The sequence below is a fragment of the Streptomyces sp. TSRI0107 genome (assembly GCF_001905845.1).
Classification (GTDB): domain Bacteria; phylum Actinomycetota; class Actinomycetes; order Streptomycetales; family Streptomycetaceae; genus Streptomyces.
The window spans coordinates 1-57,153 of the sequence record NZ_LIVZ01000010.1 but is presented as its reverse complement, the minus strand read 5'-3'; the positions used below and the strand labels follow the sequence as shown (position 1 = coordinate 57,153).

Here is a 57,153-nt window from a genome sequence, read left to right as displayed (position 1 = left end):
TCGTCCTCGTCGCCGCGGGCGGTGAGCATGATGACCGGGACCGGCCCGTGCCCCCGTATCCGGCGGCACACCTCCAGGCCGTCCATGCCGGGCAGCATCAGGTCCAGGACGACCAGGTCGGGCCGGTGGGCGGCGGCACGGGCGAGGGCCGTCGGGCCGTCGTCGGCGCGGTCGACCACGTACCCGGCGCGGTCCAGGTACCCGGTGACGACCTCGGCGACGGTCGGGTCGTCGTCGACGACCAGGATCCGGGAGGTCCGGGAGGTTCGGGAGATCCGGGAGGGTCCGCCTGCGGTCTCCTCGTGCTGATACGGCTGCTGCATGCCTCCCAGCCTGGCACCGGGCGTCCGCCTGCGCCGGGCCCGAGCGTCGCCGGCGCCTCGACGTCCGCGTTTCGTAAGGAGCGGACGTCCGTTATGCCCTGTTCGCGTTCGTAGGGTGAGACCGTGACGACGACACCTTCAGACGTCGACGTGGTGCTGCCCTGCCTGAACGAGGCCGAGGCCCTGCCCTGGGTGCTCCGGCGGATCCCGCCGGGCTGGCGCGCCCTCGTCGTCGACAACGGTTCCACCGACGGCTCCGACCGGGTCGCCCGCTCGCTCGGCGCGTCCGTCGTGCACGAGCCGCGCCGGGGCTTCGGCGCCGCCTGCCACGCCGGGCTGACCGCCGCCACCTCCGACGTGGTGTGCTTCTGCGACTGCGACGCCTCCCTCGACCCGTCGCTCCTCGTCCCCTTCGTCCGCGAAGTGCGGGACGGCGAGGCCGATCTGGTGCTCGGGCGGCGGCGTCCGCAGGGCCGGGGCGCGTGGCCCGCGCACGCCCGCGCCGGAAACCTCGCGCTCACGCGGATGCTGCGCCGCCGTACCGGGCTGCGGCTGCACGACCTCGGACCCCTGCGCGCCGCCCGCCGCGAGCCGCTGCTCGCCCTCGGCCTCACCGACCGGCGCAGCGGCTACCCGCTGCAGATGGTCGTCCGCGCGGCCGACGCCGGCTGGCGGATCGCCGAGCACGACGTGCCTTATCTGCCGCGTACCGGGGCCTCGAAGGTGACCGGTACGTGGCGGGGGACGTGGCAGGCCGTGCGGGACATGAGCCGTGTGCTGAGTGAGGCTCCGGCGCACGGAGGAGGAAGCGCCCGTTGAGTCCGTCGAACCCGTCGAGTCCGTCGAACCCGTTGCGTCCGCCGAACCCGTTGCGTCCGTTGCCTCCGTCGAGTGCGTCGAGCCCGTTGCGTCCGTTGCCTCCGTCGAGCCCGTCGCGTCCGTCGCGTCCGTCGCGTCGGCTGCCCACGCTCCTGGTCATCGCCAAGGAGCCTCGGCCCGGCCGGGTCAAGACCCGGCTCACGCCGCCGTTCACGCCGAAGGAGGCGGCCTCGCTGGCCGAGGCGGCCCTCGCGGACACCCTGCACGCCGTGGCGGCCACGCCCGCCTCCCGGCGAGTCCTCTGCCTCGACGGCACGCCCGGCCCCTGGCTGCCGCCCGGCTTCGACGTCGTACCGCAGTGCGCCGGCGGGCTGGACGTGCGGCTGGCGGACGCGTTCGCGCACTGCGACGGCCCGGCGCTGCTCATCGGGATGGACACGCCGCAGGTGACACCGGAACTGCTCACCGTGGACTTCGCCGACTGCGACGCGTGTTTCGGCCCCGCAGAGGACGGCGGCTTCTGGGCCCTCGGCCTGGCGGACCCCGACCCCGCGCTGCTGCGGGGTGTCCCCATGTCCACGCCCTCGACGGGTGCGGTCCAACGGGGCCGGCTCGTCGCCGCCGGCCTGCGGGTGCGCGACCTGCCGCGCCTGCGCGACGTCGACACCGCCGCCGACGCCCACGCGGTCGCCGCCCTGGCTCCGGAGGGGCGCTTCGCGGCACGGCTGGCCCGGTGTCCGACGGTCACGCCGCCCCACCCACCAGACCCCCGCCCGCACTCCCAACCCCCCACCCAGCCCAATCCCCGCCCGGGCCCGCCCCGATGAGCACCCCGTCCGCCACCACCCTCGCCTGGGCGGCCGCCGGCCCGTACGCCGCGGCCCTGCGCGCCGGTCGCGGGCCGCTGTTTCTGCGGCGGGACGACGGGTGGCTGCTGCCGTTGGAGGTGGAGCGCTGGTGTGCCCGGGCCGACGTGGTCGACCGGGAGGTGCTGGACCGGTGTGAGGGGGCCGTGCTGGACGTGGGGTGCGGGCCCGGGCGGCTGGTGGCGGAGCTCGCCGTCCGGGGACGGGCCGTCCTCGGCGTCGACGTCAGTCAGGCCGCCGTCGACCAGACGGTGCGGCGCGGGGGTCAGGCGCTGCGGCGCTCGGTCTTCGAGCCGCTGCCCGGCGAGCGCCGCTGGGGCACCGTCCTGCTCATGGACGGCAACGTCGGCATAGGCGGCGACCCGCGTGCCCTGCTGGACCGGGTCGCGGAGGTCCTGCGTCCCGGCGGCCTGCTGATCGCCGAGACCGCTCCGGTGGACGTCGACGAACGCGCCCGGGTCCAGGTCGTCGACCTCAGCGGTGCCGACGGAGCCGACGCCCCGTTCCCCTGGGCGCGGCTCGGCACGCGGGCGCTGCTGCGGTACGCGCGGGGCTGGGACCTGGCCGGTCAGTGGACGGCCGGCGGCCGGTGCTTCGCCGCTCTGCGCACGCGCAGCGCCAGCAGCAGTGCCGAGCCGCCGAAGAGGGCCGCGGTGATCAGCAGCCAGCGGGCGAGGAACACGTCCGCCGGCAGTGCGGTGCCGAGCCGGTAACGCCGCTCCACCGTGCCGCTGATCAGCGGGAACCACACGAGGAGGAGCAACCCGGACAGGGCCGCCGGCACGCGCACGTACGGCACCCACTCGCGGCGCCGGGCCGCGCCGAGCCCTCGTACGACCGCCTGGTCCAGGGCCGCGTACAAGGGCAGCACCACCAAGTCGTGCAGCAGCGCCGCGCCGACGAACCACAGCGCCACGCCGAACCAGTCGTCCGCGAGCAGCCGCACGCCCGCGTAGCCGGCCAGCGCGAAGGAGCAGCCGAGCAGCAGGAGCTGGAAGGGGCTTCCGACAGGGATGCGCAGCCGGCTCGTCGGCATCACAGGTCTCCGAACGTCAGGCGGGCCACCCACTTGGTGTTGAGCACACCGGGCGCGGCGGGCACGATGATCCGCGCCGGGTAGCCGTGGTCGGGGGACAGCGGCTCGCCGTTGACGTGGAGCGCGAGCAGGGAGCGCGGGTCGGCGACCTGGTTGGCGCGCAGGGCGGCTTGCCGGAAGGCACCGCGCTGCTGGAGGGACTCGACGAACACGTCCGGCGGGTCGTCCCCGTAGCCGACGAGCGCCGCCAGGTCGCGCAGCCGTACCCCGCGCCACCACTGGTCCGACGTCGACCAGCCCTCCACGCAGGCGATGGGCAACGCCGCGCTGTGCAGGGGGAGTTCGGCGAGCCGGGCTCGGCTCAGGCGGACGGTGCCCGTGCGTCCCGTCACGACGAGCCGCCATGTGTCCTCGACCGTCCGAGCCGCGTCGATCCCGGCGTACGCGGCGGTCTTGTTGATCTGGAACCCGTTCGGGCCGCTGCCGGGGTCGCCCCCGCCGTGCGGTGCGAGGAGGGCGGTGCGCCGCAGCGGGCCGTCGAAGTTCTGCCCCGCCGTCGTCGCGAACAGCAGCAGCGAGCCGCCCCCGACGAACCACAGGGCACCCCGGCGGGAGACGGTCGGTTCGGCGGGGCGCGGGGACACCAGGTCGCTCTTCTCCTCCACCGGTTCCCGCAGGTGCCGCAGGTTGCGCAGTGCCGTGGGCAGCTTCAGCAGCGCGTGGGCGACGAACGCGGCGAAGAACACCCACGCTCCGTAGAAGTGCAGCGCGTAGAAGGAGCCGGGGAAGACGTAGTCGAGCTGGATGTTGAGCACACCGGTGACGAACTCGAACAGCGCGCCGCCCACCAGAAGCAGCAGCGAGATCCGCTCCAGGGCGTGCGCGAGCGAGCGGGCCGGCGGCAGCGCGAACAGTCTCGGCACCACGGACCACAGCTTGGCGAGCAGGACGGGGATCAGGGTGATGCCGAGGGTGACGTGGACGCCCTGGTTGAGCCGGTACAGCCAGTGCGGATCGGTCGGCCAGGCGAAGAGGTAGAAGCCGAGGATCCCCTTGTCCGGTGTCTTGTCGTTGACCGGTGCCAGGTCCGGGTTGTAGGCGGCGTACGAGACGAGGCCCGTCACGAACAGCACGGTGATGCCGGCCAGCAGGACGATGCCCAGCACCGAGGTGAACCAGGGGCCGCGCAGCGGGCTGCGCCAGAAGCCGGGCGAGGAGGGGAGCCGTGGGGCGTCGGGGGCGTCGCGCATGTCCTGACGGTAGGCCGGAAGCACCCCGCGAAAGGGTGCTCGACCCATGACGAAACGCTGACGTCGGGCCCGGACGGCGGTCCGGGACCGGCCGCGCGGCCTAGCGTTCCGGTGTGATCCGCACCCTGCCCTCCGCCGAGCCCGATGCCGCTCGCTCCGGCGTGCCCCGCGGCCCGCGCCGCGACCTGTACGCCGCCGGGGCCGCCGTGCTGCTCGTGGCGGCGGCCGTGCTGACGGGCCGCCACATCCAGGGGACCAGCCACACCCTCTTCGTCGACTGGGCCCCGCTGCTGGCGTCCTGGGGGCCTCATCTGGGCCCCGGCACTCCGGCGGCCGTCCTGCTGGCCGTCGCCGTGGTGGCGTACGGGCCCGGTCTCGCGGCCCGTCTCCCCTGGCGGGCCCTGCTGCCGGTGGCCTGGAGCACGGCCACGGCGTGGATCTGCTCCCTCGCCCTGGTCGACGGCTGGCACCGGGGCATCGCCGCCCGGCTCACCACCCCGCACGAATACCTCCAGGTCATCGACCGCTTCCACGACATTCCCGCCGCCCTGCGGGACTTCACCCGGCACATCCTGGTGGGGTCCCCCGACAACTGGCCCGCCCACATCGCCGGCCACCCGCCCGGGGCCACCCTCACCTTCGTCCTGCTCGACCGGATCGGGCTGCGGGGCGGGGGCTGGGCCGGGGTGTGGTGCATCACCGTGGGGGCGACGGCCTGCGTGGCCGTGCTGGTCACGATCCGTGCCCTGGCCGGTGAGGCACTCGCGCGCAGGGCGGCGCCCTTCCTGGTCCTGGCCCCGGCCGCCGTGTGGATGGGCACCTCGGCCGACGCGTACTTCACGGCGGTGGCGGCCTGGTCGGTGGCGCTGCTGGCGCTGGCGGTCACCGGACGGGCCCTGTGGTGGGCGGCGGCGTCGGGGGTGCTGTTCGGCCTGACCTGCTATCTGTCGTACGGCCTCACGCTCGTCGCCCTGATCGCGGCGGCGGTCCTGGTGCTCGGCCGGGACGGCGTCCGGGAGCGGCCCGTCCTGCTGGTGCCGCTGCTCGCCGGACTCGCCGTGGTCCCCACGGCGTTCACGCTCGCCGGGTTCGACTGGTGGGAGGCGTACCGCCTGCTGGTCACCCGCTACCACCAGGGCGTGGGCGGCATCCGCCCCTACGGCTACTGGGTGTGGGCCAACCTGGCCTGCACGGTGCTGATCACGGGCCTGGCGACGGCGGCGGGCCTGCGGCGCACCGGCGCGGCGCTCCTGAGGCACCGGGGCGGCGCCGCCTCCCGGCGGGCCGCCGATGCCCGCCTCGCGCTCCTCGTGTCCGCCGCCCTGCTCGCCCTGCTGGCCGCCGACCTGTCCGGCATGAGCAAGGCGGAGACGGAACGCATCTGGCTCCCGTTCGCGCTGTGGCTGCTCCCGGCCTGCGCGTTTCTCACCGGCCCCCGCGCCTGGCTCGCCGGCCAGGCGGTACTCGCGCTGCTCCTGAACCATCTGCTGCGCACCGGGTGGTGACCGCTCGCGGGGCGCGCGGGTCGCTGTTAGGCCGAATGGCCGGAGCGGGGCGTGCCCGCGCGGGTGGTCGGGCACGCATGTTCCGTCCCGGAGTCCCGGACACCTCGGACCGCCTATCAGAGCCCATCGGGAGCCACGCGTGGAACCAGCCGCCACCCCGCGAATCTGTCCGTTCGACTATGCCGAGGCCCTCGAGTTCGACCCCGTGCTCCGGCAACTGATGACCGAGGAGCCCGTCTCCCGCATCCGGCTGCCCCACGGCGAGGGGGAGGCATGGCTGGTCACCGGTTACGACGACGTGCGCACGGTGACCACGGACCGGCGTTTCAGCCGCCGCGCCGTCATCGGCCGGAACTTCCCGCGCATGACCCCTGAACCCATCGTTCAGGACGAGGCGATCAATGTGATGGACCCGCCGGCCAGCAGCCGTCTGCGCAGCCTGATCTCCAAGGGATTCGCGCCCCGTCACATGGAACGCATGCGGGCCCGCACCCAGCATGTCGTGGACGAACTGCTCGACCGGATGGCGGAGCACGGCTCTCCCGCGGACCTCACCGAGCACCTCGCCGACCCGCTGCCCCTCGCCACCATCTGCGAGGTCCTCGACATCCCCGAGGCCGACCGGGCCCGACTGCGCGCCCACGCGCGGACCATGATGGACACCGGCATCGACAACCGGGACGACGCCGTACGGGCCAAGGCGGATCTGCGCGCCTACTTCCAGACGCTGACCAGGGACCGGCGCGAGAACCCGGGCGACGACCTGATCAGCGCGCTGGCCACGGCTCGCGACGGAGACGAGATCCTCAACGACCAGGAACTCACCGTCATGGCGATGGTCCTGCTCATCACCGGGCAGGACACCACCACCTACCAGATCGGGAACATCTCCTATCTCCTGCTCACCCGCCCCGAAGAGCTCGCCATGCTGCGCGCCGATCCTTCGATGCTCCCGCAGGCCATCGAGGAGATGCTGCGCTTCATCCCCTTCCGCAAGGGCGTCGGCATTCCCCGCGTCGCCCTGGAGGACGTGGAGCTGAGCGGGGTGAAGATCAAGGCAGGGGACATCGTGCACGTCTCCTATCTGACGGCCAACCGTGACGGACGGAAGTTCGACCGGCCCGACGAGCTGGATCTGCGTCGCTCCGGTCCGTCCCACATGACCTTCGGCTGGGGCGGACATCACTGTCTCGGTGCTCCGCTCGCCACCACGGAGCTTCAGGTCGCTCTCGGGACCCTCCTGGAGCGGTTCCCCGATCTCAGACTGGCAAAGCCGGCCGAGGAAATCCGCTGGAACAAGACGTCGATCTGGCGTTATCCGCTCGCCCTGCCCGTCACCTGGTGACCGCGGCGCCCCCGGATGCGCATGGAGTCCGTGCGCGTCCGGGGGCCACTCGTTTCCGGGGGTCCGCGCCGCGCGCACTCGACGTGCGGCCGTCACCCTCCCGTCGTAGCGTGGGTCAGACGGCTGACCAAGCCGTGGCGGATCACATCCGTCCGAACGGGGAGAACTCAGTCTTCGACGGTCCGTACCGACCGCGCCCGTGCCAGGGACATCGAAACCGGCGCCGGGGCCCACCGACGATCCGTTCCGCACCGTTTCCGCGCGGACGAATCCGGGTGGCTACCGCCGGAGGGTGAAATGCCCGACCTGGTCACGGTCTGGCCGTGCGGACCACGTGCGCTGGGAGGCAATCCATGGCGGTTCTCTGCAAGCCGGCGATCGAAGTGCCCGAGTACGTCATCACCAACGAGGAAACACTCGAGCTGGCGCGCCGGCTGCACGGCGACCACCCACAGCTCGGACTGGCGCTCAGGCTCATCGAGAACACCGGGGTGCGGAAGCGGCATCTGATCCAGCCCATCGAGAAGGTGCTGCAGCACCCGGGCGTGGACGCCCGCAGCGCCACCTACGAGGAGCACACCAAGGCCCGCGTGCCGGCCGTGGTGCGCCGCGCTCTCGAGCAGGCGGGACTGGAGCCGCAGCAGATCGACGTGATCATCTACGTGTCCTGCACCGGCTTCATGATGCCCCCGCCGACCGCATGGCTCATCGACACGATGGGCTTCCGTCCGGAGACCCGGCAGGTGCCCATCGCGCAACTCGGCTGCGCGGCGGGCGGTGCCGCCATCAACCGGGCACACGACTTCTGCACGGCGTACCCGGACGGCAACGCGCTCATCATCGCCTGCGAGTTCTGCTCGCTGTGCTATCAGCCCACCGATCTGGGCGTGGGGTCCCTGCTGTCCAACGGCCTGTTCGGCGACGGGATCGCCGCGGCCGTGGTCCGGGGCGACGACTGCGCCACCGGGGTCCGGCTGGAGCGCAACGGCTCGTACATCATCCCGGGCACCGAGGAGTGGATCTCCTACGCGGTCCGCTCCACGGGCTTCCACTTCCAGCTCGACAAGCGCGTGCCCGGAACCATGGAGCCGCTCGCCCCGGCCCTGCAGGCCCTCGCGGAGCAGCACCAGTGGAACGCCGGCAAGATGGACTTCTACATCATCCACGCGGGCGGTCCACGCATCCTGGACGACCTGAGCCGTTTCCTCGACGTGCCGCACGAGGCGTTCCGCTTCAGCCGCGCCACGCTCACCGAGTACGGCAACATAGCCAGCGCGGTGGTACTGGACGCCCTGGCGCGCATGTTCGACGAGGGATCGGCCCTGGAGGGCCACCGCGGCCTGATGGCCGGCTTCGGACCCGGCATCACCGCCGAGATGTCCCTGGGCACTTGGACCTCGGAGTCCGAATCCGAGTCGTGACGCCCTGAGCGCGGGCGGGAAGGCGGGCGGCGGTCTGGACCGCGTGGTCGAGGCCGTCGCCTGCTTCGGGGGTTGCCGGCTTCGGGGGTCGCCGGCGTCGGGGGGAGAGAACGCAGAACGGACAAGCGACAGGCGGGAAGTATCGCCATGCCGAAGTTCCTCATCCAGGCCTCCTACACGGCCGAGGGCACCAAGGGGCTGCTCGAGGAGGGCGCCGGCGGGCGCCGTGCCGCCGTCGAGCAGGTCGTCACCGGCCTCGGCGGGCAGGTCGAGGCCATGTACTTCGCCTTCGGGCAGGACGACGTCGTCCTCATCGTCGACTTCCCCGACCCGGTCTCCATGGCCGCCGTCAGCCTCACCGTCAAGGCCAGCGGCGCCCTGCACACGCGGGCCACCCCACTGCTCACCGTCGACGAGATCGACGAGGCCACCCGCCGGCAGGTCGGCTTCCGCGCCCCCGGCGGCCCTCAGGTCGAGTAGCCGGGGCCGTACCGCACCGCCAGCAGGGCCACGTCGTCGTCGTTGTCGGGCGGGCGGGCCCGGGCCAGCAGCTCGTCGGTGAAGGACTCCAGAGGGCGGCGGGCCAGGGCCCCGGCGTGGCGGCGCAGGCGTTCCAGGCCCTCGTCCAGGCTGTGGCCCGGGGACTCGATCAGGCCGTCGGTGTAGAGGAGCAGGGTCGCCCCGGGCGGCAGTTCCGCCGTCGCGTCGGGTCGGACCTGCTCGGGCGCGACGCCCAGGAGCATCCCGTGGCCGTCGGTCAGATAGCGGGCCACGCCCTCGCGGGTGACCAGCAGCGGAGGCGGATGGCCCGCGTTGGTCCAGGACAGCTCGCACTGGCCGGCGGCGTTCTCGCTCATACGGGCGAAGACCAGCGTCGCCATGGAGACCTCGGTGATGTCCAGGGTCGCCTGGTCGAGCCATTCCACGATCTTGCTCGGCGGCTTCTGCTGGGACACGGCGTAGGCGCGGAGCATGTTGCGCAACTGGGCCATGCCGGCGGCGGCCTCCAGGTCGTGGCCGACGACGTCCCCCACGGCGAGGGCGGTGGCGCCGTCCGCGAGGTCGAACGCGTCGTACCAGTCGCCGCCGACGTGGGAGGCGTCCGGCGCGGGCAGGTAGCGGACGGCCATGGCGCGGCCGGGCGAACGCGGGAGCTTCGGCAGCAGATGGCGCTGCATGGTCTCGGCGACCTGGCGCTGGCGCTGGTAGAGGCGGGCGTTCTCCAGGGCGAGGCTGGCGCGCCGGGCGATGTCCTCCAGCAGGGCGGTGTCGGCCGTGGTGAACCGGTCGGGCTGGTCGGCGCGCCCCAGGGTGAGGGCGCCCATCACGTCGTGCAGGCTGCGCAGGGGCACCAGGATGGCCGAGTGCATGCCGGTCGCCTCGAACAGGCGGCGCTGCTCCACCGCGATCCCGGAGTCGGGCGGGCCCTGGTACGTCTCGGGGCCGGCGAAGGAGGACGCGACGCCGCGCAGGGCGCGGGACAAGGGCATCGAGGACTCCTGCGGCACCGGCGGCATGGGCCCCTGGAGATCGTCCCGGAAGCGCACGGTGCCGCCCTCGGCATGGGCGACGGCGAAGCGCGAGACCTCGTCCCGGTCGCCGATCAGGTCGATGACGGCCCAGTCGGCTATGCGCGGCACGACGAGGCTGATCAGGCGGCGCAGCGCCTCGTCGATGTCCAGGGTGGAGGTGAGCAGGGTGGTCGTCTCGGCGAGCAGGGCGAGCCGTTCCATCTCGGAGAGCCGTCCGCCGGCCGGTGGCTGCCGGCCGGTGTGCCGGGGGTCCCCCGAGGAGTGGAAGAGGACGAGCGTGGCCGTCGTGCGGATGCCGATGTCGCAGGGGGTGGCCAGCCATGCCACCGGCAGCAGCGAGCCGTCTCCGCGTTCGAACCACTCGTCCTCACCCTGCCGCGTGCTCCCGCCGAGGAGGCTCTCCCGCATCCGGCACTGCGCCCTCGGCACGGGTTCGCCGTAGCTGGTGCGGTGCAGCAGGTCGTGGGCGTCCCGGCCGACCAGATCGGCGGCGGTGCGTACCAGGGACTGTTCGGCGCGCGTGTTGACGGCGACGATCAGACCCTGCTCGTCGGCCAGATAGGCGCCCGTGCCGAGGGCGTCGAGAGCCCTGGCCATCACGTGCCGCGAACCATCCGGGCCCATCATCGCCAGCCTTCCCGTCGCCGACAGACATGCCTCGCCCCGCCCCTGTGGTCCGGGTTCCCCGTGGGAGAGGAGTGACCCTCGCGGCAGGCCCGGCGGGAACCACGGTGAGAGCGAGTCATTCGACCGTCTCGACGGCGATCATCTCCGTGGGGATGACCTGCTCCGTCCAGATGGTCTTGCCGGTCGTCGTGTAGCGGGTGCCCCAGCGCTGGGCGAGCTGGGCCACGATCAGCAGGCCGCGGCCGCCTTCGTCGGTGGTGCGGGCGTGGCGCAGGCGCGGGGACGTGTTGCTGGCGTCGGAGACCTCGCAGATCAGGCCGCGGTCCCGGATCAGGCGGAGCGCGACCGGGCCGGCGCCGTGGCGGATGGCGTTGGTCACCAGTTCGCTGACGATGAGCTCCGTGGTGAACGTCAGCTCGTCCATGCCCCAGTCGGCCAGTTGCCGGCTCGCCAGGCCGCGGGCCTCCGCCACGGCGGTCGGGACGCTCGGCAGGTCCCAGCAGACGACCCGGTCCTGGGCCAGGACCCGGGTCCGGGCGAGGAGCAGGGCGGCGTCGTCGGACGGGGGGCCGGTCAGCAGGGCGTCGACCGCCTTGCGGCCGATCTCCTCCAGCGTCGTCGGTCCGGGCGCCGCGAGGGTGTCGCCGAGGCGGGAGAGCCCGACGTCGATGTCCCGGTGGAAGCTTTCGATGAGGCCGTCGGTGTAGAGGGCGATGAGGCTGCCCTCGGTCAGCTCCCGTTCGACGGACTCGAAGGGGAGGTAGCCGAGCCCGAGGGGCGGTCCGGCGGGCAGGTCCAGGAGGTCGGCACGGCCGTCCGGGTTGACGATCACGGGCGGGAGGTGTCCGGCCCGGGCCAGCGTGCACCGGCTGCTGACCGGGTCGTACACGGCGTACAGGCAGGTGGCGCCCAGGAAGGCGGCGCCCAGGGTCTCGTCCCCGTCCCCCGTCGGCTCGTTGCCGTCGTCCGCCCCGATGACGCCGATGACCAGGTCGTCCAGGTGGGCCAGCAGTTCGTCCGGCGGGAGGTCCAGGTTAGCGAGCGTGCGGACGGCGGTGCGCAGGCGCCCCATGGTGGTGGCCGCGTTCATGCCGTGGCCGACGACGTCCCCGACGACCAGGGCGACGCGGGCCCCGGAGAGCGGGATCACGTCGAACCAGTCGCCGCCGACACCGCTGGGGGCGTCGGCCGGGAGGTACCAGGACGCCACCTCGACCGCGGAGCCGCCCGTCAGCTTCTGCGGGAGCAGCGAACGCTGCATCGAACGGGCCGCGGTGCGCTCGCGGGTGAACCGGCGCGCGTTGTCGACGCTCACCGCCGCGCGGGAGACGATCTCCTCGGCGAGGCGTACGTCGTCGTCCTCGAAGGGCCCGGCGCGCCGGGACCGGGCGAACGTGGCCACGCCCAGGGTGACGCCGCGTGCCCGGACCGGGACCACCATCAGCGAGCGGAAGCCGAACTCGCGGATGGAGGCGCCCAGGGCCTCGTCCTCGGTCAGCCAGGGGCTGGCGGGATCCAGGGTCCGTTCGACCAGGGTCGTGCTCTCCAGCAGGCAGCGGGTCACGGGCGACGACGGAGCACGCCGTACCGTCTCTCCCACGGCCAGGCTCGCCTCCGGGCAGCCCTCGCGCACCGACTGCTGCCCCGCGCGGCGGATGACGGGCATCATGCCGACCGGTCCCGGCGCCGGTTCCTCTCCCCTCATGACCGTGTCCAGCAGGTCGACGGCGACGAAGTCGGCGAGGGACGGCACGGCCTCGTCGGCCAGTTCCTGCGCGGTCCGCGTCACGTCCAGCGTGCTGCCGATCCGGGCACCGGCGTCGTTCAGCAGGGCCAGGCGTTCCTGGGCCTCCCAGCGTTCGGTGACGTCGATGATCATGTACCAGACGCCCACCTGCCGGCCGTGGCGGTCCTTCATGGGGAAGAACGACGCGGAGTACGCCCGCTCCCGGTCCGGGTCGAGATGGCTGACGCCGCGGAACTCGTGGTCCATCACCGGGCGCCCGGTACTGAGCACCGTCCGCATGTGCTCCTCGAACGCCGCCGCGTCCGAGCTGGGCAGCACCTCGCTCGCCTCCCGGCCCAGCCGCCGCGCGAGCGGCACCATGCGGTCCAGCGGCTCGTTCACCCAGACGTAGCGCAGGTCCGCGTCCAGGACGGCGATGCCGACCGGTGCGTGGGTGAGGAACGGCGCCAGCACCAGCTGGTTCATCCCGCCGCCCGGCATCCGCCAGAAGGCCTGCTTCGGCGGGTGGCCGACGAATCTGCCGAAGACCAGCGCGGCGACCGTGGCGACCAGCACGCCCGGGACCATCTCGTAGATGCCCGACTCGAACCGCCCGAGCCGTGGGTTGATCTCGTCCCAGAGCAGTACCGTGGCCGCCCCGGAGACGATCCCGGCCATGGCCCCCGCCCAGGTCATGCGCGGCCAGTACAGCGACAGCAGGACGACCGGCCCGAAGGCCGCCCCGAAGCCCGCCCACGCGTAGGCGACGATGCTCAGCAGGCCGTCGGCTCTGAGCGCGATCCCGAAGGCCACCAGGATCACCACGACGACGGCGCCGCGCCCCACCCACACCAGCGCCTTGTCCGAGGCACGCCGGTTGAGGAACGCGTGGTAGAAGTCCTCCGTGAGAGCGACGGACGACACCAGCAGCTGACTGTCCGCGGTCGACATGATCGCGGCCAGTACGGCGATCAGCATCACCCCGGCGATCCAGGGGTTGAGCAGGGTCCGGCTCAGGACGATGTACACCGTGTCCGGTTCGGGGAGCGGCGAGCCGAGCCGTCCGATGCCGACGAGGCCGACGAGCGTGGCGCCGCCGAGCACGACGATGGCCCAGCCCGTCCCGATACGGCGGGCCGCGGGGATGGCGCGGATGCTGCGGATGCCCATGAAGCGGGCCAGGATGTGCGGCTGGCCGAAGTAGCCCAGGCCCCAGGCGAGCAGCGAGGCGATCGCGACGGCGCCGAGCGGCCCGTCCGCGAACCACTGGCCGTCCTCGTAGTGGACCTCGGCGCTCATCTCCAGCAGCGCCGGTGCCTTGGCGTCGAGGGCGTCGCCCAGCGCCCCGAAGCCGCCGAGCGCGACGATGCCGGTCAGCGGGAGCACGATCAGGGCCAGGAACATCAGGGTGCCCTGCATGACGTGCGTCAGGCTCACGGCGAGGAAGCCGCCCAGGCACGAGTAGATGACGATCACCAGGGCGGTCAGGGTCACGCCGAGCCCGAAGCGCAGGTCGAAGACGCTCTCGAACAGCAGCCCGCCGGCCACCAGCCCGCTGGCGACGTAGACGGTGAAGAACACCAGGGTGACCGCGGCCGAGGCCATCCGGAGCACCCGGGTGCGGTCCTCGAACCGCTCCTCCAGGTACGCCGACAGGCTCACGGCGTTCCCGGCCCGCTCGGTGTAGGTGCGCAGTCTCGGCGCGACGAACAGCCAGTTGAGGTAGGTGCCGACGACCAGTCCGACGGCGATCCAGCTGGCGCCGAGCCCGGCCGCGTACACCGCTCCGGGCAGCGCGACGAACAGCCAGCCGGACATGTCGCTGGCTCCCGCGGACAGCGCGGCGACGGGCGCGCTGAGCCTGCGGCCCCCCAGGGCGAAGTCGGCGAACGTGTGGGTGCGGGCGTACGCCCAGACACCCGTTCCGATCATGGCGGCCACGTACACCAGGAACGTGGCCACGATCGGCGCGCTCAAGTCGAACATCGGCCCTCGCCTGCGAGGCTCATGCGCGTCGGCGCGACCGTCGGCGCGCCTGGCAGCTGTGTACCCGGTCGTACAAATCTACACATTCGGGATATCGGAGGGCGACTTGGCGGATGGCGCGGCCCTGTCCCGACGTAAAGCCTCAGCGAGCGGCGGCATCGGTGGGCGAGCCGGCCGGCGGTGGGGGACCGGGCGGTGCCGCGGAACCGGCCGGCGGTGGGGAGGGGTCGTCCAGGAACTCGCGGATCGCGAGGGCCACCAGCGTGATCACCGCGGTCCACACCACGACCGCCGTGGTCGGGTAGTGCCAGGTGAACAGGACGACCGCCGCGACCACCAGGATGACGACGCCGATCCAGCGCTTGTGGCGATGGACGAACCGGCCGACCGGCCCCGTACGGAACCCGGCGGACGCCGCCACGTCGCGCAGGCTGCCGATGCTCCTGCGGCAGCCCGTGCGGGTGAGCACGGCGATCCGGGACGGGCCGGCGAGGAAGGCGCCGGCGGCGGTGAACAGGGCGGCGGCACCGAGCGCCCGCACACCGGCCCGCAGGAACTTGATCAGCGCGTCGTACACCGTTCCCGCGGCCGCCTGGGACGTGCCCGGCGGCAGGTGGTCGAGGTAGACGTCGCGGGCGACGGTGAGGGCGATGCCGAGGATCACCATGGCGGCGAAGACCGCGAGGGCCGCCCCGATCAGCGCGTGCCGGCGGTTGAACGCCACGTACACACCGGCGGCCGCCACCAGCAACGCGATCAGGGGCAGCCATCCGCCCAGGATCTCCAGCACCCTCACATACGTCTTGACCTCGCCGATCTCCTTCGACGCGAACACCACGAAGTCGGTGTGGACCTCCGGGATCTTCGCGGCGGGCGAGAAGCCCGCGTCGACCAGCCGGGTCTTGACCTGCTCGACGATCGGGCCGATGTCGATGACGACCTGGTTGTCCTTCAGCTGGACGGCGGCGTCGGACTGGCCCGTCAGCGCCTCGTCCAGCGCCGAGTGCGCCCTGCGGTTGGCCTCCACCCACACCTTCTCGAAGGCGCTGCTGGTGACGACCCGCTCCACCGCACCGCTGACCAGCTGCTTGAGCCCGCTCTCGATCGGGCCGTCCAGGTTCTTCAGCAGCTCGGCCGCCCTCGGCGGCACCCCCTGCTCCGACGCCGCGTCCGTGAGCTGGCCGACCAGCGCTTTCACGTCGACGTGCGACAGCACGGCGTCGGTGACCCGGTTGGTGACCGCCTGCTGTACGTCGGGGTCGCTCGCCAGCGGCCCGACGGTGGCGACGTAGCGGTCCGTGTCCTGCACGATGCTGTTCGCCCACACCGCGACGACGGACAGCAGCGACAGCAGCGCCGCGAGGAGGATCAGCAGCACCGAGCCGATCGAGCGGAACGGGTGATGCCGCCGCGGCGGCGTGGCGGCGCCCTCCAGGGCGGTCACCCGGCTCCGCAGTTCGTCCAGCTCGTCGCGCTCCCGGGCCGAGAGCTCTTCGTCACCGGTATCACTCATGGCCACCAGCAGATTGGCGCGGCAGGAAGTGCGCGACCCGGGCGTATCAAGCGGGTGAACGGCGCACCGGCGTGCGGACGCCGCGGGCCGGTGCTGCAATTGAGGCGAGGGGGGACGTCACTGGCGGCAGCCCAGGCGCACCAGAGGTGGCACCGTGACCGACGAAACAGCAGAAGTGGGCCCGATCGACTACCTCGTCGTCGAGTTTCCCGGCAACCGGATGACAGGCGAGGGCTTCCCCATCCTGGTGGACCTGGTCGACCGCGGCCTCATCCGCATCCTCGACCTGATGTTCGTCAGGAAGGACGAGGACGGAACCGTCACCGGCATGGAGATCGCCGACCTCACCGGTGACGGCGCACTCGACCTGGCCGTCTTCGAGGGCGCGTCGTCCGGGCTGCTGGGCCAGGACGACCTCGAGGAGGCGGCCTCCGTGCTGGAACCCGGCAGCTCCGCCGGCGTCCTGATCTACGAGAACGTCTGGGCCGCGCCCTTCGCCGCCGCCCTTCGCCGGGGCGGTGCCCGGCTGGTCGCCTCCGGGCGGATCCCGGTGCCCGACCTCCTCGCCGCCCTCGAGGCGACCGAGGCCGCGCAGTGAGCGCGGCCACCGATCACGGCTGACGGACGAGAGGGAAACTGCCATGCCAGGTCTTCTCCGCGGAGTGGCGCGCACCGCCGTCGTCGCCGGGACGGCGACCGCCGTGTCGAACCGTGTCTCCCGCAGACAGCAGGGCCGGTGGGCCGCACAGCAGTCCTACGCGTACGAGGCGCCCGCGCCTCAACCGGCGTCCTACGCCGAGCCGGCCGCTGCCCCGGCTGCCGCCCCGCCGGTCCCCGACATGACCGACAAGATCGACCAGCTGAAGCAGCTCGGCGATCTCAAGGCCCAAGGGGTGCTCACCGAGGCGGAGTTCGAGGAACAGAAGCGACGGGTCCTGGAAGCCTGACCTGGCCCGACCTCGGCCGGTCGGTCGTCAACGCCCGGCGTCGACGACGCCGGGCGCCGAGGCCGAGGGCGGCGTCTCCCCGGGAGTCCCCCCGGGAGTCCCCCCGGCGGCCGGTTCGACCGGCTCGGGCTCGGGGGCGCGCGCCGCGGGTATCACGGGAGGCGTGGGCAGGACTTCCACTTCGGGTACCGCATCGGGTACCGCTTCGGCTTCGGCTTCGGCTGCCCATCGTGCGGTGGTCCGGACGTAGCCGTAGATCATCGAGGCCATCGCCAGGACGAGGAGCGGTCCGAACAGCCACGGGAGCCTGGCCATCGCCGTCGGCAGGTAGCGGTACGACACCAGGAGCACCGCGAAGACCGTCGCGCCGTAAGCGACCAGCCGGGTTCCCGAGCGGTCCCAGCCGTGGTCGAGCGCGCGCAGGGCCGCCTCGATGGTGAGGACGAACACCACGCCGGCGACGAGGTCCACGCCGTAGTGGTAGCCGAAGCCGAGCGTCGCGCAGAGGGTGGCGACCAGCCAGAACGTTCCCGCGTGGCGCAGAACGCGTGAGCCCTTGCGGGTGTGGATGAAGATCGCGGCGGCCCACGCCGTGTGCAGGCTGGGCATGCAGTTGCGCGGGGTGGCCTCGTCGAACGGTATGGGGTGCGGGGTGCCGATCGGCGGCGGCGTCGTCGGCCAGATCTCGGCCACCGCCCACTGCCGGGTGGGCCAGGTGTCCGCCCACAGGCTGACCGACGCCCAGTGCTCGGTGCCGGTGCCGAAGGCGAAGATCGGTCCGACCACCGGGTAGATCATGTAGACGGCCGGTCCGAGGAGCCCGATCATCAGGAAGCTGCGGACCAGGTGGTGGCGGGGGAAGCGGCGCTCGATCGCCACGTGGCGCAGCTGGTAGAGGGCGACGATGACGGCGGCCACCGGGAGCTGGCCGTAGACGAAGTCGAGGGTGTTGAAGCCGATCGGGCCGGTGGCCTCGACGATCCGGCCCACCAGCCAGGACGGGTTGCCCAGTGCCTGGTCGGCGGTCGCCACGTACTCGTCGAGCACGGTCGGGCGGGTCTTCGCGGTGATGAGCAGCCAGGTGTCGCCGGTCTTGCGGCCGGTCATCAGCAGCAGGCCCAGCCCGACGCCCTTCAGCAGCAGCGCGCGTTCCCGGCCGGTGCGGCGGGTGACGGCGAGGACCGCGCAGCCCAGCATCACCAGCAACGCGCCGTTCCCGAAGGGATGACCCTCGGTGATCTTGGTGTCGGTCGCCCACCGGACGAGGAGGAAGGCGAGGTCGATGCCGATCGCGGCGGCGAGCGCGACGAGCCGCTGCCGCCAGGTGAGCACCACCATCATCAGCGCCATGCTGGCGTACAGCAGACCACCCGACTTGGGCGGGAAGATCACTTCTCGCGTCTGGTTGGTGATCGGCCCCGGCACGCCGTAATGCCGCGCGGCGACCTCCAGCGCGACGAGGAATCCGAGGGTCACCACACCCGCGGCGGCCCACAGGATCGTCCGGGGCCGACGCCACATGGAGGGCGCGCTTTCGCCGTCTGTTCGCGAAGACACCCGCGATGCTCTAGGTATCAATTGTTCGACCAATTTTCCGGTGAGCGACGGGCGATAACGGTGTTCGTCGCGAGTTCGAACATGCTAGCGGAGCGTGGTCGGCGTGGTGCGGGCCGACGGCTGAACACCCTGCCACGCCCGGCACGTCCCCGATGGCCGCGTCCCGGTGGAGGACCTAGCGTCGGACCATGCACCCGCCCCGCGGCGAGCCGGCCGGAGAAACGGTGCCCGGCCTGGGCGCCGGGCCGGTGGTGCTGGCCTGGCTGACACAGTTCCTGGTGGGGACCGACCTGTTCGTGGTGGCGCCGCTGCTCCCCCACATCGCCGCGTCCTTCGACGTCTCCACGGCCGGCTCCGGTCTGCTGGTCACGGCCTTCTCCGTCGCGTACGTGGTGGCTTCGCCGTTCGCCGGTTGGCTCTCCGACCGACGGGACCGCGCCACGGTCCTGGTGGTGGCCCTGGTGCTGTTCTCCGCGGCCAACGTCGGTACCGCGCTGGCGCCGGGCTTCGGCGCGCTGCTGGCGGCTCGCGTGGTGGCGGGCGTCGCGGCCGCGGCGACCGGGCCCACCGTGTACGCCCTGGTCAGCACCCGTGCGCGGCCGCGGGCCCGGGCGCAGGTGCTGGCCGTGGTGGGGTCGGGGCTGCTGACCGCCCTGTGGGTGGGCGCGCCGGCCGGGTCGCTGCTGGGGCGGTACGTGGGCTGGCAGGCCGCCTTCGTCATCCTCGCCGCCGGCACATTCGTACTGGCGTTCCCTCACGCGTTCGTCTGGCGGGCCCGCCCCGTCCCGGCGGACGCCGGCCCGCCGGGAGTGCCGCGGCGGGCCGGGCGTCCCGGGACGGGCGTCGCCGTGTCCGCCGTCGCGGTGACGGCTCTGTGGGCGTTCTCCGTGTACAGCCTCTACACCTTCCTGGCGGTCGCGCTGCACGCCGACGGCAGGAGCACCGCCGTGACCTGGCTGCTGGTCGTGTACGGCGTCGGTGCCGTCGTCGGCGGGCAGTTGGGCGGGCGGTTCGCCGACCGGGCCGGGCCCGTGCGGGTCACCAGGACCGCGCTGGCGCTGACGGCCGTGCTGGAAGCCGTCGTGGCCCTGGTCTTCCCCGTCACGTGGGCGCTGGCCTGCGCGCTGGCCCTGTTCGCACTGGCCGCCTACGCCTTCTTCCCCGCCCAGCAGCGTCATCTGGTCGATCTGTTCCCCGAGCGGGCGACGGCCATGCTGTCGTGGAACAACGGGGCGCTGTTCGTGGGCCTGTCCCTGGCCGGTGCCGTCGGCGGGCAGATCGTGCACGCCCTGGACTACCCGGCGCTGCTGTACGCCGGCGCCGCCGTGGCCGTACCGGCGTGTCTCGTCGCCCGCGGGAGGCCCGCTCGGGCCCGTGCGCGGGAGGAAGGGCCGTGACGGGCGGACCGGCCGCCGTCCGTCAGACGTCCGGCGTGGTCGCGCGGGCCAGCGCCACGCCCCCGATGATCAGGCCGAGCGCGACGACGCGGCCCAGGTTCACGGGGTCCTTGTGGACGACGACGCCCAGGGTGATGGCGCCGGCCGCGCCGATCCCGGTGAACACCGCGTAGGCCGTGCCGACGGGCAGCCCCTTCATGGCCAGGGACAGCAGGTAGACCGCGACGGCCGCCAGGGCGACGGAGACGAGCGTGGGCAGCGGGCGGGTGAAGCCGGCCGTGGGCTTGATGCTCTGCGACCAGGCGACTTCGACCAGGCCCGCGGCGACGAGCAGCAGCCAGCTCACAGCGACCGTCCGATGTCCCGGGCCGCGGCCAGCGCGGCGGCGTGGGACGCGTCGTGGGCCTCGCGGCGGGCGGCGAGCGCGGGATCGACCCGGGAGTTGACCAGTTCGGTGCCGAGGAAGGTCATCGCCTCGTCGGGCACCGCGAAGTGGCCGGTGAGGAAGTCACGCAGATAGCGCTCCTGGTGGTCGTGCGGGTGACGCGGGGTGCCGGGCCCGTACGCCCCGCCGCGCGCGTAGGCCACGACGAAGCGCCGTCCGGCCAGCGACATCTTCGGGAAGGTGACCTGGTCGATCCACGCCTTGAGCGACGCCGGGACGGAGAAGTTGTACATCGGGGTGGCGATGAGTACGGCGTCGGCGGCGACGAGTTCGTCGAGCAGCGGCTCCACGACGGCCCAGGCCTCGGCCTGGGCGGGGGTGCGCACCGCCTCCCGGTACCGCGCGATGTCGGTGATCCGGTGTTCCAGCACGTAGTCGCACAGCTCGGTCCACGCCTCGGCTATCTGGGGAACCGGGGCGAGCGCCAGGTCGCGGTGCACGTACCTGCCGTCGGGGCGGGACGACCGCCAGGCGGCGGCGACGGCGTCACCGAGCTCCCGGCTGAAGGACCGGCGGCGGGCGCTGGCGTCGAGGTGCAGCAAGGTCTGTGCGCGGGTGGCCATGGGATGACTCCTGCCTCATGGAGAAAACACGGAGCATTAACCGGACGGCGCGTCCGGTTGCGTGGACGACTGTAGCAACCGGACATCCCGTCCAGTTATTCCGGCGGGCTCACGTAGGCTGACTCCCGTGGAGACGAAGGAACGCGCGGACGCCGCACGGAACCGGGCCAAGGTGCTCGACGCGGCAGCCCGGTTGTTCGCGGCCGGGGACCCTCGCGCGGTCACGATGGAGGACATCGCCCGCGCCGCCGGCGTCGGCCGGGGCACGCTCTACCGGCGCTACCCGGACGTCACCTCGATCGCGGCGGCGCTCCTCGACGAGCACGAACGGCTCCTGCAGGGCGAGCTGTTGCAGGGAGCGCCCCCGCTGGGGCCCGGTGCGCCGCCGCGCGAGCGCCTGACCGCCTTCTTCACGGCCATGATCGATCTGCTGGAGCAGCACGGCCATCTCGTCCTGGGCGCCGAGGCCGGGGCGAAGCGCTTCGCCGTCGGCGCCTACGGCTTCTGGCGCGCCCACGTCCTCGCGCTCCTGCGGGAGGCGGGCACACCCGACCCCGAAGCCCTCGCGGACGCGCTGCTGGCGCCGCTGGCACCCGAGGTCTTCCTCCATCAGCGCGGCCAGGGGCTGTCGACCGACCGCCTCAAGACCGCGCTGACCCGGCTCGCCCACGCGGCCACGCCCTGACCGGCGGACCGCCGTACCGCCCGGCCGTCAGCCGGTGATCTCCACCCTGCCGTCGGCCTCGGCGGGCGTGCCGCCGACCCGGCTGGTGATGCCCCGGAGCAGTTCCGTGAGGTCGACTCCGGTGGTGGAGCCGAGGAGTTCGATGCCCTGGGCCACGTTGTCGGCGACGGTGCGCGTGACCCGGCTCGCCCCGTCGGTGGAGATGACGGTCATCTTGTCCACGGCGCTCAGCGGCTCCGACGCCTTGGCGACCACCTGCGGCAGCACCTCCACCAGCATCTGGAGCACGGCCGCGTCACCGTACTGCGCGAAGGCGTCGGCCTTCTTGCGCATCGCCTCGGCCTCCGCGGCGCCCCTCGCCCCGGTCGCCGCGGCCTCCGCCTCACCCTCCAGCCGGACCGCCTCCGCGATCGCCGCGCGCCGGGACCGCTCGGCCTCACCCTGCTTGAGCCCTTCGATGGCCTGGGCCTCGGCCAGCGCGCCGCGGCGCTGCTTCTCGCCCTCACCGGTCAGCCGGGCGCGCTCCGCCTCCGCCTGCGCCGCGGCGATGCCGGCCAGCCGCTCCGCCTCGGCCTGCTTGACCCTGGCCACCCTCCTGGCCTCGGCCTCCTGTTCGGCGGCGTACCGCTGGGCGTCGGCGGGCTTGCGGACCTCGGTGTCGAGCTGGCGGTCGGTCAGCGCGGCCTGCCGCTCGGCGACCTTCTCCTGCTCGGTGAGGATCTCCTGCTGCCGGGCGGCCTCCGCCAGCGGGCCCGCGGCGGCGGCCCGGGCCGCGGCCTCGTCGGTCTCGGCCTTGATCTCCGCCTGCTTGAGGTAGAAGGTCCGCTGGGCGACGGCGATCTCCTCCTCGGCCTTCAGCCGGGCCTGCTCGGCGGCGCGCCGGGCCACGGCCTCCGCGATGTCGGCCTCCTGCCTGGCCCGCGCGGCCTCGGACCGGCCCAGGTCCTCCAGGTAGGAGCCCTCGGTGGTGATGTCCTGGATCTGGAAGGCGTCCAGCACCAGCCCCTGCCCGGACAGGCTGGCCTCGGCCTCCTCCGCCACCTGCCCGGCGAACGCGGCCCGGTCCCGGATGATGTCCTCCACCGACATCCGGCCGACGATCGCGCGCAGCGCGCCGGAGAGCACTTCCTGGGTGAAGCCGACGATGCCGTCCTGCTGCATCAGGAACCGCTGGGCGGCGGCGCGGATGGAGTCCTCGGTGCCGCCGACCTTGACGATCGCCACACCCTCCAGGTTGGCCTTCACCCCGCGCAGCGTGACCGCGCCGCGCACGGCGACCGGGATGTGCCGTGAGGACAGGTCGAGGGTGAACCGCTGCTGCACGAACGGCACGACGAACACACCGCCGCCGACCACGACCTTCTGCCCGCTGTTGTCGGTGAAGACGCGGCCGGTCTCCGGATCGGTGGCCTTCTTGCCGCGCCGCCCGGTGACGATGAACGCCTCACTCGGACCGGCCACCTTGTAGCGGCTGACGACGACCAGTGCGACGAGGACGAGGAGTACGACCACTCCCACCACGGCGATGACGACTGAACTCATGACGGTTCCCCTCAGCCCTCCCACGGGGACGGCGAATCGACAAGGGTTGCGGACGGGCAGCGGAGAAGGACGCGCGTCAGCGTTCGACGAGGCGTACGGAGACCGCCGTGGCCGACAGCGCCTCCGACACCCAGACCTCGGCGCCGCGGGCCACGGGGACGGGGCTCCTCGCCGCGAGCTTCACCGGCTGCCCCGCCAGACGCACCAGCACCTCGCCGTAGCCGTCGGCCGGGATCGCGGTCACCACCGAACCGGAGGCACCGATCAGGTCGTCGTCGCGGAGCGCGGCCCCGGACCGGTCGTCCGTCAGCGCCCGGCCGAGGCGGTACGCGAACCATCCCGTGACGGCCCCCGCCGGCACCCCGGCCAGGATCGCGCCGGCCACGCCCCACCCGGTCGTACCCAGGGCGATCGCGCCGGAGAAGCCGAACATCGAGACGAACCCGGCGACGACGGGGAGGGACAGCAGCCCGTCGAGGAGCCCGTCCAGCACTCCGTCCAGGACGAGGGACAGCATGAGAAGGACGGCCCCCGTGATGCCGAGACCCAGAAACCAGGCCATCCGCGCTCACCGCCTTCCCATGCGGTCCCTGCCCTGCTCCCCCGTTGCGAACGCATGTTCACACGCCGGTGCCGCGGGCCGCATTGCCTGCTTCCGGCAACCTTCCGGTGCTTTTCATGCCGCCCGCCGACGCACCCCGACGTCGGCACTCGGCGTCCACACTCGGCGTCCGCGCACGGCGCAGGCATGGAAGCGGCTCGCAGGGGGACTCGTGCGGCACGTCAACAGAAAGGCCCATACGGCCCGTTCGGTCCGTGCCATCGACAATCGGGAGTATGCAATGACGAGTTACGGCAGTTCCCCGGCCGCGTCCTCCGGATCGCGCACCAACGGCCTGGCGATCGCGAGCCTGTGCTGCGGCATCGTCGGACTGTTCTTCCTGAACATCGTCCTGGGCCCCCTGGCCATCGTCTTCGGTGCCGTCGCCCGCCGTCAGGCAGCGGTGAAGAACGGCGCCGGAATGGCGAAGGCGGGCATCATCCTCGGCGTCGTCGACATCGTCCTCTGGCTCGTCCTCCTGGCCCTCGCCGCCAGCAACGACGGCTTCAGCTGGTACGTGGGCGGCTGACGGCCGCCGGTGACGTCCCGTCGGTCAGTACACGTCACGCACGTAGCGCTTGTCGGCGGCGAGCTGTTCGACGTACGCCGCCGCCTCGTCCTCCGCGAGGCCGCCGTGGACGACGGCGATCTCGCGCAGGGCGTCGTCGACGTCCTTGGCCATGCGGGAGGCGTCACCGCAGACGTAGAAGCGGGCGCCGTCCCGCAGCCACGACCACAGCAGCGGGCCGTGCTCACGCATCCGGTCCTGGACGTAGACCTTGGCGCGCTGGTCGCGGGAGAAGGCGGTGTCCAGGCGGGTGAGGGTGCCGTCCGCCAGGAAGGCGGCCAGCTCCTCCTCGTAGTAGAAGTCGGTCGCCCGGTGCTGTTCGCCGAAGAACAGCCAGTTCGGGGCGCGGTGGCCACGGGCCCGGCGTTCCTCCAGGAAGCCCATGAAGGGCGCGACGCCGGTGCCGGGGCCCACCATCACCGCCGGTGTGGCCGGGTCGGCCGGCGGGCGGAAGTGCGTCGCCCGCCGGACACGGACCGGCACCGGGGTGCCCGGCTCGGCGTCGGCGAGGAAGGGCGAGCAGACGCCCTGGCGGGGGCGGCCGGCCAGGTTCTCGTAGCGGACGACGGAGACGGTCAGCGACACCAGGTGGGGGTCGGTCAGCGGGCTGGAGGATATGGAGTACAGGCGGGGCTGCAGGCGCCCCAGCGCGTCCGCCCACTCCTGTGCCCCGGCCCGGATGCCGAACTCGGCGACCACGTCGACGGCCTGCCGTCCCCAGGACCAGCGGGCCAGCTCGCCCTTGTTGTCCGGGCGCAGCAGCTTGCGCAGCTCGCGCGGGTCGCGGGCGCGGTCGGCGGCGAAGCGCAGCAGGCCGGGTGTGACGCGGGTGATGTCGAGCCGGCGCAGCAGGGCCTCGCCGAAGGGCATGTCTCCGGCGTTCCCGACCCGCACGGCCGCGTCCGCGTCCAGGCCGGTGACGGCCAGCCACTCGGCCACCAGCTCCGGCTGGTTGGCCGGGTGCACGGCGAGGGCGTCCCCGGCCTCGTAGACCAGCGGGGTGTCGCTGTCCCTGGTGTCGAAGGTGAAGCGGCGGACCTCCTTGCCCGCGCCGGGCAGGCTGAGCAGGCGGTTGCCGGTGAGGCGGGCGGTGACGGGGGCGGGCCGGCTGGGCCGGGGGGCCGCCGGGGCCGGTGCCGGCAGTGCGGGGCGGCTGTCCGTCAGCGCCGTGCGCACCTGTTCGAGCCAGGCCTCGGCCTCGGTCTCGTAGTCCGGTTCGCAGTCGGTGCGCGGCGCCAGCCGTACCGCGTCCAGCTCCTCCATACGGCGGTCCAGGCGCCGTCCGTGGCCGCAGAAGTCGTCGTAGGAGGAGTCGCCGAAGGCCAGGACGGCGTACCGCCTGCCCTCCAGGCGCGGGGCGTCGGGCGCGGCGAGGGCGTCCCAGAAGCCGGCGCCGTTGTCCGGGGCGTCGCCGTCGCCGAAGGTGCTGGTGATCAGCAGCAGGTCGGCGTCGGACGGCAGCGCGGCAAGGCTCGCGTCCGCCATGGGCAGCAGGGCGGCGGGGTGGCCGTCCGCGGTGAGCCGTTCCGCCGCCGCGGACGCGAACTCCTCGGCGTTCCCGGTCTGCGACGCCCACAGGATCACGACCTGTCGGCGTGGGGCGGCCCCGGACGGGGCGGACGCCGACGGGCCGCCGCCGACGCCGTACGCGGGGGACGCCTCGGCCCTGGAGTACATCCCGGCCAGCACACCGTTCACCCACAGAGCGTGCTCGGGGCTGAACGGGGCGTCGGGTGGCAGCACCGGCACACCCGGGGCGCCCGAGGGAATGCCCGCCAGGAAGCCGGTCAGGTACCGGCGTTCGTGTTCGGCGAGGACCGGCGGCAGGGGCGCGGGGGCCAGCCCGAACGGCGCGAGCGCCGCCGTCGCCGGGGCCGGGACCGGAGCCATTGACTCGGCCGACGTGCCCGCCGGCGCCGGGACCTGAACGGTCACCGCCGTGGCCGTCTTCGTCAGCGACACCGCGCACACCTTGAACTCCGGCTGGTAGGACAGCGGGTCGACGGCGTCGCTCGTCACCGCGTTGACGCTCAGGTACTCCCCGAACAGGTCGTTCCAGTGGAACGGCGCGAAACAGCAGCCCGGCCGCACCCGGTCGGTGACCACGGCGGGCAGCACGGCCCGCCCGCGCCGCGAGGCGACCTCCACCGAGTCCCCGTCGGCGAGGCCCAGCCGGGCCGCGTCGTCCGGGTGCACCTCGACGAAGGGCCCGGGGTCGAGCTTGTTCAGCTTGGCGACCTTGGCCGTCTTGGTCAGCGTGTGCCACTGGTGCGGGAGGCGGCCGGTGTTGAGCACGTACGGGTAGTCGTCGTCGGGCATCTCCGCCGCGGGGAGGTGCGGGCGGGCGTGGAACACCGCGCGGCCGGTGGCGGTGGGGAAGACCGGCGCCCCGCCCGCGGTGTCCGCGTCGACGTACCGGACCGGGTTGCGGTCGGGGCCGTCGGGGCTCGCCGCCGGCCACTGCACGGGCGTCTCCCGCAGCCGCTCGTAGCTCACCCCGCGCAGGTCCCAGCCGGTCACCGGGTTCCAGGCGCGCTTGATCTCCTCGAAGATCTCCTCGGCGCTGTCGTACGCGAAGCCCTGCTCGTAGCCCATCGCGCGGGCCACGGCGGCGATGAGCCGCCAGTCCGCGGTCGCCTCGCCGGGCGGGTCGGCGGCCGGGCGGGCGAGGGTGAGGTTGCGCTCGCTGTTGATCAGGACGCCCTCGGTCTCGGTCCACAGCGCGCCGGGCAGGACGACGTCGGCGTACGCGTTCGTCTCCGTGTCGGCGAACACGTCCTGCGTGACGACGAACTCGGCCGCCTCCAGGCCCTCGATGACCGTCCTGCGGTTCGCGACGGACGCGACCGGGTTGGTGCAGATGATCCAGCACGCCTTGATGTCCCCGTCGGCCATCTTCCGGAACATCTCGACGGTGCCCTTGCCGACGCCGTCGGCGCGCAGGGTCCCCGGCTCCAGCTCCCACAGTTCCTCGACGAAGGCCCGGTCGGCGTCGACGAGGACGGAACGCTGCCCGGGCAGCCCCGGCCCCATGTAGCCCATCTCCCGGCCGCCCATGGCGTTGGGCTGGCCGGTGAGGGAGAACGGCCCGCTGCCGGGGCGGCAGATGGCGCCGGTGGCGAGGTGCAGGTTGATCAGGGCGTTGGTGTTCCAGGTGCCGTGCGTGGACTGGTTGAGGCCCATCGTCCAGCAGCTCGTCCACTCCCCCGCCTCGCCGATCAGCCGGGCGGCCTCGCGGATGTCGTCCTCCGGGAGGCCGGTGATCTCCGCGACGGTGGCGGGCGGGTAGTCGGCGAGGAAGGCGGGCATCGCCTCCCAGCCCTCGGTGTGCGCGGCGATGAAGTCCGCGTCGGTGCGGCCGTTCGCGTGCAGCAGGTGCAGCAGCCCGTTGAGCAGGGCGAGGTCCGTGCCCGGCGCGATCTGCAGGAACAGGTCGGCCTTGGCTGCGGTGGCGGTGCGCCGCGGGTCGACGACGATCAGCTTGGCGCCCGCCGACCTCACCCGCTCCATCATCCGCAGGAAGAGGATGGGATGGCAGTCGGCCATGTTGGAGCCGATGACGAGGAACAGGTCGGCCTTGTCGAAGTCCTGGTAGGAGCCGGGCGGCCCGTCGGCGCCCAGCGACAGCTTGTAGCCGGTGCCGGCGCTCGCCATGCACAGCCGGGAGTTCGACTCGATCCGGTTGGTCCGCAGGTAGCCCTTGGCCAGCTTGTTCGCCAGGTACTGGGCCTCCAGGCTCATCTGCCCGGAGACGTAGAGGGCGACCGCGTCGGGGCCGTGCTCGTCGACGATCGCGCGGAGCCGGCGGGCGGTCTCCTCGACGGCCACCGCCACGGACGCGGGGCGCGGCTCGTCGCCGCGGTCCGGCCGGACGAGCGCGGTGGTCAGCCGCCCCGGCGCGGCGAGCATGTCCGCGGTGGTGGCGCCCTTGGTGCACAGCCGGCCGAAGTTCGCCGGGTGCTCCTTGTCACCCGTCGCCTTCAGGACCGTACGCCGTCCGTCCGGTCCCGTGCCGACGTCGAGGACCAGGCCGCAGCCCACACCGCAGTACGAGCAGACCGTCCGCACCTTGGTCGTGCCCTCGCTCCGCGAGCCCGGCGCGGCCACGGGCGCCTCCCTTGCTGTGCCAGGGCCTGTCAGACAGGCCCTGGGTCCGATCCCGCCTGGCCCGACCGTACGAACCACGCATTACGCCGGTGTCTCCGCGCCCGATCAGCAGGGGTTACGCCCGTCGCACAGGAGCGGGCGGCCCGGTGTGAGCGGTGGCCGCGCCGGTCGGCGGCGGCTCCGCCATTCGGCGGTGTCCGGCTCGCGGGCCGCTCCGGGCGGCGGTGATGTTGGCACGGACGCGTGCCGTCGTCCGCACCGGAGTGGCGTCGGGCGCTCGGACGTGGAGGACGAGGCATGCACATATCCGGACTGGTGGCGGGCCGCCGGCGGACCCGTGCCGTGGCCATCGCCACGGCGGTGGCCTGTTCGATGGCCCTGGCCTGGCCGAACCTCGCCGCGGCCGGCGGGCCGACGCCCGCGGAGCCCGCGCCGGAACTGGGCTGGAAACCCTGCGTCCAGGGCAGTCCGTTCGACTGCGCGACCGCGAAGGTGCCGCTGGACCACCTCCACCCCGGCGGCCGCACCGTCGACCTGGCGGTCGTCAAGCGGAAGGCGACCGACCCCGGACGGCGCATCGGCACCCTGTTCTTCAACCCGGGCGGACCCGGCGGCCCGGGCACGGTCCAGATGCCGCAGGCGTACGAGAAGTTCCCGCGGGAGGTGCGGGAGCGGTTCGACATCGTCAGCTGGGACCCGCGCGGCGTCGGCAGCAGCACCGCGGTGAACTGTTTCGGCAGCGCCGAGGAGGCCGCCGACTGGGCCGTCGGCAAACCGGCGGGCGTACCGGTGGGCGAGAAGGAGCAGAAGGCGTGGACCGCCGCCTACCAGGACCTGGGCCGGCGCTGCGAGCGGCGCGACCCCGAGCTGCTGCGGCACGTGTCGACCGCCGACACCGCGTACGACCTCGAACACCTCCGCCGGGCGGTGGGTGACCCGCAGCTCACGTACCTCGGGGTCTCCTACGGGTCGATCCTGGGCGCCACCTACGCCAACCTCTTCCCCGGCAAGGTCCGCGCCATGGTCCTCGACAGCAACTGGGACCCGCGGGCGTGGACGAACCAGGGCTCCGACGACCCCCGGAGCGCGGCGTTCCTGCGCCTGGGCTCGGACCGCGGCGCGGCGGCGGTCCTGGACAAGTTCCTCGCCCTGTGCGGAGCCGCCACCACCGACCGCTGCGCCTTCTCGGCGGGCGGCGCGGACGCGACCCGGAAGAAGTTCGACACGCTGATGCGGCGGCTCCAGGAGCGTCCCGTGGGGCCCTGGACGTACGGACTCACGGTCAGCGACGTGGTGAACGGCCTCTATCTCGTCCAGCCCGGCTGGACGGACCTCGCCGGCCGGCTGCAGGCCCTGTGGCAGGGCCTGCAGCCGCAGCCGACCCCGCTTCCGCCCCCGCCGCCGGTCCCGAACCCGAACCCGTACCTCGGTGACGAACAGGCCGGCGCGGTGTTCTGCGCCGACAGCCCCAACCCGCGCGACCTCGGCGCCTACCGCGCCTTGGAGAAGACCGCCGCCGACCGTGCGGGGGACCTCGGACGCCACTGGGCCTGGGCCGGGGCGGCGTGCGCCGGGTGGCCGGCGGTCGCCGCCAACCGCTACCGCGGCCCGTGGGACAAGGCGACGGCGAACCCCGTCCTGGTGGTCGGCACCACCGACGACCCCTCCACTCCCTACGCGGCCTCGCAGGCCATGGCCGGGCAGCTGGCCGACGCCCGCCTGCTCACCAACAAGGGGTACGGGCACACCGCGCTGTACAACCCCAGCACCTGCGTCCGCACCCACGAGAGCCGCTACCTCGTCGACGGCGCCCTCCCGCCGCCCGGCACCACCTGCGAACAGGACACCCCGCCCTTCTCCACGTCCAAGCCGCAGGGCGGCGTCGCCACCGGCGGGGGCGGGACGGCCGGCGCTCCCTAGGGGGTGTCTCGTCGATCAGGCCGGATCAGGGAGCGGCGTCTGGTGCCGTGCATCGCAAGGCGGAGGAGGGAGCCGATGCGGCGCATCGGCGAGTGACGACAACGCGGCGAGGCGCGGTGCCAGGCGCCGCGAGCCCGGCATGATCGGCGAGACACCCCCTAATAGGGAGCGTCACGCGCCGGAGTGCACGATCGCGGGCGCGGCGGGTAACCGGACGGCATGGGTGACATCCTCGTGGGCACGTGCTCGTGGACCGATCGGGCGCTGGTCGGCAGCGGCTGGTACCCGGCGGGGCGGCGGGACGCCGAAGGGCGGTTACGGCACTACGCCGAGCGGTTCCCGGTCGTGGAGGTCGACTCGGCCTACTACGCCCTCCCCGGCGAGCGGAACAGCCGCCTCTGGGCGGAGCGCACGCCGGACGGCTTCCGTTTCGACGTGAAGGCGTTCTCCCTTCTCACCGGGCACCCCACGCGGAGCGCGGCGATGCCGGACGGCCTGCCCGCCGACAGCCGCGACCCGGGAGTGCTCGACGAGGTGTGGGCCCGCTTCGCCGCGGGGACCGAACCGCTGCGGCGGGCCGGACGGCTGGGGAGCGTACTGTTCCAGTTCCCGCCGTGGTTCCGCCCCGGCGCGCGGGCCGAGGCGTTTCTCGCGCGGACCGCCCGCCGCACGGAAGGGTGGCCCCTCGCCGTCGAGTTCCGGCACCCCGCGTGGTGGCGGGAGGAGCAGGCCGGGACCACGCGCGCGCTGCTCGCCCGGTACGGCATGGCCGCGGTAGCCGTGGACATGAACCGGTCCCTGCCGTCGTCGATACCGCCCGTGGTCCCCGTCACCTCGCCGCGGCTGTCCGTCGTACGGTTCCACGGACGCAGCGCCGCCTGGGGAACCGGCAGCAAGGAGGACCGCTTCCGCCACACCTACGACGACGCCGAACTCGCCGAATGGCTCCCCCGCCTGCGCCACCTCGCCGAGCGGACCGAACAGCTCCACGTCCTGTTCAACAACTGCTGCGCCGACGCGGCGGTACGGGCCGCCGAGGCGATGACGCGGCTGCTAGGGGGTCAGCGGTGCTCGGGATTGTCCGCGCCGGCACGGCAGCCCGCGTCCCATTCCGAGCGCTGATTGCCGTAGGCGGGGATGCCTCCGGCGCGCTTCAGCAGGGCCGCGACGTGCATCAGGTTCCAGGTCATGAAGGACGTGTTGCGGTTGGTGAAGTCGTTCTCCGGACCGCCCGAGCCCGGGTCGAGATACGACGGGCCGGGGCCGGCCGCGCCGATCCAGCCGGCGTCCGCCTGCGGCGGGATCGTGTAGCCGAGGTGCTGGAGGCTGTAGAGGACGTTCATCGCGCAGTGCTTGACCCCGTCCTCGTTGCCGGTGATCAGGCATCCGCCGACGCGGCCGTAGTAGGCGTACTGCCCCTGTGAGTTGAGCAGGCTGGAGCAGGCGTAGAGGCGTTCGATCACCTTCTTCGTCACGGAGCTGTTGTCGCCCAGCCAGATCGGCCCGGCGATGACCAGGATGTCCGCGGCCATCACCCGCTCGTACAGCGCGGGCCACTCGTCGGTGGCGAAGCCGTGCTCGGTCATGTCCGGGTAGACGCCGGGCGCGATGTCGTGGTCGACGGCCCGGATCTCGGACGTGGTGACCCCGCGCGACATCATGATCTCCGCGCTCTTGTCGATCAGGCCCTGGGTGTGACTGAGCTGCGGGGACGGTTTGAGGGTGCAGTTGACGAACAGGGCGGTCAGGTCGTCGAAGCGGTGGGGGTCGTCGGGGGAAGGTGTGCCTGTCATGGGTGCAGCGTCTCGCGCGGAGTCCGATTTGTGCCGTTTCGACACAGGTCGGCGGTCAGAGGTCCGGCATGGTCGTCGGAGTGCGGATCTGGAAGGCTGATCTTGGGCTGACGGCAGCCGGATCGTCGACACAGGGGGGATGCCGACACATGAACACGCCATCGTCGCGACTCGCGGCGGAACACGCCGACGCGTCAACCGTCAGGATCGGGGCTCTCGTTCCGCTGACTCCGCCCGGCTGGGTCGAGGCGGGCTGGCATCTGCTCGCCGGTCTCGAACTGGCCGTCGGCGAAGTCAACGACGCCGGCGGGATCGGCGGACGGCCGCTCGAGCTGGTGGTGCGGGACACCGCCGCCGATCCGCTGAAGGCCGCGGCGGCCGTGGACGAACTGGCCCGCCTGGGCGTGGCCGCGCTGGCCGGGGAGTACCACAGCGTCGTCGCCCGGGCCGCCGCCGCCAGGGCCGACGCGCTCGGCCTGCCGTTCCTGTGCTCGTCGGGGGTTCTCGACGCGCTCACCGACGAGCCGACGGACCGGGTCGCGCGCCTCGCCCCGGCGCAGTCGCACGGCTGGCGGCTCTACGCGGACTTCCTCCTCGGCGCCGGCCACAGCCGCATAGCCGTGGCGACCCAGCCGAGCGTCTACTGGGCGTCAGGAACCCGCATCCTCCGCGAACACCTCGCTCCGCGCGGCGGCACCGTCGTCGAACTCGACGCGAGCACCCTCACCCCCGCGGCCCTGTGCGATGCGCTCGCCGACAACCGCGCGACAGCCCTCCTGCTGCTGGTCGGCTTCCCGGAGCCGGCCGTGCCGATCGTCAGGGCCGTCCGCCGCGACCAGCGCCTCGCCGACGTCCTGCTGGGTGCTCCCGCCGGGCAGCCGGAGTTCTCCGAATGGGCGGCCCTGCTGGGCGACGACGGCGCCGGGGTCCCCTTCCTGCGCTACCTGCCCGAGCAGTTCGGCCCGCTCGGCACGCGCGTCGGGGCGGCCCTGCGTGAACGGCTGGCGGAAGCGCCCTCCTTCGTCGCGTTCGAGGGCTACGACACGGTCACCGTCCTCGCCGACGTGCTGCGTGCCCACGGCCCGGACCGTGCGCGCATCGCCGCATCCTGGCCGCGCGTCGCCGTCGAGGGCACCCGCGGGAAGATCCGGTTCTCCCGCACGCCCGGCATCAGCGTCTGGCAGTGGGCCTGGCCACCGGCCCAGGTCGTGGACCGGGACCCGGCACGTCCCGACCGCTTCCGGGTCCTGCACGCCGGCTGACCCGCGCCCCACGGCCGCGGACCGGCACACCGCCCCCCCGCTAGGCCCCCGCGTGCACGTACGCCGCCCAGATGTGCGGGCGGTCCGGGATCCGGCGGCGGAGCTGTCGGAGGGTGGTGTGCAGGGCGTGGGCGGGGGTCAGCGGGGCGGGGCCCGTCGTGTGCCGGTAGAAGGCGCGGGTCACGTGGTCGGCGTGGGTGCTGTCGATCTTCCACAGGGTGCCGACCGCTGCGGGGAAACCCGCCAGGAGGAAGGAACTGGTGATGTGGATGGCCTCGTCGGTCAGGCGCTCGGGGGTCCGGGCGGTGCCGCAGGCCGCCAGGAAGGCCAGCCGGGCCGAGCGCGGGCGGGCCCGGCAGATCTCCAGGACGGTGACGGACTCGCCGCCGGGGAGGTGCAGGAGGGCGCCGGAGGGTTCCGTCGGGTCGGTGGCGGCGTGGCAGCCGAAGTGGGCCCATGAGGTGTCGTGGAGCGCGGTGAGCACGGCCTCCCGGGTCGCCGCCGCGCCGATCAGCGGCCGCGGTGCGCCGAGGAGGGCGGCGGCGTGCTCGGTGGCCGCCGCGACCCCGGGGAGGTCGTCCTCCGGGGCGGCGACCAGGAGGGCACTGCCGTGGTCGGCCGTGTCGCGGTCACGGGCGCGGGCACGGGCGTAGGCCAGGGTCTGCAGGCCGGGCACGTACGACGACACCACCGCGTCGAGTGCGGCGCCGCACCCTTCGAGCGGGCAGTCGGGTGCCGTGCACTGGGCGGCGTGCAGGGGCAGGGCGCTGAAGGAGCCGGTCGGGACCCACCAGACGCGGGGCCACTCCGCGTCGCGGGCGACGGGGGCCGCGGAGCCGACCAGTTCCAGGACCGGCCGCACGATCTTGTGCCAGGTCCACGCCAGCGTCTCCCGGACCGTGTTCCCGGCGGCGACGAGCTGGAGCGGGGACGGCCGCGCCGTGCCCTGCGCGTTGATGGCGTCGACCGCGTCCCGCAGCCGCCGTGCCGTCTCGGCGATCTCGTCGGCCTCGGCTTCGAGGGGCAGGGCGGTGATCGCCCGGTCGGTCACGACGAGGGCGTGGCAGTAGCGGTTGCCGCCGTGGTTGAGGACGATCACGGGCCCGTCGGCCGCGAGCTCCCTCAACCGGTCGGCGACGAGGGGCCGTAAGAAGCCTTCGAAGCCGGGCAGCGTCCGGATGTGCTCGATGAGGGCGTCGAGGTCGCGGGAGGCGCGCAGGCCCGCCAGCCGGGCCCACTCGGCGCTTCCGGCGCCGGCCGTGCCGGGCCGCGCGTCCAGTTCCTCGGTGAGCCGCTCGAACTCGTCGGCGAGTCCGGGGTGCGCCGAGCGCAGGTCGCCGATGTCGGCGCGGGCCTCGATCCGCCGGGCGAGCAGCAGTCCGCGGCCGCGTTCCAGCAGCTCCAGGGCGCGGTCGACGTCCGGGCCTGCGAACGTGACGTCCAAGGCGCCCGGCGGTGCGGGCGGAACCCGGCCCGCCTCCGCCTCCCGCAGCGCCTCCTCCACGGTCTCCAGGTACGCGGGGAGCCGGGCGGCGTACTCGCGGCCCTGGAGCGTGCACAGGACCAGCTCGGTGATCGACCGGATGTCCCCCTCGAACGTCGACAGACCGTGCTCGGCGGAGGCCTGGTCGCTGCCCCGGTCGGTGAGACCGGCCATGGCCTCCACGCCCGCTTCGAGATGGTCCAGGGCCAGGCCGACACGGGGTCGTTCCCCGCCCAGCGCACCGGCCGCGGCGCCGATCTCGCCGTGGGCCCGCATCCACACCGGGATCCCGGGGTCGCGCCACGCCTTTGGGGACGCCATGCCGTCGAGGCGGGCCTTGAGAGGGCCGAGGAGCGCGGAGAGCAGGTCCTGCGAGGCGTCGTCCGCGCGGGTGCCGTCCTCCTCGGTGCCGGGCGCGTCCGGCGGGCGGGGTGCGGTGATCGCCTCCGGGAGCCGGCCCCGGCCGATCAGTTCGAGGAACGTCCGCATGGTGGCGCCCACGTCGACCGGAGAGCCCGGCGGCGTCTCCTCCGTGAGGACGCCTGTCAGCTCCTCCGCCTCGGCCACCAGGGCCTCGGCCCGCCGCGGTTCGGACGCGCGCAGTGCGAAGGCGCGCTGCGCGAGCGCCCGGCCGAGGGTCATCGCGATCATCGGCCGCATCGGGTGCCCGGGCCGGCACCTGGCGTAGGTCGCCCGGCACTGGTCGACCAGGGCGTCGGTCAGGTCCATGCGCGGGCCGCCGCCCGGTCCCACGGTCTCCACCAGGTCGGCGTAGGCGTCCCCCATCAGGTCGTACCAGGGCGTCTCGTCTCCCGCGGGCGCGGCGCGGATGACGTCCCGCATCCGGTGGGCGATCTGCCGGGCCTTCTCCAGCTGGGCCGGTTCATGGCCGAAGAGGTAGTTCTGGAGGGCGTTGTGCAACTCGGTGCGGGCCGCCATGAGTTCCAGGTCGGTCTGGGACACCGCCGGGTCGTCCGGTCCGGGCTCCCCCTCCACGGCCGGCAGGAGCGGGGCGCCGGACGCCGAGGCGAGCAGGTACGCCGCCTCACGCGCGCCCTCCGCGTCGAAGCCGCGCATCGACAGGACGGTGAGCGCGTCCGCGAGCGTCCGGTCCGAACCGGGCGGCAGGTCGGAGGCGTTGGCGCGGGCGTAGCGCATCAGCTCGACGATCTCTTCGAGCGTGGCGATGTCGGGGCGGACGGCGGCGCGGGCGGACAGGGCGTTGGCGAGCGCGGCGGCGAGGTAGGGGCGCATGGTCGCGTCCTTCTCGCCCAGGCCGTCGAGGAGTTCCCGGATGATCTCGATGTCGTCGTCGAGGGTGTCTTCGTCGAGGCGGACCTCGGCCGCGCGGAGCAGCCGCTCGACCGCCGCGCGGGTCTCGTCGTCCGGATCGCCGGTGCCGTCCGGGCCCGCCGCGCCGACCGCCATGACGGCGACGGGCAGCGCGGCCTCGTACATGCCGCGCCGCAGCAGGTCGGCGGCGAGGAAACCGTCCGGTGCGCCGTCCGTCGCCTCCCCGGTCAGCTCCCGGCACTCCGCCGCCAGCAGGTCGGCCCGCGCGGGCGCGCCGCCGCGCAGCGCCTTCGCCCGCATTCCGGTGAGCGCGGCCAGTACGGCGACGTAGGCGCGGCGGTTCGGGCGGTCGGCGGGGACGGCGGCGAGAGCGGTGCGGTAGCGGGCGATGCGCTCGTCGGCGGTGTCGTCGGGCTCGAACCCGGCGGCCAGGTCGGCGGTCTCGATGTCGATGTCGACGGCGGCCGGGCCGCCCTCGCCGTCGCCCTCGCGCGCGGTGTGCTCCCGGTACTGCCCGACCAGGCGCCCGATCAACGACCGTACGCGGTCCAGGTCGCCCGGGCCCTCGCTGCGGCTCAGCTCCTGCAACTCCCGGTAGGTGGCGAACATTTCCCGCTGCTCGTCGCTCAGCGCACCGGATGACGAAAGCAGTCCGGCCGCTTCGACAGCGGCCTCCTCGTCGTCCCGCTCCATCGCGAACGCCGCGAGCGCCCGGCCGAGGGCGGTGGTGACCGCGCGGTGCGCGGGGTGGGCGGCGGGGGTGCCGTCGAGGGCCGCGCGCAGCCGTCGTACCGCGCAGGCGATACGGCCCGCGTCGTGCTCGGCGATGCCCGCGTCGGCGATGGCCGCGCCGACGTGCAGGTCGCGTTCGCCGGGCCAGGTGAGGGGCTGGGCGGCCAGCAGGCGCAGGAAGCGCAGGCCTTCGGCGGTCTCGGGGGTGAGGGCGCCGTCCGGCGCGGCCCCGGCCACCTCTTCGACGAGGGCGAGCGGGGGCGCGCCGAGCAGCCGTGCCGCGTCGACCACCGTGCGCAGGGTCGCCGCGGCGACGTCCCGCGCCACGCCGGGTTCGAACAGGTCCGGTCCGGCGGTGGCGAGGCGCGTGCACACCGCCCGCCCGTAGCGGGCCGCGGCGGCCAGCCCGTCGGGGTCCGCCGCCCGCTGGAAGCGGGTCAGGTGGAGGTCGTGGGCGTGGACGGCCAGCTCCACGAAACCCGCGTCGTCCTCGGGACGTACGTACTCGAGTGCCGTGTCCGACCAGGCGAGCGCCGACTCCAGCGCGGCGTCCCGCTCCCGCTCCGGCCCTTCGGCCACGGCCTCGGCGAACACCGAGCTCATCAGGTGGGCGAACCGCGCGTCATGGGAAGGGTCGGCGGGATCGAAGCCCTCCCTCAGGTCCTCGGGCAGCCCGGTCGGGTCGGGGACCCGCGGGCACAGGAAGCCGAAGGTGCCGAACACGACGGTGAGGTTCCGTGCCGCGTCGGGGTCCTCGGCGCCCAGGTGACGGAACCAGAAGGTGAAGAAGACGGCGGCGAGCGGGTCGAGGTCGATCAGCTCGTCGGGCGACGGCGCGATCTGCCGCAGCAGGGCCAGCGCGTCGGCCACCGCCTCCTGATCGCGCAGGACCGCGGGATCGCGGGCGTTCTGAGCCGTGAGGATGCGTGCGACCACTCGTTCCCGAAGCTCGGACATCGTTCTTACATTAGTCTGACTGACTGTCAGAGAGCAGTGGTTCTCAGGACTTCCGGGAGGCCGTCGTGGCGGACGGGGCGAAGGCGCGCAGGGTGTACGAGGACGCCGTGGAATACCTGTGCCGCAACGCCGGGGAGCTGCGCCCGTTGATCGCCCCCGCCGTCTGGGAGTCGGCCTTCCCCGTCGTACGGGACGCCGACCCGGCCGGCACCGAGTGGCGGGACGCCGTACGCGCCCTGCACGACGCGGTCGAGTCGGCCGGGATCCCGAACGGGCTCGGGCTGCCCGCCACCATGGGCGTGGGCGACTGGCCCGGCGCCCCCACCCCCCGGTCGTCGGGCTGGGTCTGCCCCACGAGCCGCTGCGCCCGCGTCGAACTGCGGGACGGCGCCTCCACCCCGGCGCCGTCCTGTGCGCTGGGCGGGGGCCCGATGCGCCTGGTGGACGGCTGACGGCGATGGGACTCCTCGTCGAACTGCAGAAACGCATACCGGACCGCTGGTTCCTGCGGCGGCTGCTGCCCGCCGCCCTGTTCGTCGTGGTCGCGGTCGTCGGCGGCGGGGAGCTGGGCCACGCCCACTGGGACGACATCGCGCTCGCCCGCGAACGGATCGCCGACGCGCTGCAGATGGGCGGCGGCCTCTCCGCGGACGCCGTCGCCTCGATCGTGCTCTTCGCGGTGCCGGTGGTGGCGGCCGCGTTCGCGGTGCCCTACGCCGGCGCCGCGATCGGGGCGCTGGCGTCCGGGGCCTGGCCGTGGTGGCTGATGCCGGTGGGCCGGCGGGTGACGGCGTGGCGGGTACGCCGCTGGGTCGAACCGGACACCCTGGCCAGGGAGTCCGTGCGGGCGCGCGCCGCGGGCCGCGCGCTGCGCGCCGACCGGCTCGACGCGCGGGCGGCCCGCGCCCGGGCCGCCGGACCGCCCGGGTCGCCGACCTGGTCGGGGGACCGGTTCCGCCGCACCGAGGCGAACGTCGCTCAGGACACCGGCGGCGACGTCGTGACCGGCTGGACCGCGCTCCTGCTCGGCGCCCAGGACCCGCCCCGCGCCGCGCTGTCCGAGGCCCGCGACGCCTACGACGCCGCCTGCGAGGCGCTGGCCTGGAGCCTCGCGTTCACCGTGCTCGGCGCCTGGTGGTGGCCCGCCGCCCCGGCCGGCGTCCTCCTCGGCCTGGCCTCCTGGCGCTCGCTCCGCCACGCGGTGCAGGCGCTGTGCCGCGTGACGGAGGCCGCGTTCACCCTGCGGGAATCGGAGCAGCCGCCCTGCCAGGCCTCGGGCCGCGGCACCATCCAGCCCTGATTTCCGGGCCGTGCACGTCAGAGCGTCGCCTCGGCGGTCGCCTCGGGCCTCACCTCGGACCTCGCCCCGACCGGCGAACCCGTCCGGGCCGGATCCGTCACCACGGGGCGGCGGCGGCCCAGCACTCCGAAGGCCGGGTGGGCGACGGCCCAGGCCGCGCCCCTGCAGATCACTTCCTTGTAGAGGGCGGCGAGGCGGCCGGTGAGGGCCACGTCGACCGAACGGTCGTCGGCGGTGACGTACTGGATGAGGCCTTCCTTGCGGCCCAGCGAGATGCACTGGTTGAAGTAGCGCAGCGGCACGTTCGGCAGCTTTCCGCCGGTCAGGCGGGCCGCGATGGCGTCGGCGGCCTGCCAGGCCATGGGGGTGCCGGTGGCGCAGGACATGCGCAGCGGCTTGTCGCCGGGGCCCATCGCCATGGCCGCGTCGCCGACGGCGTAGACGTTCGGGTGGGAGACGGAGCGCATGGTCCCGTCGACCACGATCTGGCCGGTTCCGGTGACCTCCAGGGTGGTGGCGCGGGCGATCGGGTGGACGGCGAAGCCGGTGGTCCACACGGTGACCGCGGCGGGCAGGGACGTGCCGTCGGCGGTGGTGACGCGGTCGGCGCCGACGGCGGCGACGGCGGTGTGCTCGTGCGCGGTGATGCCGAGCTTGCCGAAGACCTTCCGCAGGTGGCCGCGGCCCTTGGGCGACAGCCAGGCGCCGAGGCCGTCGCGGGCCACGAGGGCGACGTCGAGGTCCGGGCGGGACTCGGCGATCTCGGTCGCGGCCTCGATGCCGGTGAGGCCGCCGCCGACCACGACCACGGGCTGTCCGGCGTCCAGGCCGGCCAGGCGTTCCCGCAGCCGGAGGGCTCCGGGACGGCTCGCGATCTCGTGGGCGTGCTCGGCGGTGCCGGGGACGCCCTGGTCGTTCCAGCCGCTGCCGAGGGCGTAGACGAGGGTGTCGTACTCCATCAGCTCTTCGGTGCCGTCCGCGTCGGTGACGGTGACCGTGTCGTGGTCGGCGTCGACACCGGTGACCTTCGCGAGCTTCAGTTCGACGCCGGTGCCGGCGAGCAGTTCGCTGAAGGGGCGCGGCCTGAGGTCCTGGCCGGCGGCGAGCTGGTGCATCCGGACCCGCTCGACGAAGTCCGGCTCGGCGTTGACGAGGGTGATGGCGACGTCCTCACGACGCAGCCGCCTGGCCAGGCGCCCGGCGACACTGGCTCCGGTGTATCCGGCTCCGAGAACGATGACGCGGTGCTGCATTTTCGGCTCCTGTCTGCGCGGGTCCAGCCCTTGTCGTGCGCGGTTTCGCCCCTTGAACCGGGCAGCCCGCCGTTTCCTGACAGGAAGGAGATGTGAAGCACATCACATGGCGGTCGGGCGGTCGCGCAGAACTTCAGAAGGCCGAGCGGAACAGCGGTTCGCCGTGGTCCGTGGCCGCCCACACCCGGGTCGCGCGTTCGAGCTTGTCGGGGTTGACCTGGTTGCGGAACCCGGCGATGCCCTCGGCCGTGACCTCCAGGCACATGACGCCGATGACCCGGCCGTCGAGGACCACGACGACGGCCGGGTCGCCGTTGGCGGTCGTGGCGTACACGTCGGGCGAACCGCCGACCAGGGCGCGCTTGGCCTTGCCGGGCTTGAACAGGCCCCGCATGAACTTCGCGACCGCGAGGGCGCCCTCGAACGCCTTCGCGCGGGCCGGGACCTTCCCGCCGCCGTCACCGATCGAGACGGCGTCGGAGGTGAGCAGCCGCACGAGCGGTTCGGTCTGCCCGCTGGTCGCGGCCGCCAGGAACTCCTCGACGATCCGCCGGGCCGCCGCCTCGTCGATCTCGGTGCGGGCCCGGCCGGCCGCGACGTGCTTCCTGGCGCGGTGGAAGATCTGCTGGCTGGCGGCCTCGCTGATGTCGAGGATCGCGGCGATCTCCCGGTGCGGGTAGTCGAACGCCTCCCGCAGGACGTACACCGCCCGCTCGTTGGGGGAAAGCCGCTCCAGCAGCGTGAGCACCGCGAACGAGACCGCCTCGCGCCGCTCTGCGGTGTCGGCGGGGCCCAGCATCGGGTCCCCGGCGAGCAGCGGCTCGGGCAGCCACTGGCCCACGTAGGTCTCGCGCCGCGCGCGGGCCGAGGTGAGCTGGTTGAGGCACAGGTTGGTGAGCACCTTCGTCAGCCAGGCCTCGGGGACCTCTACGCGGTCGACGTCGGCGGCCTGCCAGCGCAGAAACGTCTCCTGCACGGCGTCCTCGGCCTCGCTCGCGGAGCCGAGGAGACGGTAGGCGATGGCCTCCAGACGCGGCCTGGAAGCCTCGAACCGGTCCACGTCGTTCATGGTGAGGGCCATGGGTCGGATCCTAGGGGGTGTCTCGTCGATCAGGCCGGATCAGGGAGCGGCGTCTGGTGCCGTGCATCGCAAGGCGGAGGAGGGAGTCGATGCGGAGCATCGGCGAGTGACGACAACGCGGCGAGGCGCGGTGCCAGACGCCGCGAGCCCGGCATGATCGGCGAGACGCCCCCTAGGCCCTGTCGGCCCCCGGCGGTGGCGCCCGGCGGGGGGTGCCGGGCGTCTGACACGATCTGCGGATGCACGAGCAGACACTCGCCGAAAACGCGGACGCGATACCCGAGTTGGCCGCCGCCGAGGCCGGGCAGCCGGGAGCGGCCCGCACGTACGCGGAACTCCTGACCAAGCAGGGGCAGGTGGACCAGGCCCTGCCCTGGTGGGAGAAGGCCGCCGACGAGGGCGACGCCCAGGCCGCCCGCACCCTCGCCATCGTCCACCGGGACCGCTGGGACTTCGCGGAGGCCGAGCGGTGGTACCGCAGCGCCGCCGACCGGGACGGCGGCTGCGCGTTCGGGCTCGCGACCCTGCTGGAGGAGGCGGGCGACCACGCCGGAGCGCGGGAGTGGTACGAGCGGGGCGCCGAGCTGGGCAGTGTGGAGTGCCTGACCAACGGGGCCGTCCGGCTGGCCCGGCGCGGCGAGTGGGACGAGGCGGTGCGGCGGCTCGAGGAGGCGGACGAGCGGGGCGACCACGTCGCCTACCACGCCCTCGAAGCCGTCAACCGCATCCTCGAAGACCTCGGACAGCGGGAGGCCGACCTCGCGGAGGCCGAACGGGACGGCGACGCGGAGGCCGCCTACGACGCGCTGGGGGAGCTGACCGAAGGCGAGTACGACGAGGTCTTCCAGAACTATCCCGGCGCGGCCGCGGCGGCGGAGGCCCTGTTCGCCAGGGCCGCGGCCGTCGGCAGCGCCAAGGCACTGGTGGACCAGGCCATCCTCGCGGCCCGGGACGACAGCCGCTGGCCCGAGGCGCGTGCCCTCGCCGAGCGCAGCCACGAACTGGGCTACTCGGGTGCCGCTTACGTCCTCGGCGTCTGGTGGGAGCAGCGCGGCGAGCTGCGCGAGGCGGAGAAGTGGTACCGGGCCGCCGACGCGTCGGACGGCGGACACTACGTCGCCTGCGTCAACCTCGCCCTGCTCTGCGAGCGCCAGCTCCGGCTCGACGAGGCGGAGGAGTGGCTGCGCAGAACCGGTGTCGACGAGGAGAACCACGATCCCTGGGACGACACGCACACGCTGATCGTCCAGACGTACCAGGACATCGCCGAGGCCCGAGACAAGGCCGAGGAGCCGGCCGAGGCGGCGCTGCGGGAGCGGCTGCCGGAGCTGCTGGCCGCCGCCGGGGCGGACGGCGCCGGCCCGGCGGAGATGCTCGCGTGCGCCGACGCGCTCGACCGGCTCCGGCGGCTGCCCGAGGCCGCCGAGTGGTACCGCCGCGCGGGCACCCCGCAGGCGCTGCTCGCGCTCGGCCGCATGCTGTACGAGCGGGGCGGCGCCAAGGGCAGGCACCTCATCCACCTCTACGAGCCGGCCGCCGAGGCCGGTGACGCCGAGGCGGCCTACGAGATCGCCGAGATCCACGACCGGGCCAAGGACGCGCGTTCCGCCGGGCTCTGGCACCTGCGGGCGGCGCGGCTCGGGCACGGCCGGGCCGCCTGGGCCGTGGCCTGGGTCTCCCAGCAGCGCGGCGGCGACCCGCAGTTCGCGGAGCGCTGGTACGTGCGGGCGGCGGAGACCGGGCTGTCCCGGCCCGCCTACCTCGCGGGCAAGAGCATGGTGCGGTACGGGCGCCACGCGGAGGCCGAACGATGGCTGCGGCTCGCGTACGAGGACGGCATCGTCCAGGCGTCGTACGACTTGGGCCGCTCCCTGCGCGCGCAGGGACGGCGGGCGGACGCCGAGGAGTGGCTGCGGCTCGCGGTGGAGCGGCGGGACGAGTTCGAGCCGGAGTCGGACGGGCTGTTCCGGCGGCGGGCCGACCCGCGCCCGGAGCTGGCCGGGCTGCTCGTCGACGCGGAGCGGGACGAGGAGGCGGCCGGTCTGGTCGGGGAGATCCTTCAGCAGTATCCACGCCATGTGGAAGGCAACCGCCTCGCGGGCGTCCTGGCCCGCCGCCGGGGGGATCTGGCCGCCGCCGAGAAGCATTACGAGGTGGTCGCCGACTGGGAATCCGACGGCAGCGCCAAGATGACCCTGGAGGAGATCCGGTCCCTGCTCCGGCAGGTCCACCCCCGGCAATGAGACCACCGGCGGGCCGGCCCGGATGACAGGCTCATCGCCCGCGGCGCCGGGACGTCGTCCCGCGCAGGCCCAGGAAGACCAGCAGGCCGATCGGCGACAGCAGGATCGTGAGCACCAGCAGCGGCCCCATCAGCAGGGGGGAGATCCCCAGCCGCCTGCCCTCCCGGTACATCCACTGGCCGATCAGCAGGTCCCAGGCGATGACCTGGGCCCACAGGGCCCCGGCGCCGTCCGCGAGTGCCGTCAGGTCGCGGAAGGCGTCGAGGTCCGGGCTGCTGACCGCGGTCCACAGCTCGGGGAAGACCGGGATGGCGAGGGCGAGGTGGACGAGCAGTACGGGCGCCACGGTCCACGGTGACGCGGCGACGCGGGCGGTCGGGCCCCAGGCCGGCGCGAAGATCATGAGCAGCCAGACGGGGGCGGCCAGCCAGAAGGAGAGTTCGAAGAGGAAACCGGTCACGACACGAGCTCCTTCGCGGGAAGAGCGCCCTCGGTCCCGGTCGTCGCCCTGGACGCGAGCGGCGTTCGCGCCGCCCGCAGGGAGCCGTACGTGCCGAGCGCGGCGGCCGGCAGGATCAGCCCGGCCGTCCCGAGCGTCACGCCGTCCGGGCGGAGCAACGGCTGGCCCCTCAGCGCCTGCCAGAGAACCAGCACGAAGACGGCGGCGTAGGCACCGGAGGCGACCAGCACCAGGCGGATGCGGACCCGGTCGTCGGCGAGGCGGGCGAACCGCGGTGCGAGCGCGGCCAGCAACATCAGCAGCAACGGCAGGAGCTGCAGCGCGTGCATGCCGACGAAGTGCGGGATCCGCAGATCGCCGCCGGTGGTGGACCAGCCGGTCAGCGGCATCGAGGGACCGCCGTCCGGCACGCCCACACTGTGCGCGCCGACCACCTCGGAGGCACCGGGCCGCTGCCCCGGCGCGGGCCGGGTCATCAGGAAGCCGACGGCGGCGCCGGCCAGGGCGATGACGATGCCGGAGCGCATCGCCCAGGCGGACGCGCGGTCCGCGATCCGGGCGCGGAGCAGCAGCACGGCGATGACGAGGGTGCCGAGCCACAGGACGACGACCGTCGCGCCCATCGCGTCGAACAGCGCCTCGTCGAGCGGTGTCTCCTGGTTGAAGTGGCTGCGCCTGCCGCGCACCACCTGCGTGGTGATGATCACCATCTCGGCGAGGCTCGCCAGTGCCACGACGGTCCCCGCCCACCAGCCGACGCGCTGGCCCCTGGGCAGGAGCGACAGCATCCAGGCGAGGGAGAGGCAGTACGCCACGAACGAGACCGCGAACTTGAACGGCTTGGACCAGATCGGCGCCCCCACCAGGACCCGGTCGTCGACCACCAGCCCCACCGCGGACACGACCGCCATCACGGCCATCGCCGCGGAGAACAGGACGAGCGGCCGATGCCATGACCGGTACGCCGGCGCAGGTGAAGAGAACATGATGACCCCCATGAGTAGATAGTGGTGCTATCCGCTATCCGATAGCGCCACTATCTATGATGAGAGGCGAGCTGGCAAGCGCCGGCAGGGGCGAGCAGGGCGAGGGCCGAGGAGTGAACCGGCAGTGCGCATCGGAGAGTTGAGCAGCAGGACCGGGGTGCCGGTGCCGACGATCAAGTACTACGTCCGCGAAGGTCTGCTGCCTCCGGGCGAGCTGACCAGCCGCAACCAGGCCAGCTACGGCGAGGCGCACGAGCGCCGGCTCCAGCTGATCCGCGCCCTGCTCGACGTGGGCGGCATGAGGGTGGCCGAGATCGCGGAGGTACTGGCGGCCGTCGACGACCCGCAACGCCCGCTGCACAAGGTGCTCGGCGCCGCCGCGGACCGCCTCGGCGACGCGAGTGCCGAACGCGACGACGCCGAGTCGGCGGCCGCCCGTGCCGCCGTCGCCGATCTCGTCGCCCGGCGTGGCTGGCTGACGCACGAGTCCAACCGCGCCGCGGCCGACCTGGCCAAGGCTCTCGCCGCCATGGCCCGGCTGGGCCACGGGGCCTTCGTCGAATGCCTCGACGACTACGCCGAGGCGGCCGAGCGGGTCGCCCGGACCGACCTCGCGTACGTGGACCGGAAGGTGGCGGTCGAGGACATGGTGGAGGGGGTGGTCATCGGCACCGTCCTGGGTGAGGCGGTGTTCAGCGCGCTGCGCCGCATGGCCCACGTCGACGCCTCGGCGAAGCTGTACGGCACCGACGGACCGCGGCGGAGCGAGTCGGGCTGAGCCGGCCCGCGCTCAGTGATCGTGTGCCGTGTGGGAGCCCTCCGCCCCACCGGCGACGTCACCCGCGCGCCCGCCCTTCTCCACCACGACGAACTGGCCCATCATGCCCTCGTCCTCGTGGTACAGCAGGTGGCAGTGGTACATGTACGGCGTGTCCGGGTCGGCCGGGCCGTCGAAGCGCAGCGCGAGCTTCATCGTGGTGCCGTGCGGCAGGAACACCGTGTCCTTGGGGCCGCGCAGCTCCGGGGGCGGCACCTCGCCGTTCACCTCCAGGACCCGGAACTGCACGTCGTGGACGTGGAAGTTGTGCGGCATCCCGTTGGCGTTGCGCACCGACCAGGTCTCCGTGGTGCCCCGCACGACCGTCTCGTCCACCCGGTTCATGGCCATCTCCCGGCCGTTGATCCCGGACCGCTTCAGGTCGAAGTGGCGTCCGCGCACCGCGTCCGACTCCTTCGGCAGTTCCAGCCGGGCCAGTTCGCCGGGGACTTCAGGTGAGGGGCGCAGCCGGTCGGCGGCCCGCAGTTGCAGCACGTCGAACGCGTCGTCGCCGCCGTTGAACCGCTGCTGCCAGGCGCCCGCGTAGTTGTCCTGCGGGAAGCTGCGCAGCACGGTCCGCTCGCCGGGCCGCATCCGGACGACGACCTCGGCCCGCTCGCCGGGCGACAGCTGGATCCGGTCCAGCCGCGCCGGCCGTTCCAGGAGTCCGCCGTCGGTGCCGACGACGGCGAAGGCGCGGTCGTCGGAGAAGCCGAAGGAGTAGGTGCGGGCCGTGGAGGCGTTGAGCAGCCGGAGCCGTACGCGCTCGTCGGCGACCTCCTGGTAGGGGCTCAGGGTGCCGTTGACCATCGTGCGGTCGCCGAGGAAGCCCGCGTTCTGCATGAAGCCCTTGCCCTGATCGAACTCCGCGCCGTCGAACTTGACGTCCTGGACGATCACGGGCAGGTCGTCGACTCCGTACCGGTTCGGCAGATCCGGCTGCCGGGCGTCGTCGTCGACGATGAACATGCCGGCCAGGCCGCGCTGCACGTGCTTCTCCGTCGCCCCGTGCGGGTGGGGGTGGTACCAGAGGGTGGCCGCGGGCTGGTCGATCGTCCAGTGCGGGCTCCAGCTGCCGCCCGCGGCGATCATCTGGTGCGGGCCGCCGTCCATCTTCGCGGGCAGGTGCATACCGTGCCAGTGCACGGTCGAGGCCTCGTCGAGGCCGTTCGCTATCCGCACCCGGACCTTCTCACCGCGCTCGGCGCGCAGCGTCGGGCCCAGGTAGGCGCCGTTGAAGCCCCAGGTGGCGGTCTTGCGGCCGTCCTCGAACTCCTTCTCGCCGGCCTGCATGCGCAGGTCGAACACCCGCGTGCCGTCCTTGTCGAGCCGCGACTCGGCCAGGGGCGGTATCGCCAGCTTGTTCTCGAACGGCTCCTTGCCCACCGTGCTGACGTCGGTGCCGGTCCACAGCCACAGGAAGAGGCCGCCGACGGCGAGCGCCAGGACGGTGACGACCGATCCGAGAACGACGAGGACGCGCTTGATCCGGGACATGGTTCAAGGTTCGCCGCGCGACCGGTGTCCGGGCATCGGGGCATCCCCCCATCCGACCCCGGTCCGGCCCTGTGACGCCCTCAGGGTTTTCCCCCAGCGACTTCCGGTCACCACGGCGCCGCGGTCACGCCGACACGCTTTTCCTACAGGGATATTTGGCTTCTGAATGGCTCCTCGATCAAGTAATTATCCGGGCGCCCCTTCACTCATTTGCCGCGCATCCGTCGAAGTACGACGGCGTTAGTCGGGATATGAACAAGGCAGCCAAAGAAGGGCGCTACCGCCTCCTCGTGAAGCACCCCGCCGTCGCAACGAGTGAGCTTCCGGCCGTCGTTCAGGCGACCGAGCCCCTTCTGCGGGAATTCCTGGATCTGTTGAACAGACTAGAAGCTGATCTCGCTCAGCGATGGATCAAGGCCGAAGGTCGATAATCTTTCCGGGAGGGGAACGGATCGGAGCAATCAGGCTGCGTCATGTATGACGAAGGAACCGATCGCCTGGCGATGCACGACAAGGTGGGCAGGGGGCGGCACCGGGCTCCGACCGAGGCGTTCCCGGAACCCCTGTTACCCCCGGACGCGGCCTGGGATCCGGCCGAGGAACTGGCCTGGATGCTGCGGGAGGCCATGGAGGAGGAGCTTCCCAGAATCCCCTCTCCCCGCGACGAGGAATCAGTCACCGCCCCCGCCGGCGGCACACCCATGGGAAATCTTCAGGAGATCACGGCGGAACTGCCGCCGCTGAGGCACATCTCCCGGCGTCACCGCAGGGTTCCCGACCGCAAGCGGCCGAGCGCCCTGCAGACCACGAGCTACCTCGTCGCCGCGCTGGCGGCGGTCATCGCCTCCGCGGTCAGCTTCTTCAGCGGACTGGTCGCCTGCGATCCGCTGCGCGTCGTCGCCGCGACCCGCGTCCCGGGAGCCGTCGTCGCGTGGTGGCCGCTGCTGGTGTACGGGCCCTGGCTGGTCGCGTCGCTCTCCGTGCTGCGGGCCGCGCTGCATCAGCGCCGGGCGGTGCACTCCTGGTGCACGGTGGTCCTGTTCTCGGCGATCGCGGTCCTCTTATGCGTCGTCCAGGCGCCGAAGAACCTCCTCGACACCACCGCGGCCGCGCTGCCGGGACTCGCCTCTCTCGCCTGTTTCCAGCAGGCCGTCCGGCAGATCACCCTGACCCGGGCGCCCCGTAGATCCGCGCCGCGTCACCGGACACCGTGAGTTCGGGGCCGAGTTCGGGGATCTCGCTTTTCATGATCGCCGAATGCCACGGATCACGAACGGAGTCGAATTCCCGCCGCATTTCCGCCGCTCGAATCCGCCGGTGAAAGCGATATCTGCGGTGCGACCTCTGCGGTGCGACCTCTGCGGCGGTGAACGGGAAAAAAACCGGGGGTCTAGGCGCCGAGCACTTCGGGGGCGTGCGCGGCCAGGTGCCGTTCCGCGTACCCGGCGGTCAGGTCGAGCACGGCGGAGATGTCGTCCAGCGAGGTCGCCGGGTTGAGCAGGGTGAACTTCAGCCAGTGCCGCCCGTCGACCACCGTGGAGGCGATCACGGCCTCGCCGGCCGCCGCGAGCGCCTCCCGGGCGTGCAGGTTGGCGGCGTCCGCGAGGCCCGGCGGGGTGCCGGGGGCGGGGCGGTGGCGGAAGACGAGGGTGGACAGCTCGGGGCGGGTGGCGACCTCGAAGCGGGGGTCGGCGTCCAGCAGCCGCCAGCCCTGCAGGGCCCGGTCGACGACCTCGTCGAACAGTTCGCCGACCGCGTCGGGGCCCATGATCCGCAGGGTGAGCCACAGCTTCAGCGCGTCGAAGCGGCGGGTGGTCTGGATCGACTTGTCCACCTGGTTGGGGATGGCGTTCTCGGCCATCCGCTCGGGATTGAGGTAGTCCGCGTGGTAGGTGGCGTGAGCGAGCACCGCGCGGTCGCGGACCAGGACGGCCGAGGAGGACACCGGCTGGAAGAAGGACTTGTGGTAGTCCACGGTCACCGAGTCGGCCCGCTCGATCCCGGCCAGCAGACGGCGGCGGGTGGGCGACACCAGCAGCCCGCAGCCGTAGGCGGCGTCGACGTGCATCCAGGTGCCGTACCGCTCGCAGAGGGCGGCGATCCGGGGCATCGGATCGATGCTGCCGAAGTCGGTGGTGCCGGCCGTGGCGACCACCGCCATCACCGTCTCCCCGGCGCGCGCGCAGCGCTCCAGCTCACGGGTGAGCGCGTCGGGGCGCAGCCGCCGGGTGGCGGTGTCGACCGGTATCGGGACGACCGCGTCCGGGGCCAGGCCGAGTATGCGCGCGGACTTCTCGATGGAGAAGTGGCTCACCTCGGAGGTGAGGATGCGCAGGGTGGGCAGGAGGCGGGCGCGGGCGGCGGCCGGTCCAGCGGGGTCGCCCGCGCCGGCGGTCCGCAGTGCCTCCTCGCGGGCGAGCAGCAGGGCGTGCAGGTTGGACTGGCTGCCGCCGGAGGTGAAGATGCCGTCGGCGGCCGGTCCGAGTCCGATCCGCTCGGCGGTCCAGTCGATGAGCCGCCGCTCCATCAGGGTGCCGCCCGCGGACTGGTCCCAGGTGTCCAGGGAGGAGTTGACGGCCGCCATCACGGCCTCGCCGACCACGGCCGGTATCACCACGGGGCAGTTGAGGTGGGCGAGGTAGCGGGGGTGGTGGAACCAGACGGCGTCGCGCAGGTAGACCTGCTCCAGTTCCTCCAGCGCGGCGGCGGTGTCGCCGAGTGGCTTGTCCAGGTCCACGCCGTCCACGACGGGGGCGAGCTGCTGCGGGGTGACACCGGTGAACGGGCTCTCCACGGAGGCCAGTTTGCGCGCCACGAGGGAGGTGGTGAGGGTGACGTCGCGGTGGTAGCGCTCCGCCGTGGCGCTGTTGAGCAGGTGGGACCTGCTTCGCATGGGGTTTCCTCCCTGGAGGGGCGAATGAGGTCAGGCGGGGTGGGGCACCACGCGGCCGCGTCGGTCGATGAAGCCGTCTTGAGCCACTTCGGTCAGTGGGCGTGGCGCAGGGCCGCCGAGACCGGGTGGGTGCGGTACTCGGTCCGCGCGCGCTCGAGGATGTCACCGACGCGGCGGTCGACGTCCGTGGCGGCGACCGTGCAGAACCGGTTGAACAGGCGGACCACTTCGAACGAGTCGGCGGACTGCCGCCACCGGGTGCCGAACAGCTGGAGCACGTCGTGGTCGGTCTCCTCGAAGATGCTCAGGTTGCCGCGGGAGTAGGGCTGGACCCCGTCGACGATCTCGACCCACGAGCGTTCCACCCGGCTGTCGGCCACCGCGGCCGCCCTGGCGCGCGGCCGGCCGCCCTTCGGCAGGTAGTTGAACTCCGGCAGGCCGTCCAGTTCCTCCAGGCCCCGTTCGAGCGCGACCAGGCGCTTGACCCGCTCGTAGCCGTACGGCGAGAAGGCGGAGGCGCGATAGCCCTCCATGACCGACCCGAACTCCCGCACCACGAGATCCCGGAAGCTCAGGTCCAGGTCGACCGAGACGGAGCTGAACGCGAACGGCGAGTTGGCGACGACGCTCACGGCGTCCGGTACGGGAAGCTGCCGGCGCGTCTGGGACCGGATCACGACCTGCCGCGAGGCCAGCTCGGCGCTCAGCAGGATCGCGTAGACGACGAGCGAGATGCCCGGCTTGGTGACGCGGAGCCTGGCGCTGAGTTCGCCCAGCGTGCGGGCGTGCCCGGACGACTCCACGACGCCGAACGTCGCGGGCTCCGTCGAGGGGTCCTTGCGCAGGTTGGCCTCGGCGGCCCCCTCCAGCAGGCCCTGTACGACCGCCAGGTTCTCCTTCTCCAACTGCGCGTACTCGGGGGACCGCTCGGCTTCGAGGGTCTCGGCGACCCGGGCGCCGCGCGGCGCCGGGGTGCCGCCCTCCAGGAGCACGCGGTACTCCTCGCGCAGCATCTCCAGCCCCTGGCCGTCGACCGCCACGTGCGAGACGACGGCCCCGCCCATCCACCGCCCGCCGCGGTTGATGAGGAGCGGCAGGAAGGCCTGGCCGCGGCGCACGAACTCGCTCTGCGTCAGGGCCAGCACGCCCTCGCTGGTCAGCGGCGCGTCGGTGGAGTCCACCTCGATCGTCAGGGGACGGACGGGTGCGCCCGGGGACAGGGTCTGCCGCGGGAAGGTGGCCGGGTCGGCGAGTTCGAGACCGTCGCCCACCGGCTCGAAGGCGCCGGTCAGGACGTCGTGCCGGTCCGCCAGGCCCTGCATCGCCGCCAGCACGGAGTCCCGGTCGGTGTGACGTTCCTGCTCGTCGAAGACCGCGCTCAGCGGCCAGTGGACGGGGTCGAGCCCACGGCGGTGGAACATCTCGACCATGGCCGCCTGTCCCCACGTAAGGCTGATCCGTTCGCTGCTCACCTGGTCTCCCCGCCGTTCAACGCCCGTTCCCGGGCTGATCGTTCTCATGCTGATCGTTTTCGAGCCGATCGTAGATCCGCTTCACCAGCCGCCGACGCCGCAGAAGGCTCTCCACCGGCTCGCGCACCAGGTTGCTCAGGTACACGACCGCGAGCTCGCGGCCCGGGTCCGCGAGGACGAAGGAGCCCGTCCCGGAGTCGTGTCCGAGCGCCTCCCGGCCCGGGCGCTGTCCGAGCCACTGCGATCCCACGAGCGCGCCGTGCGAGAACGCGAAGGCGTGCTTGCCCTCGCCGTCGGTCGACAGACCGTCGCCGGCCGGCCGTTCGAGAAGGTCGGCGGCGGCGCGCAGCGGTTTCGGCAGGGCGTCCCGCTCCCCGCCGGTGGCGAGGGCGCCGAAGATCCGCATCAGGTCCTCCGCCCCGCCCCGGAACCCGGAGCCCGGCCAGGCGCGTTCCATGATCTCGGGCGCGTCGGCCCACCACAGGTCGGGCTCCCGGTCGCCCGTCTCGCGGTTCATGACGGGCAGCGGCGGCTGCTCGCCGGACGCCAGGGGCCCGAAGCCCAGGCGGGCGCCGAAGGGCTCGACGCCGAAGCGCCGCGCGAACGCGGTCCTGTCCAGCCCCGAGGCGTTCTCCATGGCGAGCGAGAGCACGTACCAGCCCGTCATCACGGAGTACGTCGGCCCGCGCGCCGGGTCGACGGGGGAGCCCGCGATCCACCGCTGGAAGCGCGCCTCGGACCAGCGTCCCGGTGTGGCGTCGCGGGTGATGCCGCTGGAGTGGGTCAGCAGGTCGCCGATGCGCACCGAGTCGAACCGCGGGCCGAACGCGGCCGGCAGGAAGGGCCGTACCGGGTCGTCGAGGGACACGTCGTCCCGGCCGAGCAGGAAGTTCAGCGCGGCGAGCGCGAAGACCGGCTTGCTGACGCACAGCAGCGCGAACGTCGCGTCCTTGTCACCGACGTGTTCGTCGTGGACGACCTCGCCCGCCAGCCGGACGATGATCCGCTCCGAGACCGTCGGCGGCAGCCGGTCACCGTCGAGCAGGCTCACACCGGCTCCTTTCGCGTGTCGGGGGACGGCCTGGCGGGCCGCTCGCGCAGCGAGGCGACCAGCGACGTGAGGGCGGGGTAGTCCACCTTCCCCCGGCTCGTCCGCGGGATCTCGGGCACCGGTACGACCGACAGCGCGGCCGGGGGCAGCCTGACCGCCCGCGCGGTGCGCGCGACCAGCTCGTGGGGGTCGCCCTCGTACTCGGCCACGCACAGGACGATCTCCGTGTCGGAGCCGATGACGGCCATGGTCCCGGCGTCCTGGAGGAACGCCTCGATCTCGTCGAGGCTGACGCGCCGCCCGTACTGCTTCACCGTCCGGCTCACCCGGCCGGTGATCCAGACGAACCCGTCGTCGTCCACCGTCCCGAGGTCGCCCGTGCGGTGGAAGCCCCGGGGGCGCTGCGCCCGCTCCAGGTCCTTGACCGCGCTCGCCGAGTCGACGTAACCCTGCATCACGCTGGGGCTGCGGACCACCAGCTCGCCGTCGTCGGCGGTCACCTCGATGCCGTCGAGGGGCACGCCGACCGATCCGAGCTTGTCGGGCCTGCGCGTCAGGTCGAAGGCGGAGATCCTCGTCATCAGCTCGGTCTGGCCGTACATGAGGAAGAACCGCGCGTCGTGCCGTACCGCCAGGTCCAGGTAGTGGCGCTGCAGCTCGGGCGCCAGCCGTCCGCCGGAGTGCGTCAGCTGCCTCAGGGACTCCGGCCAGCTCCTGGCGAAGAGGTCCCGCAGCAGCTCGTACATGAGGGAGACGCCGGCGAGGTGGGTGACGCCGCCCGTGGCGACGGCGGTCCAGAGTCTGCGCGAGGTGGGCCGGTGTTCCGTCACCAGCAGGCTGCCGCCGGCCGCGAGCACGGAGTGCAGCACCGACAGGCCGTAGGCGTAGTGCAGCGGGAGGCTGGTGATGCCGCGGTCGCCGGGGTGGAGTCCGAGCCGGTCGACGGTGGCGAGCGCGTTGGCCCGTACGCCCGCCTCGCCCAGCGCCACGCCCTTCGGGACCCCGACGGAGCCCGAGGTGAGCATGATCAGCTTGGTGGACGTGGTGCCGGACACGCCGTCGCCGCGGCGGACCCAGTGACCGGGCTCCGCCTCGCGGTACAGGTCGTCATCGAGCGAGCGGGCGCCGACGACGAGCTGCGGCTCGTACGCCTCGATGGTCTGCCGTACGCCGTCCGGGCCGGTCGTCGGGTCGACCAGCACGACCGTGCTCGGCGTCGCGTACGCCGCGAGGTACGCCACGACCGTGCGCAGGTTCCGCTCGGCGACGATCGCGACGAGCGTGCCCTCCCGGCCGAGATACCGCCGCGCGAACTCGTCGACCAGGCGGCCGAGTTCCCCGTAGGTGACCGTCTCGCCGCCGGCGACGACCGCCACCGAGTCCGGCTCGCCTCCCAGCAGCCACATCAGCGAGGCGTCCGGGCTTTGACCAGGTCGGAGATCTTCGCCGGGCTGCCGGCTTCGAACACCTCCTGCATCTCCAGGCGTACCTCGTACCGCTCGAATATCGCGGTCGACACCTCGATCAGGACCAGCGAGTCCGCGCCGAGGTCGAACAGATCGTCGTCGGCGCCGACGGCGGAGGTCTCCGTCGCCGCGGCGACGATCCCGCAGACGAACTCCTCGACCTCGTCGCGGGGGGCGGCATAGCGGGAGCGCTGCTCGGGTGCCGCCTGCTCGACGACGGCCGCCGTCAGCTCGCCGACGCTCGACGGGTCGGTCAGCACGATCGCCGGAGCGGTGCCGTCCGTGCCGAGGTGTTCCCAGATCAGGTTCCGGTACTCGACCGCGCCGACCGCGCCGTTGGAGCGGATCGCCACGATCCACTGCTCCTGCGAGAGGGCCGCGGCGCAGTCGTCGACGCCGGGGAGCGACCCCACGAACTTCACGAGATCCGCGGCCGCCGGGGTTTCTTCAGTCATCGGTACTCAATCTCTTCAGCTTGCCTGTTTCGGTACGGGGTAGCTCCGGTACGAACGTCAGCACGTGCGGCCGGGACGCCGGGGGCAGGCTCTGCCGGCAGTGCGCCTTGATCGCGGAGGCGGTCTCGCTCGTGGGCTCGTCCGCGACGACCAGCGCCTCGGCGATGCTGCCGAACGCGCGGTGCGGGCGGGGCCGCACCATCGCGTCGCGGACACCGGGGACTTCGAGGATCACGCGCTCCAGTTCGAGCGGGTAGACGTTCTCGCCGCCGACGGTGAACATGTCGCCGTCCCGGCCCACGAGGAACAGGTATCCGTCCGCGTCGAGGTGGCCGCGGTCGCCGACGGAGGCGTATCCGTCGGGGGCGCGCCGGACGCCCGGTGCCGTGTTCCGCGCGTGCGAGAGGCTGCGCATGTACACCTCACCGACGGTGCCGGGCGGCACCGGCCGCCCGTCCGCGTCGCGCACGCTGATGCGGGTGAGGTAGCCCCGCCCGACGGTGCCCGGGCGCTGCGTCCACTCCAGCCCGGTGCAGAAGGTGAGGCCGACCTGCTCGGTGGACGAGTAGAACTCGTGGACCCGCTCGCCCCCGACACGGTCGATCCAGCGGCGCTTCGTCTCGTGGTCGCAGGCCGCCGCCGTGTGCACCAGGCCCTGGAGGGAGTCCAGGCCGGCGGTGTCGAAACGCTCCGACCACGCCATCAGCCGCAGGTGCGTCGGCGTCGCGCAGAACCACTCGACGGACTCGGCGCCGATGACGTCGAGCAGTTCGTCGGGGTCGAAGCGCCGCCCGGTCACCGTGAGCCGGTGGCCGTCCAGCAGTCCGATCAGCGCGGGAAGCAGCCCGGCCGCGTGGTACAGGGGCAGTACGACGAGCTGGCGCAGGCCCGGGCGCCAGCCGGCCTGCCGGTACAGCCGCAGCATCCCGGCCAGCGCGGACGGCGAGACGTCCATGCCGATCAGCTTGGGCCGCCCCGTCGTGCCCCCGCTGTGCAGGAGCACCCGGTGCCCGGCGGCCCGCTCACCCGGCGCGCGCGTGCCGCGGGTGGCGAGAGCGCCCTCGTGCAGGACGCCGTCGAACCCGGCGGCGACCAGCTGCGAGCACAGCCGCCGCGACGACTCCGCCCAGGTCCCGGCCCTCACGAGGCACAGGCCCACCCCGGCGCGGGCGGCGGCGAGGACGCCGGCCAGCGTCCCCACCTCGTCGTGGACCTCGTGGACCACGACAGCGCGTTCGAGGCCCAGCTCCTCGACCCGCGCGAGCAGTTCCTCCGCGGCCGACGCCGTCCTGCGCTCCAGGTCGCCGAAGGTCACTCGGGTGCCGGACCGGAGATGGGCGATCGCGACGTCGGTGCAGGCCTCGTCCCAGGCGCGCCGCAGCGAGAACTCCTCGGCGGCGGGCGCGGCCCCGTTCGCCGCCTGGCTCGACCGCGCGTTCATGCGCCGGCGTTCCCCTCGACGGCGGTGTGCGCCCCGGCACCGAGCAGTGCCAGCACCTCGTCGTGCACGAGGCCGTTGCTGACGACGAGACCGCCGTCCGAGGCACGCCCCGGACGGCCGCCGTCGAGCGCCGTGGCGTGACCGCCGGCCTCGGACACGATCAGGGCGCCCGGCAGCAGGTCCCAGGCCTCGCCCCACGGCTCGATCGCCACGTCCACGCTGCCCTCGGCGACCCGGACGTGCTGGAGGAAGCCGCCCCGCGTCCCGTGCGGGTACGACGAGCGGCCCAGCACCGCCCCCAGGTCCCGGCCCGGCGTGCCCGCGGTCCACTCGGCGAAGCCCGCGAAGGCGACCTCCGAGTACGGCAGCCCGGGCCGGTCGCTCACCCGCGCGGACTTCCCGTTGACGCGGGCGCCTCCGCCGAGCCGCGCCCAGGCCCGCAGGCCGAGCAGCGGCGCCGAGATGACGCCGACGACCGGCTCGCCCTCGCGGAGATAGGCCAGCAGCGTGCCGAACTCCGGGTCGGCGCGGACGAAGTGGCGGGTGTGGTCGATCGGGTCCACGATCCAGCCGTCCACGTCCCCGGCGAGCAGCGCGCGCACGCCGTCCCGGCCCGAGCCCTCCTCGCCGAAGACCTCGGTGCCGGGCGCGAGCCGGGCCAGCGCGCCGCGCACCGCGTCCTCGACGGCGAGGTCCGCGCGGGTGAGCAGCGAGCCGTCGCCCTTCACGGACACCTCACGCGGTTCCGCGTTCAGGCGCTCCAGGATCGAGTCCGTCGAGTCCATGGCGCTGAGGGCCGCTTCGAGGAAACGATCCAGCTCAGCATCGACCGGCGACATCTGTCCCTCCTCCGACGAGAGCCCCGACCAACGGGCCCGGATTCAGCGGCTCTTGACCGTGTACTCGATCGCGGTCTTGGGGTTGTGCCAGAAGATCT

Annotated in this window: 45 protein-coding genes (1 of these 45 only partly in view); 20 read left to right on the top strand and 25 right to left on the bottom strand. The window is 73.2% G+C overall.

What is annotated here, in order from left to right; all coding sequences use genetic code 11:
* Positions 1–323: the start of a response regulator transcription factor gene (locus AMK31_RS26120; protein ID WP_241842725.1), read on the bottom strand. The gene continues 424 nt to the left of window position 1, outside the view; 323 of the gene's 747 nt are visible here — the first part of the coding sequence; the start codon lies at positions 321–323; its stop codon lies off the left edge, out of view.
* A gap of 123 nt (positions 324–446) precedes the next feature.
* Here AMK31_RS26120 and AMK31_RS26115 point away from each other — a divergent pair, with 123 nt between their 5' ends.
* From AMK31_RS26115 to AMK31_RS26105, 3 genes are all read left to right on the top strand, one after another.
* Positions 447–1,142, top strand: a complete 696-nt coding sequence (locus AMK31_RS26115; protein WP_073943104.1) for a glycosyltransferase family 2 protein — start codon at positions 447–449, stop codon at positions 1,140–1,142.
* Between the two features lie 140 nt (positions 1,143–1,282).
* Positions 1,283–1,969, top strand: coding sequence for a TIGR04282 family arsenosugar biosynthesis glycosyltransferase (locus AMK31_RS26110; RefSeq protein WP_079186946.1), 687 nt, complete (start codon positions 1,283–1,285; stop codon positions 1,967–1,969).
* Positions 1,966–2,721 (top strand): class I SAM-dependent methyltransferase, encoded by a 756-nt coding sequence (locus AMK31_RS26105; protein WP_073943103.1) that lies wholly within the window; start codon positions 1,966–1,968, stop codon positions 2,719–2,721. Before AMK31_RS26110 ends, AMK31_RS26105 begins: the two co-directional genes overlap by 4 nt.
* A gap of 322 nt (positions 2,722–3,043) precedes the next feature.
* On the opposite strand, the gene AMK31_RS26095 is transcribed toward AMK31_RS26105, so the two are convergent.
* The gene (locus AMK31_RS26095; protein WP_073943102.1) at positions 3,044–4,294 is read right to left on the bottom strand and encodes a molybdopterin-dependent oxidoreductase; all 1,251 of its coding nucleotides are present in this window, start codon (positions 4,292–4,294) and stop codon (positions 3,044–3,046) included.
* A gap of 161 nt (positions 4,295–4,455) precedes the next feature.
* On the opposite strand from AMK31_RS26095, the gene AMK31_RS26090 reads away from it, so the two are divergent.
* From AMK31_RS26090 to AMK31_RS26075, 4 genes are all read left to right on the top strand, one after another.
* Positions 4,456–5,799 carry a hypothetical protein gene (locus AMK31_RS26090; RefSeq protein ID WP_073943353.1) on the top strand — a complete coding sequence of 448 codons (1,344 nt, stop codon included), beginning with the start codon at positions 4,456–4,458 and terminating at the stop codon, positions 5,797–5,799.
* Positions 5,800–5,938: 139 nt separating this feature from the next.
* Positions 5,939–7,144: a cytochrome P450 gene (locus AMK31_RS26085; protein ID WP_073943101.1), complete on the top strand. Its 1,206-nt coding sequence runs from the start codon at positions 5,939–5,941 to the stop codon at positions 7,142–7,144.
* 353 nt (positions 7,145–7,497) lie between these two features.
* Positions 7,498–8,565: a type III polyketide synthase gene (locus AMK31_RS26080; RefSeq protein WP_073943100.1), complete on the top strand. Its 1,068-nt coding sequence runs from the start codon at positions 7,498–7,500 to the stop codon at positions 8,563–8,565.
* 147 nt (positions 8,566–8,712) lie between these two features.
* Positions 8,713–9,045 (top strand): GYD domain-containing protein, encoded by a 333-nt coding sequence (locus tag AMK31_RS26075; protein ID WP_073943099.1) that lies wholly within the window; start codon positions 8,713–8,715, stop codon positions 9,043–9,045.
* On the opposite strand, the gene AMK31_RS26070 is transcribed toward AMK31_RS26075, so the two are convergent.
* The 3 genes from AMK31_RS26070 to AMK31_RS26060 all read right to left on the bottom strand — a co-directional run bounded on the left by AMK31_RS26070 (position 9,033) and on the right by AMK31_RS26060 (position 15,949).
* Positions 9,033–10,694 (bottom strand): SpoIIE family protein phosphatase, encoded by a 1,662-nt coding sequence (locus AMK31_RS26070; protein ID WP_241842724.1) that lies wholly within the window; start codon positions 10,692–10,694, stop codon positions 9,033–9,035. The genes AMK31_RS26075 and AMK31_RS26070 overlap by 13 nt on opposite strands.
* Before the next feature lie 145 nt (positions 10,695–10,839).
* A complete protein-coding gene (gene putP / locus AMK31_RS26065; protein WP_073943097.1) occupies positions 10,840–14,436 on the bottom strand; it encodes a sodium/proline symporter PutP in 3,597 nt (1,198 codons plus the stop codon).
* A 142-nt stretch (positions 14,437–14,578) separates the two neighbouring features.
* Complete coding sequence (locus AMK31_RS26060) at positions 14,579–15,949, bottom strand: hypothetical protein (protein ID WP_241842723.1); 1,371 nt, start codon at positions 15,947–15,949, stop codon at positions 14,579–14,581.
* 220 nt (positions 15,950–16,169) lie between these two features.
* On the opposite strand from AMK31_RS26060, the gene AMK31_RS26055 reads away from it, so the two are divergent.
* Entirely contained in the window at positions 16,170–16,547 is a 378-nt protein-coding gene (locus AMK31_RS26055; RefSeq protein WP_385312829.1) for a DUF6325 family protein, read from the top strand.
* Positions 16,548–16,590: 43 nt separating this feature from the next.
* Complete coding sequence (locus tag AMK31_RS26050; protein WP_073943095.1) at positions 16,591–16,896, top strand: SHOCT domain-containing protein; 306 nt, start codon at positions 16,591–16,593, stop codon at positions 16,894–16,896.
* 27 nt (positions 16,897–16,923) lie between these two features.
* Here the strand turns inward: AMK31_RS26050 and AMK31_RS26045 are convergent, their stop codons facing one another.
* Positions 16,924–18,417, bottom strand: coding sequence for a DUF5933 domain-containing protein (locus tag AMK31_RS26045; protein ID WP_079186934.1), 1,494 nt, complete (start codon positions 18,415–18,417; stop codon positions 16,924–16,926).
* A gap of 224 nt (positions 18,418–18,641) precedes the next feature.
* Here AMK31_RS26045 and AMK31_RS26040 point away from each other — a divergent pair, with 224 nt between their 5' ends.
* The gene (locus AMK31_RS26040; protein WP_073943094.1) at positions 18,642–19,850 is read left to right on the top strand and encodes an MFS transporter; all 1,209 of its coding nucleotides are present in this window, start codon (positions 18,642–18,644) and stop codon (positions 19,848–19,850) included.
* Between the two features lie 22 nt (positions 19,851–19,872).
* Here AMK31_RS26040 and AMK31_RS26035 read toward each other — a convergent pair whose 3' ends face one another.
* Entirely contained in the window at positions 19,873–20,196 is a 324-nt protein-coding gene (locus AMK31_RS26035) for a DMT family transporter (RefSeq protein ID WP_073943093.1), read from the bottom strand.
* Positions 20,193–20,858: an FMN-dependent NADH-azoreductase gene (locus AMK31_RS26030; protein WP_073943092.1), complete on the bottom strand. Its 666-nt coding sequence runs from the start codon at positions 20,856–20,858 to the stop codon at positions 20,193–20,195. The genes AMK31_RS26035 and AMK31_RS26030 overlap by 4 nt, the downstream gene beginning before the upstream one ends.
* Positions 20,859–20,985: 127 nt before the next feature.
* Between AMK31_RS26030 and AMK31_RS26025 the strand changes: the two genes are divergently transcribed.
* Positions 20,986–21,543, top strand: coding sequence for a TetR/AcrR family transcriptional regulator (locus AMK31_RS26025; RefSeq protein WP_073943091.1), 558 nt, complete (start codon positions 20,986–20,988; stop codon positions 21,541–21,543).
* Between the two features lie 27 nt (positions 21,544–21,570).
* Here AMK31_RS26025 and AMK31_RS26020 read toward each other — a convergent pair whose 3' ends face one another.
* Both AMK31_RS26020 and AMK31_RS26015 read right to left on the bottom strand, forming a co-directional pair.
* Entirely contained in the window at positions 21,571–23,085 is a 1,515-nt protein-coding gene (locus AMK31_RS26020) for an SPFH domain-containing protein (RefSeq protein ID WP_073943090.1), read from the bottom strand.
* Positions 23,086–23,161: 76 nt separating this feature from the next.
* On the bottom strand, positions 23,162–23,647 hold the full coding sequence (locus tag AMK31_RS26015) for a hypothetical protein (protein ID WP_073943089.1): 486 nt from the start codon (positions 23,645–23,647) through the stop codon (positions 23,162–23,164).
* A gap of 280 nt (positions 23,648–23,927) precedes the next feature.
* Between AMK31_RS26015 and AMK31_RS26010 the strand changes: the two genes are divergently transcribed.
* Entirely contained in the window at positions 23,928–24,215 is a 288-nt protein-coding gene (locus AMK31_RS26010; protein ID WP_073943088.1) for a DUF4190 domain-containing protein, read from the top strand.
* Positions 24,216–24,239: 24 nt separating this feature from the next.
* On the opposite strand, the gene AMK31_RS26005 is transcribed toward AMK31_RS26010, so the two are convergent.
* Positions 24,240–28,361 (bottom strand): bifunctional nitrate reductase/sulfite reductase flavoprotein subunit alpha, encoded by a 4,122-nt coding sequence (locus AMK31_RS26005; protein ID WP_073943087.1) that lies wholly within the window; start codon positions 28,359–28,361, stop codon positions 24,240–24,242.
* 297 nt (positions 28,362–28,658) lie between these two features.
* Between AMK31_RS26005 and AMK31_RS26000 the strand changes: the two genes are divergently transcribed.
* Both AMK31_RS26000 and AMK31_RS25995 read left to right on the top strand, forming a co-directional pair.
* On the top strand, positions 28,659–30,281 hold the full coding sequence (locus tag AMK31_RS26000; RefSeq protein WP_073943086.1) for an alpha/beta hydrolase: 1,623 nt from the start codon (positions 28,659–28,661) through the stop codon (positions 30,279–30,281).
* 219 nt (positions 30,282–30,500) lie between these two features.
* Positions 30,501–31,403 carry a DUF72 domain-containing protein gene (locus tag AMK31_RS25995; protein WP_073943085.1) on the top strand — a complete coding sequence of 301 codons (903 nt, stop codon included), beginning with the start codon at positions 30,501–30,503 and terminating at the stop codon, positions 31,401–31,403.
* Here the strand turns inward: AMK31_RS25995 and AMK31_RS25990 are convergent.
* A complete protein-coding gene (locus AMK31_RS25990; RefSeq protein ID WP_073943084.1) occupies positions 31,343–32,074 on the bottom strand; it encodes a flavodoxin family protein in 732 nt (243 codons plus the stop codon). The two genes, AMK31_RS25995 and AMK31_RS25990, sit on opposite strands and share 61 nt — an antisense overlap.
* Before the next feature lie 149 nt (positions 32,075–32,223).
* Here AMK31_RS25990 and AMK31_RS25985 point away from each other — a divergent pair, with 149 nt between their 5' ends.
* On the top strand, positions 32,224–33,336 hold the full coding sequence (locus tag AMK31_RS25985; protein ID WP_073943083.1) for an ABC transporter substrate-binding protein: 1,113 nt from the start codon (positions 32,224–32,226) through the stop codon (positions 33,334–33,336).
* 40 nt (positions 33,337–33,376) lie between these two features.
* Here AMK31_RS25985 and AMK31_RS25980 read toward each other — a convergent pair whose 3' ends face one another.
* The gene (locus tag AMK31_RS25980) at positions 33,377–37,801 is read right to left on the bottom strand and encodes a CHAT domain-containing protein (RefSeq protein ID WP_143204257.1); all 4,425 of its coding nucleotides are present in this window, start codon (positions 37,799–37,801) and stop codon (positions 33,377–33,379) included.
* A gap of 65 nt (positions 37,802–37,866) precedes the next feature.
* Between AMK31_RS25980 and AMK31_RS25975 the strand changes: the two genes are divergently transcribed.
* Together AMK31_RS25975 and AMK31_RS25970 are read left to right on the top strand one after the other, a co-directional pair.
* Entirely contained in the window at positions 37,867–38,253 is a 387-nt protein-coding gene (locus AMK31_RS25975; protein ID WP_073943081.1) for a hypothetical protein, read from the top strand.
* Positions 38,254–38,258: 5 nt separating this feature from the next.
* Entirely contained in the window at positions 38,259–39,101 is an 843-nt protein-coding gene (locus AMK31_RS25970; RefSeq protein ID WP_073943080.1) for a hypothetical protein, read from the top strand.
* Positions 39,102–39,118: 17 nt separating this feature from the next.
* On the opposite strand, the gene AMK31_RS25965 is transcribed toward AMK31_RS25970, so the two are convergent.
* Both AMK31_RS25965 and AMK31_RS25960 read right to left on the bottom strand, forming a co-directional pair.
* On the bottom strand, positions 39,119–40,354 hold the full coding sequence (locus tag AMK31_RS25965; RefSeq protein ID WP_073943079.1) for an NAD(P)/FAD-dependent oxidoreductase: 1,236 nt from the start codon (positions 40,352–40,354) through the stop codon (positions 39,119–39,121).
* 133 nt (positions 40,355–40,487) lie between these two features.
* Positions 40,488–41,435: an RNA polymerase sigma-70 factor gene (locus tag AMK31_RS25960; RefSeq protein WP_073943078.1), complete on the bottom strand. Its 948-nt coding sequence runs from the start codon at positions 41,433–41,435 to the stop codon at positions 40,488–40,490.
* A 239-nt stretch (positions 41,436–41,674) separates the two neighbouring features.
* Between AMK31_RS25960 and AMK31_RS25955 the strand changes: the two genes are divergently transcribed.
* Positions 41,675–43,678 (top strand): tetratricopeptide repeat protein, encoded by a 2,004-nt coding sequence (locus AMK31_RS25955; protein WP_073943077.1) that lies wholly within the window; start codon positions 41,675–41,677, stop codon positions 43,676–43,678.
* 31 nt (positions 43,679–43,709) lie between these two features.
* Here the strand turns inward: AMK31_RS25955 and AMK31_RS25950 are convergent, their stop codons facing one another.
* On the bottom strand, positions 43,710–44,138 hold the full coding sequence (locus tag AMK31_RS25950) for an ABA4-like family protein (protein WP_073943076.1): 429 nt from the start codon (positions 44,136–44,138) through the stop codon (positions 43,710–43,712).
* On the bottom strand, positions 44,135–45,058 hold the full coding sequence (locus AMK31_RS25945) for a hypothetical protein (RefSeq protein WP_073943351.1): 924 nt from the start codon (positions 45,056–45,058) through the stop codon (positions 44,135–44,137). Before AMK31_RS25945 ends, AMK31_RS25950 begins: the two co-directional genes overlap by 4 nt.
* A 190-nt stretch (positions 45,059–45,248) precedes the next feature.
* On the opposite strand from AMK31_RS25945, the gene AMK31_RS25940 reads away from it, so the two are divergent.
* Entirely contained in the window at positions 45,249–45,902 is a 654-nt protein-coding gene (locus AMK31_RS25940; RefSeq protein WP_073943075.1) for a MerR family transcriptional regulator, read from the top strand.
* A 12-nt stretch (positions 45,903–45,914) separates the two neighbouring features.
* Here the strand turns inward: AMK31_RS25940 and AMK31_RS25935 are convergent, their stop codons facing one another.
* Entirely contained in the window at positions 45,915–47,438 is a 1,524-nt protein-coding gene (locus AMK31_RS25935; protein WP_073943074.1) for a multicopper oxidase family protein, read from the bottom strand.
* A gap of 473 nt (positions 47,439–47,911) precedes the next feature.
* Here AMK31_RS25935 and AMK31_RS25930 point away from each other — a divergent pair, with 473 nt between their 5' ends.
* On the top strand, positions 47,912–48,652 hold the full coding sequence (locus tag AMK31_RS25930) for a DUF2637 domain-containing protein (RefSeq protein WP_385312228.1): 741 nt from the start codon (positions 47,912–47,914) through the stop codon (positions 48,650–48,652).
* A 176-nt stretch (positions 48,653–48,828) separates the two neighbouring features.
* On the opposite strand, the gene AMK31_RS25925 is transcribed toward AMK31_RS25930, so the two are convergent.
* From AMK31_RS25925 to AMK31_RS25895, 7 genes are all read right to left on the bottom strand, one after another.
* Positions 48,829–50,331: a pyridoxal phosphate-dependent decarboxylase family protein gene (locus AMK31_RS25925; protein WP_073943072.1), complete on the bottom strand. Its 1,503-nt coding sequence runs from the start codon at positions 50,329–50,331 to the stop codon at positions 48,829–48,831.
* Positions 50,332–50,423: 92 nt separating this feature from the next.
* Positions 50,424–51,803, bottom strand: a complete 1,380-nt coding sequence (locus tag AMK31_RS25920) for a hypothetical protein (RefSeq protein ID WP_143204256.1) — start codon at positions 51,801–51,803, stop codon at positions 50,424–50,426.
* A 16-nt stretch (positions 51,804–51,819) separates the two neighbouring features.
* Positions 51,820–52,854 carry a serine hydrolase domain-containing protein gene (locus AMK31_RS25915; RefSeq protein ID WP_073943070.1) on the bottom strand — a complete coding sequence of 345 codons (1,035 nt, stop codon included), beginning with the start codon at positions 52,852–52,854 and terminating at the stop codon, positions 51,820–51,822.
* Entirely contained in the window at positions 52,851–54,260 is a 1,410-nt protein-coding gene (locus tag AMK31_RS25910; RefSeq protein ID WP_073943069.1) for a class I adenylate-forming enzyme family protein, read from the bottom strand. Before AMK31_RS25910 ends, AMK31_RS25915 begins: the two co-directional genes overlap by 4 nt.
* Positions 54,260–54,775, bottom strand: a complete 516-nt coding sequence (locus AMK31_RS25905; RefSeq protein WP_079186933.1) for an acyl carrier protein — start codon at positions 54,773–54,775, stop codon at positions 54,260–54,262. Before AMK31_RS25905 ends, AMK31_RS25910 begins: the two co-directional genes overlap by 1 nt.
* The gene (locus AMK31_RS25900; protein WP_073943067.1) at positions 54,768–56,216 is read right to left on the bottom strand and encodes an AMP-binding protein; all 1,449 of its coding nucleotides are present in this window, start codon (positions 56,214–56,216) and stop codon (positions 54,768–54,770) included. Before AMK31_RS25900 ends, AMK31_RS25905 begins: the two co-directional genes overlap by 8 nt.
* On the bottom strand, positions 56,213–57,055 hold the full coding sequence (locus AMK31_RS25895) for an inositol monophosphatase family protein (protein WP_073943066.1): 843 nt from the start codon (positions 57,053–57,055) through the stop codon (positions 56,213–56,215). Before AMK31_RS25895 ends, AMK31_RS25900 begins: the two co-directional genes overlap by 4 nt.
* Positions 57,056–57,153 lie beyond the last annotated feature (98 nt).

What these genes read in the sequence shown, in the direction of transcription:
- AMK31_RS26105 (WP_073943103.1), top strand. Translation starts at nt 1,966, where the DNA reads ATGAGCACCCCGTCCGCCACCACCCTCGCCTGGGCGGCCGCCGGCCCG.
- AMK31_RS26095 (WP_073943102.1), bottom strand. Translation starts at nt 4,294, where the DNA reads ATGCGCGACGCCCCCGACGCCCCACGGCTCCCCTCCTCGCCCGGCTTC.
- AMK31_RS26080 (WP_073943100.1), top strand. Translation starts at nt 7,498, where the DNA reads ATGGCGGTTCTCTGCAAGCCGGCGATCGAAGTGCCCGAGTACGTCATC.
- AMK31_RS26075 (WP_073943099.1), top strand. Translation starts at nt 8,713, where the DNA reads ATGCCGAAGTTCCTCATCCAGGCCTCCTACACGGCCGAGGGCACCAAG.
- AMK31_RS26070 (WP_241842724.1), bottom strand. Translation starts at nt 10,694, where the DNA reads ATGGCCAGGGCTCTCGACGCCCTCGGCACGGGCGCCTATCTGGCCGAC.
- putP (WP_073943097.1), bottom strand. Translation starts at nt 14,436, where the DNA reads ATGTTCGACTTGAGCGCGCCGATCGTGGCCACGTTCCTGGTGTACGTG.
- AMK31_RS26060 (WP_241842723.1), bottom strand. Translation starts at nt 15,949, where the DNA reads ATGAGTGATACCGGTGACGAAGAGCTCTCGGCCCGGGAGCGCGACGAG.
- AMK31_RS26055 (WP_385312829.1), top strand. Translation starts at nt 16,170, where the DNA reads ATGACAGGCGAGGGCTTCCCCATCCTGGTGGACCTGGTCGACCGCGGC.
- AMK31_RS26050 (WP_073943095.1), top strand. Translation starts at nt 16,591, where the DNA reads ATGCCAGGTCTTCTCCGCGGAGTGGCGCGCACCGCCGTCGTCGCCGGG.
- AMK31_RS26045 (WP_079186934.1), bottom strand. Translation starts at nt 18,417, where the DNA reads ATGTGGCGTCGGCCCCGGACGATCCTGTGGGCCGCCGCGGGTGTGGTG.
- AMK31_RS26040 (WP_073943094.1), top strand. Translation starts at nt 18,642, where the DNA reads ATGCACCCGCCCCGCGGCGAGCCGGCCGGAGAAACGGTGCCCGGCCTG.
- AMK31_RS26030 (WP_073943092.1), bottom strand. Translation starts at nt 20,858, where the DNA reads ATGGCCACCCGCGCACAGACCTTGCTGCACCTCGACGCCAGCGCCCGC.
- AMK31_RS26020 (WP_073943090.1), bottom strand. Translation starts at nt 23,085, where the DNA reads ATGAGTTCAGTCGTCATCGCCGTGGTGGGAGTGGTCGTACTCCTCGTC.
- AMK31_RS26015 (WP_073943089.1), bottom strand. Translation starts at nt 23,647, where the DNA reads ATGGCCTGGTTTCTGGGTCTCGGCATCACGGGGGCCGTCCTTCTCATG.
- AMK31_RS26010 (WP_073943088.1), top strand. Translation starts at nt 23,928, where the DNA reads ATGACGAGTTACGGCAGTTCCCCGGCCGCGTCCTCCGGATCGCGCACC.
- AMK31_RS26000 (WP_073943086.1), top strand. Translation starts at nt 28,659, where the DNA reads ATGCACATATCCGGACTGGTGGCGGGCCGCCGGCGGACCCGTGCCGTG.
- AMK31_RS25995 (WP_073943085.1), top strand. Translation starts at nt 30,501, where the DNA reads ATGGGTGACATCCTCGTGGGCACGTGCTCGTGGACCGATCGGGCGCTG.
- AMK31_RS25990 (WP_073943084.1), bottom strand. Translation starts at nt 32,074, where the DNA reads ATGACAGGCACACCTTCCCCCGACGACCCCCACCGCTTCGACGACCTG.
- AMK31_RS25985 (WP_073943083.1), top strand. Translation starts at nt 32,224, where the DNA reads ATGAACACGCCATCGTCGCGACTCGCGGCGGAACACGCCGACGCGTCA.
- AMK31_RS25980 (WP_143204257.1), bottom strand. Translation starts at nt 37,801, where the DNA reads ATGTCCGAGCTTCGGGAACGAGTGGTCGCACGCATCCTCACGGCTCAG.
- AMK31_RS25970 (WP_073943080.1), top strand. Translation starts at nt 38,259, where the DNA reads ATGGGACTCCTCGTCGAACTGCAGAAACGCATACCGGACCGCTGGTTC.
- AMK31_RS25965 (WP_073943079.1), bottom strand. Translation starts at nt 40,354, where the DNA reads ATGCAGCACCGCGTCATCGTTCTCGGAGCCGGATACACCGGAGCCAGT.
- AMK31_RS25960 (WP_073943078.1), bottom strand. Translation starts at nt 41,435, where the DNA reads ATGGCCCTCACCATGAACGACGTGGACCGGTTCGAGGCTTCCAGGCCG.
- AMK31_RS25955 (WP_073943077.1), top strand. Translation starts at nt 41,675, where the DNA reads ATGCACGAGCAGACACTCGCCGAAAACGCGGACGCGATACCCGAGTTG.
- AMK31_RS25945 (WP_073943351.1), bottom strand. Translation starts at nt 45,058, where the DNA reads ATGGCCGTGATGGCGGTCGTGTCCGCGGTGGGGCTGGTGGTCGACGAC.
- AMK31_RS25935 (WP_073943074.1), bottom strand. Translation starts at nt 47,438, where the DNA reads ATGTCCCGGATCAAGCGCGTCCTCGTCGTTCTCGGATCGGTCGTCACC.
- AMK31_RS25930 (WP_385312228.1), top strand. Translation starts at nt 47,912, where the DNA reads ATGTATGACGAAGGAACCGATCGCCTGGCGATGCACGACAAGGTGGGC.
- AMK31_RS25925 (WP_073943072.1), bottom strand. Translation starts at nt 50,331, where the DNA reads ATGCGAAGCAGGTCCCACCTGCTCAACAGCGCCACGGCGGAGCGCTAC.
- AMK31_RS25910 (WP_073943069.1), bottom strand. Translation starts at nt 54,260, where the DNA reads ATGTGGCTGCTGGGAGGCGAGCCGGACTCGGTGGCGGTCGTCGCCGGC.
- AMK31_RS25905 (WP_079186933.1), bottom strand. Translation starts at nt 54,775, where the DNA reads ATGACTGAAGAAACCCCGGCGGCCGCGGATCTCGTGAAGTTCGTGGGG.
- AMK31_RS25900 (WP_073943067.1), bottom strand. Translation starts at nt 56,216, where the DNA reads ATGAACGCGCGGTCGAGCCAGGCGGCGAACGGGGCCGCGCCCGCCGCC.
- AMK31_RS25895 (WP_073943066.1), bottom strand. Translation starts at nt 57,055, where the DNA reads ATGTCGCCGGTCGATGCTGAGCTGGATCGTTTCCTCGAAGCGGCCCTC.